45 protein-coding genes (2 of these 45 running past the window's edge) are annotated in these 57,671 nt (G+C 65.5%); 24 read left to right on the top strand and 21 right to left on the bottom strand.

Annotation, left to right across the window (positions count from 1 at the left end; translation table 11 throughout):
- Positions 1-854 carry the 5' portion of an acetyl-CoA C-acetyltransferase gene (locus ACKLLE_RS13065; RefSeq protein ID WP_420058222.1) on the bottom strand. It extends 430 nt beyond the left edge of the window, so 854 of the gene's 1,284 nt are visible here — the first part of the coding sequence; its start codon is at positions 852-854; its stop codon lies off the left edge, out of view.
- Between the two features lie 119 nt (positions 855-973).
- Here ACKLLE_RS13065 and ACKLLE_RS13060 point away from each other — a divergent pair, with 119 nt between their 5' ends.
- The 6 genes from ACKLLE_RS13060 (at position 974) to ACKLLE_RS13035 (ending at position 7,519) form a co-directional block, all read left to right on the top strand.
- The gene (locus ACKLLE_RS13060) at positions 974-2,326 is read left to right on the top strand and encodes a 3-oxoacyl-ACP reductase (protein ID WP_420058221.1); all 1,353 of its coding nucleotides are present in this window, start codon (positions 974-976) and stop codon (positions 2,324-2,326) included.
- A gap of 2 nt (positions 2,327-2,328) precedes the next feature.
- Positions 2,329-3,180, top strand: coding sequence for a MaoC family dehydratase (locus ACKLLE_RS13055; protein ID WP_420058220.1), 852 nt, complete (start codon positions 2,329-2,331; stop codon positions 3,178-3,180).
- Between the two features lie 315 nt (positions 3,181-3,495).
- The gene (locus ACKLLE_RS13050) at positions 3,496-4,245 is read left to right on the top strand and encodes a methyltransferase (protein WP_009400808.1); all 750 of its coding nucleotides are present in this window, start codon (positions 3,496-3,498) and stop codon (positions 4,243-4,245) included.
- 10 nt (positions 4,246-4,255) lie between these two features.
- Complete coding sequence (locus ACKLLE_RS13045; RefSeq protein ID WP_420058219.1) at positions 4,256-4,888, top strand: DUF4136 domain-containing protein; 633 nt, start codon at positions 4,256-4,258, stop codon at positions 4,886-4,888.
- 17 nt (positions 4,889-4,905) lie between these two features.
- Positions 4,906-5,466, top strand: a complete 561-nt coding sequence (locus ACKLLE_RS13040; protein ID WP_009400805.1) for a DUF4136 domain-containing protein — start codon at positions 4,906-4,908, stop codon at positions 5,464-5,466.
- Positions 5,467-5,569: 103 nt separating this feature from the next.
- Positions 5,570-7,519, top strand: coding sequence for a pilus assembly protein TadG-related protein (locus ACKLLE_RS13035; protein ID WP_420058218.1), 1,950 nt, complete (start codon positions 5,570-5,572; stop codon positions 7,517-7,519).
- Here the strand turns inward: ACKLLE_RS13035 and ACKLLE_RS13030 are convergent.
- A complete protein-coding gene (locus tag ACKLLE_RS13030) occupies positions 7,504-10,161 on the bottom strand; it encodes a PAS domain-containing sensor histidine kinase (RefSeq protein WP_420058217.1) in 2,658 nt (885 codons plus the stop codon). The two genes, ACKLLE_RS13035 and ACKLLE_RS13030, sit on opposite strands and share 16 nt — an antisense overlap.
- Positions 10,158-10,601, bottom strand: coding sequence for a TadE/TadG family type IV pilus assembly protein (locus ACKLLE_RS13025; RefSeq protein WP_064301602.1), 444 nt, complete (start codon positions 10,599-10,601; stop codon positions 10,158-10,160). The genes ACKLLE_RS13030 and ACKLLE_RS13025 overlap by 4 nt, the downstream gene beginning before the upstream one ends.
- 76 nt (positions 10,602-10,677) lie before the next feature.
- Here ACKLLE_RS13025 and ACKLLE_RS13020 point away from each other — a divergent pair, with 76 nt between their 5' ends.
- Entirely contained in the window at positions 10,678-11,148 is a 471-nt protein-coding gene (locus ACKLLE_RS13020; protein WP_279896403.1) for an A24 family peptidase, read from the top strand.
- 135 nt (positions 11,149-11,283) lie between these two features.
- Entirely contained in the window at positions 11,284-12,066 is a 783-nt protein-coding gene (locus ACKLLE_RS13015) for a response regulator (protein WP_420058216.1), read from the top strand.
- A 130-nt stretch (positions 12,067-12,196) separates the two neighbouring features.
- On the opposite strand, the gene ACKLLE_RS13010 is transcribed toward ACKLLE_RS13015, so the two are convergent.
- Genes ACKLLE_RS13010 through cpaB form a run of 8 tightly spaced genes read right to left on the bottom strand, consistent with a single transcriptional unit; the run spans position 12,197 to position 19,602 of the window.
- Complete coding sequence (locus tag ACKLLE_RS13010) at positions 12,197-12,478, bottom strand: DUF3613 domain-containing protein (RefSeq protein WP_064301599.1); 282 nt, start codon at positions 12,476-12,478, stop codon at positions 12,197-12,199.
- Complete coding sequence (locus ACKLLE_RS13005) at positions 12,475-13,152, bottom strand: tetratricopeptide repeat protein (RefSeq protein ID WP_064301598.1); 678 nt, start codon at positions 13,150-13,152, stop codon at positions 12,475-12,477. The genes ACKLLE_RS13010 and ACKLLE_RS13005 overlap by 4 nt, the downstream gene beginning before the upstream one ends.
- 14 nt (positions 13,153-13,166) lie before the next feature.
- Positions 13,167-14,051 carry a type II secretion system F family protein gene (locus tag ACKLLE_RS13000; protein ID WP_420058215.1) on the bottom strand — a complete coding sequence of 295 codons (885 nt, stop codon included), beginning with the start codon at positions 14,049-14,051 and terminating at the stop codon, positions 13,167-13,169.
- Position 14,052: 1 nt separating this feature from the next.
- Complete coding sequence (locus ACKLLE_RS12995) at positions 14,053-14,934, bottom strand: type II secretion system F family protein (protein WP_420058214.1); 882 nt, start codon at positions 14,932-14,934, stop codon at positions 14,053-14,055.
- A complete protein-coding gene (locus tag ACKLLE_RS12990) occupies positions 14,931-16,199 on the bottom strand; it encodes a TadA family conjugal transfer-associated ATPase (protein WP_064301595.1) in 1,269 nt (422 codons plus the stop codon). The genes ACKLLE_RS12995 and ACKLLE_RS12990 overlap by 4 nt, the downstream gene beginning before the upstream one ends.
- A complete protein-coding gene (locus tag ACKLLE_RS12985) occupies positions 16,186-17,388 on the bottom strand; it encodes a CpaE/TadZ family protein (RefSeq protein WP_420058213.1) in 1,203 nt (400 codons plus the stop codon). Before ACKLLE_RS12985 ends, ACKLLE_RS12990 begins: the two co-directional genes overlap by 14 nt.
- On the bottom strand, positions 17,385-18,650 hold the full coding sequence (locus ACKLLE_RS12980; protein WP_420058212.1) for a type II and III secretion system protein family protein: 1,266 nt from the start codon (positions 18,648-18,650) through the stop codon (positions 17,385-17,387). The genes ACKLLE_RS12985 and ACKLLE_RS12980 overlap by 4 nt, the downstream gene beginning before the upstream one ends.
- A gap of 22 nt (positions 18,651-18,672) precedes the next feature.
- Positions 18,673-19,602, bottom strand: coding sequence for a Flp pilus assembly protein CpaB (gene cpaB / locus ACKLLE_RS12975; protein ID WP_420058211.1), 930 nt, complete (start codon positions 19,600-19,602; stop codon positions 18,673-18,675).
- Positions 19,603-19,921: 319 nt separating this feature from the next.
- Here cpaB and ACKLLE_RS12970 point away from each other — a divergent pair, with 319 nt between their 5' ends.
- Positions 19,922-20,104, top strand: a complete 183-nt coding sequence (locus tag ACKLLE_RS12970) for a Flp family type IVb pilin (RefSeq protein WP_009398750.1) — start codon at positions 19,922-19,924, stop codon at positions 20,102-20,104.
- 74 nt (positions 20,105-20,178) lie between these two features.
- Entirely contained in the window at positions 20,179-20,595 is a 417-nt protein-coding gene (locus tag ACKLLE_RS12965; RefSeq protein WP_064301590.1) for a response regulator, read from the top strand.
- 40 nt (positions 20,596-20,635) lie between these two features.
- On the opposite strand, the gene ACKLLE_RS12960 is transcribed toward ACKLLE_RS12965, so the two are convergent.
- The 4 genes from ACKLLE_RS12960 to pbpC form a co-directional block, all read right to left on the bottom strand.
- Positions 20,636-22,306 carry a ShlB/FhaC/HecB family hemolysin secretion/activation protein gene (locus ACKLLE_RS12960; RefSeq protein WP_420058210.1) on the bottom strand — a complete coding sequence of 557 codons (1,671 nt, stop codon included), beginning with the start codon at positions 22,304-22,306 and terminating at the stop codon, positions 20,636-20,638.
- 105 nt (positions 22,307-22,411) lie between these two features.
- Entirely contained in the window at positions 22,412-23,722 is a 1,311-nt protein-coding gene (locus ACKLLE_RS12955; RefSeq protein WP_420058209.1) for a collagen-like triple helix repeat-containing protein, read from the bottom strand.
- A gap of 56 nt (positions 23,723-23,778) precedes the next feature.
- Positions 23,779-24,156: a hypothetical protein gene (locus ACKLLE_RS12950; RefSeq protein WP_420058208.1), complete on the bottom strand. Its 378-nt coding sequence runs from the start codon at positions 24,154-24,156 to the stop codon at positions 23,779-23,781.
- Positions 24,157-24,549: 393 nt separating this feature from the next.
- On the bottom strand, positions 24,550-26,904 hold the full coding sequence (gene pbpC / locus ACKLLE_RS12945) for a peptidoglycan glycosyltransferase PbpC (RefSeq protein WP_420058207.1): 2,355 nt from the start codon (positions 26,902-26,904) through the stop codon (positions 24,550-24,552).
- Between the two features lie 80 nt (positions 26,905-26,984).
- On the opposite strand from pbpC, the gene ACKLLE_RS12940 reads away from it, so the two are divergent.
- Entirely contained in the window at positions 26,985-27,278 is a 294-nt protein-coding gene (locus ACKLLE_RS12940) for a hypothetical protein (protein WP_064301586.1), read from the top strand.
- A 117-nt stretch (positions 27,279-27,395) separates the two neighbouring features.
- Here ACKLLE_RS12940 and ACKLLE_RS12935 read toward each other — a convergent pair whose 3' ends face one another.
- Complete coding sequence (locus ACKLLE_RS12935) at positions 27,396-32,294, bottom strand: alpha-2-macroglobulin family protein (protein ID WP_420058206.1); 4,899 nt, start codon at positions 32,292-32,294, stop codon at positions 27,396-27,398.
- A gap of 197 nt (positions 32,295-32,491) precedes the next feature.
- Here ACKLLE_RS12935 and ACKLLE_RS12930 point away from each other — a divergent pair, with 197 nt between their 5' ends.
- Entirely contained in the window at positions 32,492-33,841 is a 1,350-nt protein-coding gene (locus ACKLLE_RS12930; protein WP_420058205.1) for an MATE family efflux transporter, read from the top strand.
- A gap of 277 nt (positions 33,842-34,118) precedes the next feature.
- Here ACKLLE_RS12930 and speA read toward each other — a convergent pair whose 3' ends face one another.
- From speA to ACKLLE_RS12910, 4 genes are all read right to left on the bottom strand, one after another.
- Positions 34,119-36,032: an arginine decarboxylase gene (speA, locus tag ACKLLE_RS12925; RefSeq protein ID WP_009398734.1), complete on the bottom strand. Its 1,914-nt coding sequence runs from the start codon at positions 36,030-36,032 to the stop codon at positions 34,119-34,121.
- Between the two features lie 136 nt (positions 36,033-36,168).
- Positions 36,169-36,540, bottom strand: a complete 372-nt coding sequence (locus ACKLLE_RS12920) for a translation initiation factor Sui1 (RefSeq protein ID WP_009398733.1) — start codon at positions 36,538-36,540, stop codon at positions 36,169-36,171.
- Positions 36,541-36,736: 196 nt separating this feature from the next.
- Complete coding sequence (locus ACKLLE_RS12915) at positions 36,737-37,273, bottom strand: NUDIX hydrolase (protein WP_064301583.1); 537 nt, start codon at positions 37,271-37,273, stop codon at positions 36,737-36,739.
- A 1-nt stretch (position 37,274) separates the two neighbouring features.
- Complete coding sequence (locus ACKLLE_RS12910) at positions 37,275-38,345, bottom strand: DUF2333 family protein (protein ID WP_420058204.1); 1,071 nt, start codon at positions 38,343-38,345, stop codon at positions 37,275-37,277.
- Between the two features lie 287 nt (positions 38,346-38,632).
- On the opposite strand from ACKLLE_RS12910, the gene ACKLLE_RS12905 reads away from it, so the two are divergent.
- The 6 genes from ACKLLE_RS12905 to accC all read left to right on the top strand — a co-directional run bounded on the left by ACKLLE_RS12905 (position 38,633) and on the right by accC (position 46,802).
- Positions 38,633-40,249 carry a response regulator gene (locus tag ACKLLE_RS12905; RefSeq protein WP_064301582.1) on the top strand — a complete coding sequence of 539 codons (1,617 nt, stop codon included), beginning with the start codon at positions 38,633-38,635 and terminating at the stop codon, positions 40,247-40,249.
- A 107-nt stretch (positions 40,250-40,356) separates the two neighbouring features.
- On the top strand, positions 40,357-42,318 hold the full coding sequence (locus tag ACKLLE_RS12900; RefSeq protein WP_420058203.1) for a methyl-accepting chemotaxis protein: 1,962 nt from the start codon (positions 40,357-40,359) through the stop codon (positions 42,316-42,318).
- Between the two features lie 177 nt (positions 42,319-42,495).
- Positions 42,496-44,268, top strand: a complete 1,773-nt coding sequence (locus ACKLLE_RS12895) for a protein-disulfide reductase DsbD (RefSeq protein WP_420058202.1) — start codon at positions 42,496-42,498, stop codon at positions 44,266-44,268.
- A gap of 177 nt (positions 44,269-44,445) precedes the next feature.
- Positions 44,446-44,895 carry a type II 3-dehydroquinate dehydratase gene (gene aroQ / locus ACKLLE_RS12890; protein WP_420058201.1) on the top strand — a complete coding sequence of 150 codons (450 nt, stop codon included), beginning with the start codon at positions 44,446-44,448 and terminating at the stop codon, positions 44,893-44,895.
- A gap of 84 nt (positions 44,896-44,979) precedes the next feature.
- Positions 44,980-45,441, top strand: a complete 462-nt coding sequence (accB, locus tag ACKLLE_RS12885; RefSeq protein WP_420058200.1) for an acetyl-CoA carboxylase biotin carboxyl carrier protein — start codon at positions 44,980-44,982, stop codon at positions 45,439-45,441.
- Positions 45,442-45,458: 17 nt separating this feature from the next.
- Positions 45,459-46,802, top strand: coding sequence for an acetyl-CoA carboxylase biotin carboxylase subunit (gene accC, locus ACKLLE_RS12880; protein WP_009398719.1), 1,344 nt, complete (start codon positions 45,459-45,461; stop codon positions 46,800-46,802).
- Positions 46,803-46,996: 194 nt separating this feature from the next.
- Here accC and ACKLLE_RS12875 read toward each other — a convergent pair whose 3' ends face one another.
- Entirely contained in the window at positions 46,997-50,953 is a 3,957-nt protein-coding gene (locus ACKLLE_RS12875) for a hypothetical protein (protein ID WP_420058199.1), read from the bottom strand.
- 160 nt (positions 50,954-51,113) lie between these two features.
- On the opposite strand from ACKLLE_RS12875, the gene prmA reads away from it, so the two are divergent.
- From prmA to purD, 6 genes are all read left to right on the top strand, one after another.
- Entirely contained in the window at positions 51,114-51,992 is an 879-nt protein-coding gene (prmA, locus tag ACKLLE_RS12870) for a 50S ribosomal protein L11 methyltransferase (protein ID WP_064301578.1), read from the top strand.
- Between the two features lie 40 nt (positions 51,993-52,032).
- Positions 52,033-53,310: a DUF3426 domain-containing protein gene (locus ACKLLE_RS12865; RefSeq protein ID WP_420058198.1), complete on the top strand. Its 1,278-nt coding sequence runs from the start codon at positions 52,033-52,035 to the stop codon at positions 53,308-53,310.
- Between the two features lie 175 nt (positions 53,311-53,485).
- The gene (dusB, locus tag ACKLLE_RS12860; protein ID WP_420058197.1) at positions 53,486-54,499 is read left to right on the top strand and encodes a tRNA dihydrouridine synthase DusB; all 1,014 of its coding nucleotides are present in this window, start codon (positions 53,486-53,488) and stop codon (positions 54,497-54,499) included.
- The gene (gene fis, locus ACKLLE_RS12855; RefSeq protein ID WP_003186237.1) at positions 54,496-54,816 is read left to right on the top strand and encodes a DNA-binding transcriptional regulator Fis; all 321 of its coding nucleotides are present in this window, start codon (positions 54,496-54,498) and stop codon (positions 54,814-54,816) included. The genes dusB and fis overlap by 4 nt, the downstream gene beginning before the upstream one ends.
- A 78-nt stretch (positions 54,817-54,894) precedes the next feature.
- A complete protein-coding gene (purH, locus tag ACKLLE_RS12850) occupies positions 54,895-56,496 on the top strand; it encodes a bifunctional phosphoribosylaminoimidazolecarboxamide formyltransferase/IMP cyclohydrolase (protein ID WP_064301575.1) in 1,602 nt (533 codons plus the stop codon).
- Positions 56,497-56,701: 205 nt separating this feature from the next.
- A protein-coding gene (gene purD, locus ACKLLE_RS12845) for a phosphoribosylamine--glycine ligase (protein WP_009398704.1) crosses the window boundary here: on the top strand, positions 56,702-57,671 show its 5' portion. It continues 326 nt past the right edge of the window; only the first 970 of its 1,296 coding nucleotides appear in the window; it begins with the start codon at positions 56,702-56,704; the stop codon falls past the right edge of the window.

Below are 57,671 nucleotides of genomic sequence, written 5' to 3'. Positions count from 1 at the left end.
AGTACCGGCAGGCCGCGCGCCCTGGCCCATTCCTCGCTTGCCAGCAGGACCACCGACGCGCCATCGGTCAGCGGCGTCGAGTTGCCAGCGGTCAGGGTGCCGTTGCCGCCGCGCTCGAACGCCGGCTTGAGGGCAGCGAGTTTTTCCAGGCTCAGGTCGGGCCGCAGGTTGTTGTCGCGGGTCAGGCCTTGGAATGGCGTAAGCAGGTCGTCATGCCAGCCCTCGTCGTAGGCTGCGGCCATGTGCTGGTGACTGAGCAGCGCCAGTGCGTCCTGCTCCTCGCGGGGGATGCCCCAGTGCTGCGCCATCAGCTCGCAATGCTGGCCCATGGACAAGCCGGTACGCGGCTCGCCATTGCGCGGAAACTCCGGCTTGAGGTCGGACGGGCGCAGCTTGAGCAGGGCCTTGAGCTTGTCGGCGGTGGTCTTGCCGCGATTGGCGTCCAGCAGCACCCGACGCAGGCCCTCGCCGACCGCGATGGGCGCATCGGACGTGGTATCCACGCCACCTGCGATGCCGCATTCGATCTGCCCGAGGGCGATCTTGTTGGCAACCAGCAACGCCGCTTCCAGCCCCGTTCCGCAGGCCTGCTGAATGTCGTAGGCCGGGGTCTGCGGCGACAGGCGCGAACCGAGCACGCATTCACGGGTCAGGTTCAGGTCCCGCGAATGCTTGAGCACCGCCCCCGCTGCCACCTCGCCCAGGCGCAGGCCATGCAGGCCGAAGCGTTCGATCAGGCCTTCAAGCGCGGCAGTCAGCATGGTCTGGTTGCTGGCCGTGGCATAGGCGCCATTGGAGCGGGCGAAAGGGATTCGATTACCGCCGATGATCGCGACCCGACGCAGACTTCGCATGAAAGACATTCCTTTTATTCCCGAAATAGACGCATAGAGCGTAGGACTTTTTTCCCGGTTCGAACGACCAAAGGCCGATCATGGTCCACACTCTGATGCTTATTTCAGGGAGACGTGCCATGAGCGACCGCTATATCGACTTCGCCAACTCCGATCTGGGCCGGCGTGTGGTGGGGGCTGTCGGGCTGCCGCAGCCTGCCCGCCTGGAGCGCTGGCAAGCCGGCCGGCTGCGGCCCGTGGAGGGTACGCTGTTGCTCGGTGGCGGGCCGCTGGCGCTGAAGGTCGCGGAGTTCGGCCAGCGCCTGACCGGCGAAGTGGTCAGCTTCGCCGATGACGCCCTGGGCCTGCCGGCGTGGGTCGCGGGGCTCGGCAGCAAGCTCAAGGCGGTGGTCTTCGATGCCAGCCACCTGGGCGACATCGATCAGCTCAAGCAGTTGCGCGAGTTTTTCCAGCCGCTGCTGCGCAGCCTCGATCGCAGCGCCAAGGTGGTGATTCTCGGGCGCGCCCCGGAGCAGCTCGACGACGTACTTGCCCGGGTCGCCCAGCGCGCCCTGGAAGGCTTTGCCCGCTCCCTGGCCAAGGAATTGCGCAGCGGCGGCACCCTGCAGCTGCTGTACGTGGCGAAGAACGCCGAAGACCAGCTCGAAGGCGCGCTGCGTTTCTTCCTTTCGCCGAAAAGCGCCTTCATCAGCGGCCAGGTCCTGCGCCTGGAAGCCTGCGCCAGCCAGGTGCAGGATTGGACCCGCCCGCTGGCCGGGCGCAAGGCGCTGGTAACCGGTGCTGCCCGCGGGATCGGCGCCGCCATTGCCGAAACCCTGGCCCGCGATGGCGCCGAGGTGGTGCTGCTCGACGTACCCCAGGCCGCGGATGACCTCAAGGCCCTGGCCGAGCGCCTCGGCGGACGCGCGCTGGACCTGGATATCTGCGCCAGCCACGCGTCCGCCAGGTTGCTCGAAGGGCTGCCGGACGGCATCGATATCGTCGTGCACAACGCCGGGATCACCCGCGACAAGACCCTCGCCAACATGACCCCGGAATACTGGGATTCGGTCCTGGCGGTGAACCTCAAGGCACCGGCCTTGCTGACCCAGGCGCTGATCGACGGCGGCGCCCTGCGCGATGACGGGCGCATCGTGGTCATGGCGTCCATCAGCGGCATCGCCGGTAACCGTGGTCAATCCAACTATGCGGCGAGCAAGGCCGGGCTGATTGGCCTGGCCCAGGCCTGGGCGCCGTTGCTGGCCGAGCGCGGCATCAGCATCAATGCCATCGCGCCGGGCTTTATCGAAACCCGCATGACCGCAGCCATCCCCTTCACCCTGCGCGAGGCCGGACGGCGCATGAGTTCGCTGGGCCAGGGCGGGTTGCCGCAGGATGTCGCCGAAGCGGTTGCCTGGCTGGCGCAGCCGGGTAGCGGCGCGGTCAGCGGCCAGGTGCTGCGGGTTTGCGGCCAGGCGGTAATGGGAGCCTGACCATGACCCAGACCTGGCACGACCTCGGCAGCACCGCCAGCCTCTCCGGGCTGTACATGAAGGCGGCGAGCAAACGCAGGATCACCGGCGACAGCCTGCCGCGCTACGGACTGCGCTGCGGGATCAATGTCGACGCGCGCAACCTGGAGGCTTATCGCAGGCTCTGCCTGTTCGTCCAGGATGGTCGCCTGCCGCCGACCTACCCCCATGTCATGGCCTTTGCCTTGCAGTTGCAATTGCTCACCGCCAAGGAGTTCCCGGCACCGTTGCTGGGCATGGTTCATCTGGGCAACCGGATTCGTGTGTTGCGGCCACTGGGCGGCATCTCGCGGCTGCGCTTCTCGGTGTCGGTGGACAACCTCCAGCCCCATGAAAAAGGCGCCACCCTCGACCTGCGCACCGATGCCGAGGACGGGCTCGGGCTGATCTGGTCCGAGACCAGTCGCATGCTTTGCCGTGGCATGAAGGTGGCAGGAGAAGTGCCGCTGGAGGCACAGCCCGAGCCACTGGAGATGAGCGAGCTGGCCCGCTGGTATGCGGACAGCGATATCGGTCGGCATTACGCCAAGGTATGCGGCGACTACAACCCGATCCACCTGAGTGCGGCCAGCGCCAGGCTCTTCGGCTTCCCCCAGGCCATCGCCCATGGCATGTGGAGCAAGGCCATGGCCATGGCCCATCTGCGCGGGCACCTGCCGCGCAGCGGCTATGAGGTGGCGGTGGCATTCCACAAGCCGGTGCGGTTACCGAGCGAGGTGATCCTCGATGGCAGCGAGGCCGCGGCGAACGGGCAGTTCCGGCTGAGCGGGCATGCTGGTCTTGTCCATATGACCGGTACCTGGCAACCGATTTGAGGTAGTCATCCTGGCAACGCAAGACCCTGTGGGAGTCCGCCCAGCCTTTCAGGCTGCGCTGTCGCGCAGAGAACAGTTCCAAAGCACGACGCGTACCCTGTGGGAGCGGGTTCACCCGCGATTGCGGTAGTGAAGTCACTATAGCAATCGCGGGTAAACCCGCTCCCACAAGGTCCCTGCAAATCAAAGAGTTATGTTTTGTTCTATGAGAGCTGGCAAGCCAGCTCCCACAGGGGTCTCCGCCAGCCATGCGATCCCCCTTGCCAGCCCGGCCCTTCCCCCTGAAGCTATATCGCCTCAGGAGACCCGATACCAATGAACGACCGTCATTTCGATGCCCTTGCGACCCGCTTCGCCGAGAAGATCTACGGTGGCGCCAAGGGCGCGATCCGCCTGGCCGTGCTCCAGGCCGATCTTGCCGAGTGCCTGCCGGAACGCCCGCTGCGCATCCTCGATATCGGTGCCGGGCTGGGCCATATGGCGCTGTGGCTGGCCGAACGAGGCCATCACCTGACCCTCGCCGAACCCGCCGCACCGATGCTCGATGGCGCACGCGAGCGCTTCGCCGCTGCCAGCCAGCCGGCCACCTTCATCCAGGCGCCCTGGCAGGACCTGCTCGGCGAACTGACCGAACCCTACGACCTGGTGCTGTGCCATGCGGTGCTGGAGTGGCTGGCCGAACCCGAGGCGATCCTGCCAGTGCTGCACCAGTTGACCCGAAGCGACGGTCTGCTGTCCCTGGCCTTCTACAACCGCGATGCACTGGTCTATCGCAACCTGCTCAAGGGCCATTTCCGCAAGATGCGGCGCAATACCCTGGCCGGCGAGAAACAGAGCCTGACCCCGCAAAAACCCGTCGATCCTCGCGAACTCAGGACCTGGCTCGAAGGTCTATGGCAGGTAGAGGCCGAGAGTGGCGTGCGGGTGTTTCACGACTACATGCCGACCGAGTTCCAGGCCCGCGCCGAGTTGATCGACCTGCTGGAAATGGAACTGGCCCACCGGCGCCATCCAGCCTTCGCCGGCCTTGGCCGCTACCTGCACTGGATCTGCCGTCCCCTTTAGGGAGAGCCCCATGCGCTACCCCGTCGTTCTTGCCCTGACCTGCCTGACCCTGGCCGCCTGCCAGGGCAGCAATCCCTATGTCGCCAGCTCAAATCCCCTGCCCCCGGCGCCGCCACAGGCGGCGAACACCTTCGATCGCAGCGCCTACCCTGCCCCCGCCCGGGATTACGGGCGCTACCGCAACTGGAGCTGGCGCGACGGCCGGTTACCGGCGGGCAGCGCGTCGATCGACCCGGCGCAGTTGGCCGAGGCGGTGAGCAATGCGCTCGACCAGCGCGGCCTGCGTCCGGCCCGGAACGGACTTGGCGATCTGCTGGTCAGCGCCGACATGCACCTGGAACGACGCCTGCGCCAATACCGCGACGATGATTACTACCCGTATGGGCCTTACGGTGGCTACGGCGGCATGGGCTATGGCCGCGGCCCTTACGGCAGCGGCTACGGCATCTACGGCAGCGTGCCTGTGGTGCGCACCTATGAAGTCGAGGTCATGGTGGTGCGTGTCGACCTGTTCGATGCCGGCAGCGGCCAGCCGGTCTGGAGCGCCAGTGCCGAGACCGCCAGCCAGGGCTCCCTGGCCGAGCGTGCCGATGCCCTGCGCGAGGCCGTCGATAAAGCCATGAGCGGCTATCCTCCCAGCTAGGCCTTTGGAGAATCATCATGTTTCGACGTCTCGCTTTGCTGTCCCTTATGGCGCTGCTCGCTGCCTGCCAGAGCAACAACGTGTCCCAGGACTTCGACGCCAGCCGCGATTTCGCCGGCTACCGCAGCTGGAGCTGGCAGGAGCCTGCGCTGCAATATCGCCCGGACGATCCACGGATCAAGAGCGACCTGACCGAACAGCGCATCCGCCAGGCGGTCAGCGGCGAACTCGACCAGCGTGGCCTGCGTCCGGCCCCGGCCGGTAGCCGCGGCGACCTCAAGGTGCAGACCTACCTGATCGTGGAAAACCGTCACCAGCAGATCACTACCCAGTACGGCGGAGGCTGGGGTGGTTATTACGGCGGCTACTGGGGCGGCCCGGCCTTCAACGAAACCCGCACCGTGGAGTACAAGGTGGCGACCATCCAGATCGACCTGTTCGACGGTCGCGACGGCAAGCTGGTCTGGCGCGGCAGTGCCGAGCAGGTGATGAACCACTACCCGCCAACGCCGCAAGAGCGCAATTCGGCGATCCAGAAGACAGTGGCGCAGGTGCTGGCCAACTATCCGCCGCATTGACCCGGCACCGCGGGGTCAGGGGCTAGAGGCGACTGGCCATATCCTTGGCTACACTCCTTGAACGCACGCGACGTGCACGGCATGTGCCGGCAAAGGAGTGCTCGTGTCTCCCCGATTCGCGAAACGCCAGCGCGGCGCCATCGGCCTGGCGGCTGTCCTGACCCTGGCCATGGCCCTGGTCTTCGGCCTGGTGGCCGTGGACGGCGGGCGCTTGTACATGGAGCAGCGCAAGTTGCAGCGCGTGGTCGATATGGCCGCCCTGGAAGCGGCCGGCCAGAGCGCGACCTGCAACGGCGTCGGGCCCCAGGCCGCAACCCTCGCCAACGTCAGCGCCAGCCGCAACGGTTTCAGCGTCGGCAATGGCCGGACCCTGGTCACCACCTGCGGCAGCGTCACCACGGGCGCCGCCAGCCGGCGCAGTTTCAGCGCCAATCCAGCCATCGCCGAGGCCATCAAGGTGGACGCCACGAACAACGTCGCCACCAGCATCGCCTCCGGCATTCGCAGCCTGGTCGCCGGCCAGGCGATCCCCGCCACCACCCAACTCCACGCCCACGCCGTGGCCGCCGCACCGCTGCCGCCACGGGCCATGCTGCGCCTGCGCTCGACCCTGGCGACGGTGGACTCAAGCAAATCGGCGCTGCTCAATGCCCTGGTCGATCCGCTGGGCGGCCGGGTAAGCCTGAACGCCGTGGGCTGGCAGGGCATCGCCAATACCGACGTCAAGCTCCTGGACTTCCTCGATCAACTGGCGATCGACGTAAACGTCGGCGCCGGCCGTTACGACGAGCTGCTCAGCAAGAACCTGCACGCCACCGATCTGATCCGCGCCACCGCCACGGTACTGTCGCGCAGCGGCGCAGCGGCGGATGTGGTCACCAACCTGGGCAGGGTGGTGGTCGGGGCCGACAACAGCACGCTGATCAAGCTCGGCGATATTCTCGACCTGCAGAACGGCACCTCCACCGCCGGCCTCGATGCAACGCTCAAGGCCATCGACCTGGTCCAGGCAGCCGTGATGCTGGCGGCGAAGAACAGCGCGGCCGTGGTGCAGATACCGCTGAGCCTGCTCGGCCTGGTAAACGGCACGATCCGGGTGAAGGTGATCGAGCCGGAGCAGCTTTCCGCCATCGGCAATCCGGCCACGGACGTGATCGAGGTGCATACGGCGCAGGTGCGCGTCCTGGCGTCGCTCGACCTGCCCGTGCTCGGCACCATCGCCGGGCTGGCCAACGCCGTGCTCAACCTGGCAACGCCGCTCACCAACATCATCAATCCGCTGCTCGGCCTGAACCTGCAAGGCACCTTGCAATCGGTGGGCTGCCTGATCCTGGTGCCCTGCAAGGTCAGCGATATCCAGTTGGTGCCCGACGCACCGCCGCACCTGGATATCGGCCTGGAGGTGGCTTCGGCGACCAGCCGGGTCACCGGCTACAGCTGCACCCCGAACAAGACGCTCACCGCCGCCACCCAGACCGCCGCCGCCCGGGTGGCGATCGGTAAATTCGCCACGCCGAACGATTTCTTCGTCACCGGCAACGCGGCGGTGCAGGCCATCCCGTTGATCGACTTCGGTACCAATGTCTGCACCAAGCTGACGCTGCTGACCCTGGGCTGCGGAACCCGGGTGCCGTTCGCCGGTGGCGGGGTCGGCATCAAGGTGAACAGCAGCGTGGTCGGTTCGCCGGCCAACAGCGCGTCGCAGCTCTGGAGCGGAGCCACCGCGCCGCCCAACCTCAACCAGCCGGCGGTCTACCAGAGCACACCGGGCGCCTCGAATGCCGTCACCAGCCTCGGCGCCACCTTCAGCGGCATTCAGCTCCTGGCCTACCAGCCACAGGGAGGAAACCCGCTGGGCCAGGTGGTCACCGCCGCCACCAGCACCCTGGGTAATGTGGTGAGCATCCTCGTGCCGCAGATCACCACCCTGCTCGGGCGCATCACCGATCCGCTGATCAACGCGCTGCTCAAGGTGCTGGGCATCGATCTGATGGTCACCGACGTCGGCGCCAACCTCGATTGCAGCAACAACCGGGCTCAGCTGGTGCTGTGAAGCGGCAAGGCGATCACGAAGCGCGCGCCATGGTCACCGTTATCGACACTCAGGCTGCCGCCCATGCTCTCGACGATGCGGTAGCTCACCGATAACCCCAGGCCGGTGCCGACCCCGACGGGCTTGGTGGTAAAGAACGGTTCGAAAATGCGCTCCAGCAGACGCGGCTCGATACCACCACCGCTGTCTTCGACGAACAGGCGCAGCCACTGCCCGTCGCGCTCGCCCAGCAGCGAGATCCATGCCTGCGCGGGCTTCTTCTCCAGCAGTACATCGCGCGCATTGACCATCAGGTTGATCAGCACCTGTTCGAGCTGGTCCTGATGGCCGTGCACCTGGCCCTCCAGCGGATCGCCAAGGCGCACGTCGATGCCCTTGCCGGCCAGGCCGTCGGCCAGCAACGAGAGCGCCCCTTCCACCGCCAGCCAGGGTTCGAACAGCGACTGCTCGACCTCCGAACGCCGACCGAACACGCGCATGTGATCGACCACCCTGGAGGCCCGTACCACCTGGGCGTCGATGCGCTTGAGTTTTTCCTGCAGGTACTCGATGTCCAGGTCGCCGTTTTCCATGCGCTTGAGCGCATTGACCACGGCCATGCGCATGACATTGAGCGGCTGGTTGATCTCATGGGCCAGGCCCGTGGACATTTCGCCCAGGGTCGCCATCTTGGCGCTCTGCAACACCAATTGCCGGGCGCGACGGACCTCGGTGTTGTCGCGGCCCACCGCCTGGATCTCCAGCAGTCGCCCCTGCTCGTCGAACAGGCCGCGGTCGGACCAGATCCACCAGGCATGCTGGCGCCCCGGCAGTTGCAGGCAGACTTCGTCGCTGCTCACCGGTGCCTGCGGGCTGAGCGCGGCGATACGCTGCACGAACAGCTCGCGCTGCTGTGCCGACATCCAGTCGCCGAGGTTCATCCCCGGCAACCGGGCCGGGGTGCACTCCAGGTAATCGGCCAGCGGCTGGTTGCCGTAGAGCAGTTCCAGGTCGGGTCGATAGCGGCAGATCATCGCCGGCGAGTCCTCCACCAGCACCCGGTAGCGCTCCTCGCTCTGGCGTATGCGCTCCTGGGCCTGGGTAGCCTCGGTGACATCCAGCCACAGGCCCACCGCCTCCACCGGCAGGCCCAGGTCGTTGCGCAGCAGGCGCGCCTCGTCGAGCACCCAATGCCAGCCACCGTCGCGGTCGCGCAGACGGTAACGACTGCGTACCTGCCCCTCGCGCAGCAGGGTGCGGGTGCGCTCCAGCCACAGTGGCTGGTCGTCCGGGTGCACCCATTGCGCCGGCTGCAGGCGCTCGTCCGGCGCAGTGCGCCAACCGAGCAAGGGTTGCAGGCTGGCGCTGAAGAATTCCGCGTGCAGGGCCCCGTCTTCGTAGCGCTGGATATAGATCACCGCCGGCGAACTGGCGATCAGGTTTTCCAGGCGCGCCTGGGCGGCGCTGGCCTGCTGCTCCTGCTGCTTGATGTCGCTGATGTCGAGCATGAAGCCGTGCAGGCGCCGGTTATCCCCCTGGCCGGTAATCTCGCCGCACAGGCGGTACCAGCGCCCCGGTTCGCCGAGCAGGCGCAGGCACAGTTGCAGGCTGTCGCCCTGGCGTTGCAGGGCGCTGAAGGCCAGCAGCGTCGCTTCACGGTCGGCAGGATGGACCAGGGCCAGCCAGTCGGCCAGGCTGATCCTTAACGGCACGCCAAAACCGGCTGCCAGGCCCGGCGCCAGGTGCAGGGTCGAGTCCTGCGGCGTCCATTCCCACCAGCCGGCGCCGAGCAGGCCCTGGACGGTGTCCAGGCGCTGCTGGCTGGCGTGCAGACGATCACCGGCAAGGCGTGCCAGCAGCGGTTCGAGCAGCGCGTCGGCAAGCAGCAACGCATCGTCGTCCAGGCGCTGGCCACCGGCGTCCTCGCACAGCAGCCAGGCGCGCACTTGATGTTGTTGGGTATGGGGCATCAGGTAGAACGGCAGTTGCAGCGCCTGCAATGCCGGCTGGCCGGCACTGTGGGAGAGATGTGCAGCAGGAAGCGCGTCGAGCAGCGGGCTCAGGCGCGATTCATTCAAGGGCAATCCGCCTCCGCTGTGGACGAAGGACTTCCAGCCGTTGCCGCTCGGCAGCAGGATCACCGCCCAGCTCGCCCGCCAGTGCCAAGCCAGGCGTTGCAACTGTTCAGCGGCCTCTTCGGTCAGCCGTTGCAGGCTGCAATCACGCAGGGCCGCAGCGATCGCCCCGGCCAGCAGTTGCTGCTGACGCGCTTCGGCGCCCTGGCGCTGTTGCTGGATCAGGTCGCCGATATCGAACAGCTGCAGCAACCAGCCATCGGCCTGGGCCAGCAGCCAGCCGCGGGTGTGCAGGCTATGCCCAGCGGCGGTGCGCAAGTCCAGGTCCAGCGGGTGCGCCTGCCAATCCGCCGGTTCGCCCTCAAGAACCAGCAGGCTCTGCGGCTGCACGTAATCACGCAAATGGGCCGGCGACTGCGCGGGCAGTGCCAGGGCCGTGCGCAACGGGCCGCCCTGGCGCAATACCCGGCCTTGGACGTCCAACCACAGTTGCAGGCCGACGGCCGGTGGGCTCAAGGCCTGCGACCAGTCCCCGGTGTCGCCGGCGCGGGTCCGCCAACGGTCGAACAGCCCCGGGCCGCCGTTCAAAGCTGCAGGCTCGCTTGCGAGGTCAGGGTCGCCGGCAACCGCGGCACCTCGCCGATACCCGGCAACACCAGGATCGGCAAGGTCGAGGCCAGCTTGGCCTTGCTGTAGTGCACGCTGACCGTCAGCAGGCGGCTGCCGCTAAGGGTCACCGTGGCGTCCGTGGCGAACTGGAAGCCCAGCGAACCCGGCAACCACGCCAGTTGCTGTTCCAGGGTCTGCCTGGCCAGAGCATTGACGTCGGTGGCATAGGTGGCACTGGCCGGGTCCAGGGCCACGCAACGGCGTACCGCCTCGCTGCTGGCCTGGTTGAACGACTGCACCATCAGCATCGGCAGGCTGTAGCTGAGCAGCCCGTAGAACACCGCGAAAAACATCAGAAACACGATGGCGAACTCGATGGCCACCGCACCTTTTTGCCGTCCAGCGAGGCTTGCTTTCATGATCGCGTCTACCCTGACAGAGACACCTCTACTGACAAATATAGAATCAATCAGACCAAGGGATGGCGATTCGCCAATGCAAAGTCTCGTCCTGCTGTTGTGGCTTGCCCTCTGCGCCGAACAGGATGTCCGTGAACGGCAGATCGCCAACACCCTGACCCTCGGCGCCGCCACCTTCGCCCTCGTCTACCTGTTCGTCACCGGTCACACCTGGATCGGTGCCGAACCCGCCGATGCCGCCCTGGCCCTGGCCCTGGTGATGGTGTTAACCCTTCCGGGCTATATCCTTGGTCGGCTCGGGGCCGGCGATGTGAAGCTGCTCGGGGCCCTGGCCCTGGCAACCGACCAGTGGTATCTGCTGGGTACGTTCATCGGTGCCGGGGTCACGGTGCTGGCCTGGCTGCTGGGACGACGCTGGGTGTGGTCCCTGCTCAATCAAAAGCTTAAGAAGCGCCTGCGTGAACTCCAGGAGGAGATGTCAAAAAAACAGCCCTTCGCGCCGTTCCTCTTTAGTGGCTTTTTGCTTGCACTTTTATGGATCCATTAGTCGCCTGGGCCCTCTAACCCGGTGTCACTCCTTGTAAATAATCGAAAGGAGCGACTACTTTCTAGTTAGTGCCCCACCGTGACCAGGACCGCTCCTTGGCAGCATTCAGGGAGGGCACTTCAGCATGGAGTCGCGATGCAAATGCCAGCCAGCCAAGTGAAAGTCCTGGTCGTCGATGACCAGCGCGAGATTGTCGAAGAACTCTGCGAATTCCTCGAAAGCAACGGTTACCGTTGCGTGGCCTGTACCTCAAGCGCCAATGCCATGGAACGCTTCGTCGCTGATCCGACGATAGGCCTGGTGGTGTGTGATCTGAACATGCCCGAGTACGACGGCATCGAACTGGTCAAGGTACTGAAGAAGAAGGCGGGACAGGAGCGGATCTTCGAGGCAATCATGCTCACCGGTCGTGCTGAAAAGCAGGACGTGATCAAGGCCCTGCGCCAGGGGTTCGCCGACTGGTATCAGAAGCCGGTGGACGTGCACGAGTTGCTGGAAGGGGTCAGGCGGCAGGAAGCCGAGTTGCTGGCCAGGCAAAAGGATTACCACCAGCTGGGGCATTTGAACCAGAAGCTGAAGATCCTGTCCGAGTCCATCGAAGGCCTGTACCAGGACCTCGACAAGGCCCGCCCGCATGCCCAGGCAGATGTAGCAAGCAGCGAGGAAGGCGATGCCGATAGCGACGCCATCCCCACCATCTTCGCCCCGCTATCGCCGCGCCAGCTCGACGTGGCCCGGCTGGTCGGCAAGGGCAAGACCAACTACCAGATCGCCTGCGAGCTGGGCATCACCGAGAACACGGTGAAGCTGTATGTCTCCCAGGTACTGCGCCTGACCCACATGCACAACCGCACCCAACTGGCATTGGCACTGGCGCCGAGCGGGTCGGCGTTGCGGCAGAGGGTTACCGAGCACTGAGTGCTGTGATGTGCTTGATGGCCTCATCGCTGGCAAGCCAGCTCCCACAGGTTCAGCACAGGCTTTGAGACTTGTGCAATACCTGTGGGAGCTGGCTTGCCAGCGATGAGGCCATCGAAGCAATGCAAGGCTAGTTGCTTCCTCCGCCTTTCGCCCCGCCACTGTCCATCTTCTCCCACTTGAAGACCTCCGGAATCTTGTAGTCATACACCTTCAACCAGCGCTCCATGGTCTTGTCGTATTCCCGCGCCGTCTGCTCCTGCGGCTTGTCAGAAGCGTGCAGCCCGCGTGGTTGCAGTTGCAGCCAGGTTTCGGTGGTGAGCTGCGGTTTCGACGACGGCCCGGGCGGCATGGCACTGGCGAGCAACGGCAGGCTGGCAAGCAAGGTCAGGGTAAGAATACGAGCCTTCATGACGGACTCCGGGGCGGCTGCGCGCCGCCAGGTTTGAGTTGCTCGGCACGGGCCTGGGCCTCGCTGAACTGCGCGGCGCTCAGCCCCAGGCGACTGACCAGGTCGGCGGCTTGCTGCCACTTGTCCTGGTAAAGCAACAGGGTGACCAGGTTGACCGCCGCGAGGCGGTCGTCCTTGAGCTCGATCGCGGTGAGAAATTCGAAACGCGCCTTGTCCAGCTCACCCTGTTCGAGGTAGATCACCCCGAGGTCGTTGCGGATCTTTTCGTCGGTTGGTGCCAGGCGCGCGGCGCGCACCAGGTGCTGGCGGGCCTGGACCTTGTCGCCACGATCCGCCGCCAGTTGCCCCAGGCCATGCTCCGCTTCGGCGCCCATGCAGGTGCCCAGCAAGCCGCGATACAGCGGCTCCGCCTCGCTGCTGCCGAGCAGCCGCAAGACCTTGGCCTTGCGCACCCGCACCTGGATCAGGTTGTCCTGCATTTCCTCGAGATGCGCCAGGCTGGCATGGGGACGGCCATCGGCAAGCAGTTCATCGGCCATGTTCAACCCCAGCTCCTGCGACGAATCGGGGCGGGGGCAGGCGCCGGGCGTGGTCTGCGCCAGCCAGGGCACGCCAGCCTGCCCGGCACAACCGCTCAACAACAGCACGCCAACGATCAATCCCGCTATTTTCATGCAGCTCTCCCGGTTCAGGAACTGAAGGCCCGGGCCAGGGCGGTGAGCCCGGGGCCGGCCAGAACGATCAACAAGGCGGGAAACAGGAACACCATCATGACGATGGACATCTTCCCCGACATTTTCGAAATCCTTTCCTGCAGCCGGGTCAGGCGCCGGTCGTCGAGCAGCTGCTTGAGCGCCAGCAGCGATTTCATCGCCCCGCCGCCCTGCACCAGCAGTTGCTGGAGGATCACGCAGGTGTCGCTGAACTCGTCCACCGAGAGCAGCCTGGCCGTCTGCTCCAGCTCCGGCGCCAGGGCCAGCCCGGAGTCGACCCTGACCAGTATCAGCCGCAGCTCTTCGCTGAGTACCGGCAGCAGTTGCCGGCCTTCGGTACTGAGGATGCGCAGGCTCTGTTCCACGGCAAGGCCCGAGTCGAAGAGGATGCGCAGCAGCGGGATGAAACTGGAGACTTCCTCGGCAATCTGCCGCTGCCGTACCGCCGCCGCCCAGGCGAGGATGCGCTTGGGCAACAGGTAGCCGATGCCCAGGCCGAACATCGGCAACAGCCAGGGCGTGTGGCTGGCCGGATAGGCAATCTGCTGCACCAGCACGGCCGCCAAGGCTGCCGCCAGCGGTACGCCGACCTGCAGCGCGGCGTACAGCGAACGCTGGCGCGAGCGCCGCCAGCCGATACGGTCGAGCAGCATGCGCGTCTCGCCATCCAGGCTCAGCGAACGCTGGGCCAGGGCGCTGCTGCCCAGGCGCTGCAGCCAGCCGTCCTCACGGGCTTGCTCGGCTTGCTTGCCTTGCAGGCGCAGGGCGATCACACGCTCGCGGCGATGCTGCCGGGCCAGGGTCGTCAGCAGCAGCACAAAGGCGAGGAAGAACAGCACGGCACTGATCAGCAAGGCCATTTCAGATACTCCGCAACATGCGCCACAGCGCGACGCAGCCCAGCACCTGCAGGATGAACGCCGCCAGCAGCATCATCTGCCCACTGTGGTTATTCCACATCGACAGCAGGTAGCCGGGGTTGGCCACCATGAAGTAGCCGACCATGCAGATCGGCAGCAAGGCCAGGACCATCGCGGTCATCCGCGTCTCGCCGGTCATCGCGCGCAACTGGCGGGCGCCCTGCTCGCGTTCGCGGATCAGCTTGATCAGGTTTTCCAGCAACTCGCTGGCATTGCCGCCATAGCGGTGGTTGATGCGCAGGCCGAGGGCGAAGACGCGGAATTCGTCCTGGGCATACAGCTCGGCCAGGTCGTGCAACGCCTCATCGAGGCTGGCGCCCATCTGCACATTGCGCTGCACCCGCTGCATCGCGCTTCTCAGGGGATCGTCGGAAATCTCCACGGCCCCCAGCACCGCGTCGTTCAAGGTGCGTCCGGCCTTGAGGCTGCGCACCGCGTGGTCCAGCAGGGTCGGCAATTGCTCGATCATCCGCCGCAGCCGGCGGTGATAGCGCCAGCTCATGTACAGGCGCCACAGCAGCGGGCCAAGCACCAGCATGATCGCCGCCCCCGGCCAGCCCGCGAGGCTGCCGGCCAGCACGATCAGCAGCAGCCAGGCCGCGCCCCAGAGCATGAAGCGGTCACCGCGCTGGTCGAAGCCGGCGCGCAACAACAGCAGTTCCAGCGAGCCGCGGGCCGGTTCCTGCAGCGTCGCCGGCTCGGGCAACTGGCCCAGGCGCTGCAAGGTCCGTTCGGCCGCGGCCTTGCGGGCACCGTGATAGAACAGCCCGACCGACGCCGCCAGCAACGCCAGGCCGAACAGGCCGAGCACTACCGCGATCATGGCGCCGGCTCCAGGTTGTCCCGGCGCAGCTTGTCACCGGCCGGGTTGACCGCCTCACGCACGAAGCCACCACCGCCACGGCGGTCGAAGCGGAACAGGGTATTGGTGACATACACGTCGTCGCGCAGGCCGACGACCTCCAGTACCTCGCTGATGCAACGACGCCCGTCGGGTAGCCGGGTCAACTGGATGACCACGTCGAGGGCGGCGCAGATCATCTGCCGCAGGGTCTTTTCCGCGACCTGGCGCCCGGTCAGGCCGACCAGGGTTTCCAGGCGCAGCAGCGCGTCCTGCGCGGTGTTGGCGTGCACGGTACTCATGGAGCCGTCATGGCCGGTGTTCATGGCGGTCAGTACGTCGATCACCTCGACGCCGCGAATCTCGCCCAGAAGAATGCGGTCCGGGCGCATGCGCAAGGCATTGCGGATCAGTTCGCTGGCCTTGATCTCGCCATGCCCCTCGGCATTCGGCGGACGGGTTTCCAGGCGTACCACATGGGGATGATCCAGCTGCAGTTCGGCTACGTCCTCTATGGTCACCAGGCGCTCGCGAGGGCTGATCAACTGGCTGAGGATGTTCAGCAGGGTGGTCTTGCCGGTGCCGGTGCCGCCGCTGACAAGAATGTTGCAGCGCTGGGCCACGGCGGTCTCGAAGAACGTGAGGATCGCCGGATCGATGGCACGGGTCGCCAGCAGGTCGGCGCTCTTGAGCATGTCCTTGCGGAACTTGCGGATCGACAGGCAAGGCCCGTCCAGGGCCACCGGCGGAATGATCGCGTTGACCCGGCTGCCATCGGGCATGCGCGCATCGACCATCGGCGATGATTCATCGAGACGCCGGCCCAGCGGCGCGAGGATGCGCTGCATGACCCGCTCGACATGGTGCGCATCGATGAAACGCAGGTCGGTCTGGTGCAGCACCCCGGCCCGTTCGACGAACACGCGAAACGGGCCATTGACCAGGATCTCGGTGACGCTGCTGTCGCGCAGCAACACTTCCAGCGGGCCGAAGCCGGTGAGCTCGTCCACCAGTTCCTCGGCCATGCGCTCCATTTCATAGCGCGACAGTGCCAGGTGCAGGCGCGCGATGTACTCACCGACCTGCTCGACCACGAACTGCGCCAGGGCCGGCCGCGAACCTTCCAGCAGGTTGCGTCCGGAATCCTCGATGGCGTCGATGATGTAACGGTGCAAGGCGCGCTTGAGCGCCTGTGGATCGGAGCCGAGGTTATGCCGCGGGCCGCCGAACAGTTCATCGCTGCTCATGCTTGTGTCCCCAGAGCCGGCTCAGCCAGCCATCGGGCTTGGGCTTGATGTTCTCGGAGCGTCGCGCCAGGCGCTCACCCAGGGTCTTGAGGCCCTGGGTCAGGTGGTCCCGCGGGGCCAGCTCGAACAGGCTCAGGCCCTGGTTTCGCGCGTTCAGGCGCACTTCGGCGCTGGCCGGCAACTCGCTCAGCACCGGCAGGGCAAAGCGCTTGCCCAGGGCCTCGGCATCCGGGATCACGCTGCGCAGGTAGCGGTCCACCAGCAGCTTGGCGTGCTCCAGGTTCATGCCCTTTTCCCGCCAGGTATTCAGGACTTCCAGGTTGCGCCGGCATTCCAGTACGTTCTGGTCGGTGTACCAGATCAGCTTGTCGCAGTGGCTGACAAAGGTGCGCAGCGCCTCGCAATCCGCCTGCCCGGTGAGGTTGACGATGATGTGCTGGAAATGCTGGCGCAGGGCACTGAGCAGCATGTACAGCTCGGCAGCGCTGGTGCGCTCCAGCGGCTCGTCGCCCGGGGCATAGGCAAGCAGGCGCAGGCCATTGCTGTCGCGGGCGAAGGCGCTGTCGATCAAGGTGCTGTCGAGGCGGCGCAGGTGGCGCAGGGCATCACCGAAATGAAACGACGCCTCGACGTCGAGCAGCGCCAGGCTGTCGCCACGGGGCAGGCCAAGGTCGAGCAGCAAGGTCTGCTGGCCGCTCTGCTGCACCACCTGCCCCAGGTGCACGGTCAGCAGCGCGCCGTCGGAACCGCACTGGGTGCCGTACAGCACCGTGAGGCCGCCCAGGTGCGGGTTGGTGGTTACCGGCGGCAAGCGCTTGCTCAAGCGCCGGACCAGCCCGGCCACCTCGCTGGCACGCGAGCCGTAGGCGACGAAGTCGCGCGCCCCGGCACGCATGGCATTGAGCACCAGCTGGTTATCCATGCCGTCGCCGAGGGCGACGATGGCCAGCATCGGCTTGGCCTCCAGTACCCCTTCGATCAGCGCGCACTGGTTGACCAAATGCTCACGATCGAGGCCGATGAACAACAGGTTGGCGAAGGTCACGTCAACCAGCGCCAGCAACTCGTCGAGGCTGCCGTTGCCGGCCCCGACCACTTGTCCAAGGGGCGTCAGGGCCGACTGCAGCCATTGCAGATCGCCCTCGTTGCGGGTCAGCGCCAGGAAAGTCTGGCTCAGGCTCTCGCTCATCGGGATAACCCACTCTTGCGATCGAAGTCGCCGTTTTCCAGGAAGAACAGCCGGCCCCAGCTCGGATCATAGGTACGCAAGCGCTCGCCCGGCAGCTCGGGCAACTGCGCGTTCGCCGCCAAGGGCTGGACCAGGTGCGGGGTGACGATCATCAGCAGTTCAGTCTCTTCGCGCCGTACCGAGGACTGGCGGAACAGTGCGCCAACGATCGGGAGATCGCCAAGACCGGGGAATTTGTCCACGTCGGAGCGGTTGCTGGTATTGATCAGACCGCTGATAACGAAGCTTTCGCCGTCGGCCAAGGAAATGCTGGTATCAGTGCGCCGCACTTTCAGCGCCGGTACCGTGACCCCGGCGATCTGCACTCCGTTGGAATAGTCCAGCTCGCTGACCTCCGGAGCGACTTTGAGGCTGATACGGTCGCGACTGATGATCGTCGGTGTCAACGCCAGTCGGACACCGAATTCCTTGTATTCAATCGACAGGCTATCGCTGCCGCTACTGGGCACCGGGATGGGGATTTCACCACCCGCCAGGAAGCTGGCGGTCATGCCGCTCAGCACCACCAGGCTGGGACGCGCCAGGGTGTAGGCGAAGCCGCTGTTTTCCAAGGCATTGATCGCTACCAGGGCGCGACTGCTTCCGCCGCCCCAAACGATGTTGAATGCCTCGTTCACCAAGGGAATCTGAGGTGTTGCCAGAGGTTGGCTGTTAGGGAACGGACGGGTTATCGGCACCTGTCCAGGCGTGACCGATGTATTCGGCACCGTCCCGGGCGAACCTATCAACGAGTTGTTGGAGCCGTTGTAGAACAACCTCGCGCCCGCCTCCTTGAGCTTGCTCCGACTGACTTCAACGAAACGGATATCGGCCTGGATCTGCATGGGCAGGTCGGCTTCCGGGGACACGGCCATGTCCGCCGAGGCCCGCCCACGCACGAAAACCATGGTCTGGCGCGGCGTGCTCGAACAGGCGGTCCACAGGCTCAGGCTGGTGGCCCCTGGCGCCATGGCGGTGAGCAGCACGGCATCGTTGCCCAGCCCATGCACGTCGGCCACCTTCGGATCGCCCACCGCGGCGCGGCTGATGCTCACTGGCAGGCGCAGTTCCTGCTGCAGGCCCTGGTCGATCTCGAGGGTCGCCGGTACCCGCGGCAGCGCCGCACAACCGCTGCTCGCGGCGCGCGCCTGGGACAGCGGCAGCAAGGCCAGCAGCGCGGCGACCAGGGTTACGGAACGGATCGGCGAGGAACGATGGTTCATCGAGGGTGCATCCTTGCTCAATTCAGTGAAGTGACTCGGACGTTTGCGCGCCGCGAATGATCTCGATCCCGCGCCTGGGTGCCGAGGCGGCCACCGGCACGGGCGCCGGCGCGGTCATTGCCAACTGGTTGAAACGGTAGAGCTGGCGATTGGCATCGTCTGCGGCACGCACCGCGGTTTTCGGATCGGCCCAGAAATCCGCGAGCGACTTTTCTTCGGCACTGCGTACTGTCAGGCCCAGCTTGCCGGCCTGGGCGGCCAGGGTCAGGCGGCTGGCGAGCACCTCGGGCACGGCCAGCACCACGGTGCGCGCCGGAGTCCGGCGTTTTTCCTCGCGGACCTTGGGATCGGGATCGACCGGCTCGGCGGAACGCCCGTCCCTGGCCACGCCGATCTGCTGGCCGACACTCAGGACCCGTAACGCAGGCACCACCACCTGCGCGCTGGCCAGCGGGTTGTCCGTTTCTTCACGCAGGAACACCAGCACATCCACGTAGTCGCCCGGGCGCAGGTAACCGGCGGCTCCACTGACCTCATCGACCGCCACGGTCAGGGCGCGCTCGCCTGGTTCGATCATCCGCGCCAGCGGGCCGCCGGCCTCGAAGCTGCTTTCCTCCAGCCAGGTACCGGCCGGCAGGTCGCGCCGGGGGCTGCGCCCGGCAACCTGTTCAAGGGTCTGGAAGCTACCGGCGGGCGCCACCAACAGGCGCTCGATGGCAAGGTCATCGGGGGTCAACGGCTGGTTGGCGGCGACGTCGCGGCGCAGCACCACCACGGGTTTGCGCAGTTCGTCCTGGGCGTTGTTGACCACCTGGGTGACCGGCTGGGCTGCCGGTTGGGCGACGGGTGCGGAAGGTTCCGGATGTTTGCTCAGGACCATGCCCCAGTACCCGGCAATGATCGCCCCCAAGAGAAACAGTCCGGCAAGAATCAAGGTGATGCGACTGCTCATGGCTGGCCCTCCCTGCCTTGTACCGCAGCCCGTGACTTCTTGTTTAACAGGCCCACCCGCTCACATTTGGAAGTAACTATTTTGCTATTTCACGGTAGTCCAACTAGGACAAAACGCCATTACGGCACGGCAAAATTTTCCTTGTGACGGGCATCACGTTCTGAAAACAACGGCTTATTGACGTCGGCTTTGCGCTATCACTTTCGGGTTAATGCTTTCTTACATTTGCTCAGGTGTTATCTCTTGACGATGCTCTGATGGCGAAGGGGAATCACGTATGCCCCCCGTGTTACGGCCTTCTGGCGCAAGGAGCTACATCATGTCGGTAAGAAAGATCATTCAATCCATTCGGACGTTCTGCCAGCGCACGGACGGCGCATCGGGTATCGAGTACGCATTGGTCGCGGCCATGGTCGCGGTGGCGCTGGTGGCGTTCGTACCGACCATTTCCGAGGGAGTCACCTCCATCTTCACCAGTATCCAGGGCGCCTTGCCAAGCTGATGTCGATGATCGTCCGGCGGGGCGAGCACGCCGTTCCCCGCCGGCTCACTGCAACTGCCTGACAGGACCGCGCCATGCCAGCTTCGCAGCCACGTGAACAGTTGCTTTTGGTGGACGATGAAGAGGAAGCATTGCTGGAACTGGCGGAACTACTGGAAAACCACGGCTTTCGTTGTCATGTCGCCACCTCGGTGAAGGTTGCGCTCCAGCAGCTGACCCGACACCCGGATATCGCCCTGGTCATCACCGACCTCAACATGCCGGAAGAGTCCGGCTTGTCCTTGATCAAACGCCTGCGCGAACACACCGCACGCCAGCACCTGCCGGTGATCGTCACCACCGGGCATGCCGACCCCGACGTGGTCGGCGAGCTCAGGAAACTGGAAGTGCTGGACCTGTTTCGCAAGCCCATCTACCACATCCGCTTGCTGGAGACGCTGGGCAACCTGTTTGCGCTGGATGTCTCCCAGGGCAAGCGGGCGGTGCACTGACCCGCTCACCGCCGGAGACCGGATCCGTAGGAACGATGGCTCACAGCTGATAACTGAAACTCACGGTAAACCGCGGCCGCCGGTTGAAGCTGTCCAGGGCGATATCGGACATCGGTTTGGCCACCTCCAGCGAGATGTTGTAGTAGTGCGCATCGCCGAAACGCAGGCCCAGCGCCGCCGAGGACATGCGTGAATCCTGCACGTCCAGTTCGTTGAACCAGGCCCGCGCCGCGTCCAGCACCACGTAGGGTTGCAGCAGTTTCACCCAGTCGCCATCGCGCTTGAAGCTGTAGTTGACTTCATAGGCAGCCCCCCAGCCCTTGTCCCCGGAAGCCTGGTCCACCGGGTAGCCACGCCCGAAGTTCTGCCCGCCGAATACCGCTCGCTCACTGTCGGCGAGGTTGTCGTCGGTCCAGTAGAACGCTGCGGACGCAACGCCCTGCCAGCTTTCCAGGAAGCGGTCGCTTTGCACGCCGGAAAGGCGCAGGCGGAAAAAGTCGAGGTCGTATCCGGCATTGGTCCTGGCCCCGAAATGATCGAGGCCCTGGTACACACCGGCGCTCAGAATGCGCAGACGGGTGTCGGTAGCCTTGCGCCAGTCGCCCTCGAAGGCCAGGGCGCGGATATCGGTGCTGGTGCTGATCTTCAACGGGAAGCCGACGACGCGGTAATCGGTGGTGTCGTCCACCGCGTAGAAGCGCGCCGACAGGCTCAGCCATTCATTGGGCGAAGCGATCAGTGGATGGCTCAGGCCAATGGAATAGCGGTCGTTCTCGCGATGCTGCTTGAGGTCGACATTGTTGGCCAGGCGCACCACCGCCTTGGGATCGCTACGGTATCGGGAGCCGGACAGCATGAGCTGGGTGCCCTCGCTGTCGAGGCTCTGCGAATAGTCGACGCGCAGGTAATGCTCCTTGTCGTCACCTGGCGGAAACAGCGCGCTCACACTCAGTTGCTCGGCCCAGGCGGTTTGCGCATTGCTGTTGGCACCGAACAGCGCCTGGACGTCATCACGGCTGCCGTCGGTGAGGTTCATGGTGGTGGTGAAGGGCTTGCGCGAGGCCTGCACCAGCATCTTGCTCGCACCGTCGGTGGTTCCCGGCGGCGGCACCTGGGCCTGCAGGGTAATGCCGGGTACCCGGCTCATCAGGGAGGTGTAGCGGTCGAAGGTCTTGCGCGTCAGCGGACGCTCGGCCTTGAGCTTGGCGGCCAGCTTGTCGAGGTAGGCGGAAACCCGGCCGACATCGCCCTGCAATTCATAATCGCGGATATAGCCTTCGACCAGCACCACGCGCAGGCGCCCTTCGGCGAAATCCTGCACCGGGAGGAAAGCGTAGGAAAGCAGGTAGCCGTCCTGCTGGTAGCGCTGGGTCACGCGGCGGGTCGCTTCGATCAGTTCACCCACGGTGACCTCGCGATCGAGAAGGCCCTGGTAGTTCTGCCGCAGTTCGTCCAGCGGGTAGACGGTGCCACCCTCGATGCGCACCCGGTGGATCAGCACCTTGGTGTTCATCATCAGCGGCTGGGCTTGTGTTGCCGAGGGGGTCGGCACCTGTAGCTTCGGTGTGACCGGCCTGAACGCATCGGCCGGCAGGTTGGGCGCCGGCAGGTTGCGCTCGGTTTCGTTACTGTTTAGATAGCTTGGGAGCGGCTCCGCCTGCAGCGCGCTGACCCAGGAAAGACTCACCAGCGCGATGGCCATCGATCGCATACGGCACTCCATGTCCTGAAAAGTACGAGGGAACCAAGACGGTTCCCTCGTCAGACTCAAGCGTAGGTGTTGCTCGTAAAATTTTCTAACAAGGGTGATGGCTTTTTACTTCTTGGTGCCCAGCAGGCCACCAACGCCGTTGAGCAGGCCGCCGCTACCGGTGGTGCTGGCTCCGGCTCCGGCCCCGACGCCCGCACCAGCCCCGACTCCGATGGTGGCCCCGCCCAGGGCACCGGTTACGCTATTGACCACCCCGCCGACCGTGCCACCGAGACTGCCAGTGGCTCCGCCAGTGCCGCCCAGGGCGCTGGTTACGGTATTGACCACTCCGCCGAGGCCGGTGCCGGCGCCACCGGACGCAGGCTGGCCATTCACCAGGCCACCGCTCTGGGTAACGGTCGCACCGACCGCACCAACAGTGGTAGCAAGATTGTCCACGATCGGGTTGTTGGTCGCGCCCGCCAGTTGTCCGCCAAGGCCGCTGACCGCACCGCCAACCTGGCCGAGCACACTGTTGAGCGGAGCGCCCAGCGTGGTTGTCGCGCCCACCTGCTGGGTCACGCCAGCGACGGTGTTGACCACCGGCGTCACTGCGCCACTGACCGTGTTGGTGAGGGCCGCTGCCGGCGCCGCCGCGCTGCTGCTGGCTACGCCATTGCCGCCGAGCACGGTGCCCAGAGAGGCCACGGTATTGCCCAGCCCGGTGGTGGTGGTGCCCGCGCTGCCGACCACAGTGTTGTTGGTACCCGAGGTCAACCCGCTACCTGCCCCGGCGACCACGCCACCGACGGTTTCCAGCAGGCCGGTGGAACCACCTGCGGCACCATCGCCGACCAACCCGCCCGCGGTGCCAGTAGCGCCGCCGACGTTGGTGAGCAACCCGCCGACACCTGTGGTGACAGGGTTGCCATTACCCGCGCTGGTGACAGTCTGCCCCACCTTGCTCACCACGCCGCCAACTTGCTGCAGCGCGCCATCCAGCGGCGTGCCGAGACCGGTCGCCTTGCCCAGGTTGCCCGTGGTGTTTTCCACCAACGACACCACCTGCACCGCTGCATCGCTCAACCGCTGGGTAGCGCTGCCGAGCGGCCCGCTGGTGCTCTGGGTGGTGAGGGTGTTGCCAATCATGGTCACGTTCTCGCCAACCCCACCGAGCACGCCACCCACCAGCGGCACCTGCTCGATGGCGGAGCTGCCAGCTACGGCCTGGATGCCTTCGCCCAACGAGCCGACGCCAGTGCCGACACCCGCCAGGGTCGTGCCGATCGCATTGTTGCCGGTGCCAAGCTGGCCGAGCCCGTTGGTGAGCCCGGTGCCAATATCGTTGACTGCTTGGCCTGCGCCATCTACCAGCCCTCCGGCATTGGTCGCGCCGACTATCGGCACCGAATTGACGACAGTTCCAAGGCTGCTCACCGTAGTGCCTAGACCAGAGACACCACCACCAACCTGGCCGACGACCTGGCCGACGATCAGCGGGTTGGTGGTGCCACCGCCGGTGCCGCCACCATCGCCGCCCCCCGTACCACCACCGCCAGTACCACCACCCGTGCCACCTCCGGTACCGCCGCCAGTGCCACCGCCAGTACCGCCTCCGGTACCGCCGCCAGTGCCGCCGCCCGTGCCACCTCCGGTACCGCCGCCAGTGCCACCGCCAGTACCGCCTCCGGTACCGCCGTCACCGCCACCCGTGCCGCCTCCGGTACCGCCGTCGCCACCGCCAGTGCCGCCTCCGGTACCACCGTCGCCGCCGCCAGTACCGCCTCCGGTACCACCGTCACCGCCACCCGTGCCACCGCCAGTACCGCCGTCGCCACCACCCGCCCCGCCATCCGTCGGCGACGAGCCATCCACCGCGCTATGGTGACCACCGCCACCACTGCTGCAACCCGCCGAGAGGCTGATTGCCAGAACCATTGCCAGTGCCGTGCTTGCCTTGATCCACGCTTGAGTTTTCATGGCGACTCCTGTGCTTTCGCTGCCGCTGCTTTTATTGGATGTGGAAGCCCCTCGATAGAACTTCCACGACCTGTGCAGCTATCTCAGTCCGCCGCGCGTGGTGTAACAATTCTGAACTTGGTATTAACCCGTCCTATAGGTTTTTTGGTCCGCTAAAAAGTCTTCAGATTCAATGCGTTGAGTATCGACAGCAGCCGAAATGATGGCATTTCGACTTTAGCGCTATAACCATTTGACGGGTATCTGGCGCCAGTTCCTGCGCACTTGCGAGCCGCCCACGGGGTTCAGTCACTGACCCGGAAGGTCAGGCGCGCGGTCTGGCCGCTGGCATCGAGCACGCTGAGTTCGTATTGCCCGACCTGTTCGAAACGGGCCTTGAGCGCTTCCTGGCCACTGGTCTCGCCCAGGGGCGCGCCATTGAGGAACCACCAGCGCTGACCATCACCGCCCAGGGCGGAAACATCCAGCTGCAGCACCTCGCGACTGGTGACAGGGCGGCGCAATTGGTCGCCCTGACGGACCCCGACGATGGACAAGGGTGGCGCCGTGGCCGGCACTTGCGGCGCACAGCCCGGATCGATCGCCGGCAAGCGTGCCTCGCGCCGCTCGGCCTTGGTCAACCAGGGCTCCAGCGGTGCCGGCCAGAGTGCGATATCCCGCGATTGCGCACCGGGGCAAGTGGCATCGACGCGCAGGCCCTGGTCGTTGACCCAGACCCGCTCCAGCAACCCCAAGCCCAGCGGCTGGTCCTGCGCCAGCAGGGTCGGCGGGGTGGTGCCGTCGAGGGTCCAGGCAAAACGCTGGCGCCGGCAGTTGCTGTCGCTGCGCGCCAGCGGCTGGCCCAGCGGCCAGCAGATCGCCGCAACGCCGACGCTGGCCGGCACCGGCGGAACCGGCGGGCGAATGCCGCGCTGGCTGTCGCGGTTGCTCAATACATCGTGCACCTGCAGCATCAACGGTGCCGCCGAGGCCAGGCCGAACTGGCCCGGTACCGGCGTGCCGTCGGGACGGCCGATCCATACGCCGATCAGGTAACGCGGGCCGACGCCGATCGACCAGGCGTCGCGGAAGCCGTAGCTGGTACCGGTTTTCCAGGCCAGTTGCGGGCGCTGCACCAGTTCGGCGTGGGGATCGCGGTCCGGTCGTGCCTGGCCGCTGAGGATGCGCCGGACGATCCATGCCGCGCCGGGCGAAAGCATGCGCCGCTGCACCAGCGGTGCATCCGGTTGCAGGCGCAGGCTGGCGCTCATGCCGTCGCGGGCGAAGGCGCTGTAGCCGGCGACCAGGTCTTCGAGGCGACTGCCGCCGCCACCAAGGATCAACGACAGGTTGGGCTCGGCCAGTGCCGGCAGGCTGATCGCAATGCCACCGGCACGCAGTTGCGCGGCGAAGCGCTTGGGGCCGTAGGCTTCAAGCAATTGCACCGCCGGCAGGTTGAGCGACAGCGACAAGGCCGAACTGGCCGCCACCGGCCCGCTGAATCCCATGGAGAAGTTGCCGGGGCGGTAGTCACCGTAACGCCGCGGTACGTCCTGCAGCAGCGATTCGGAATGGATCAGGCCATCGTCCATCGCCATGCCATAGAGGAACGGCTTGAGGGTCGAGCCAGGCGAGCGCCAGGCACTGACCATATCGACATGGCCGAAGCGGCGCTCGTCGTTGAGGTCGATCGAGCCGAGGTAGGCACGCACCGCCATGGTTTCGGATTCCACCACCAGGATCGCCGCCGAGGTGCGCTCGGGCAGACGCGCGCGCCAGCCGCCGAGCAGGTCCTCGAGGCGGCGCTGCAGCGAGGCATCCAGGGTAGTCCGGATCAGCGGCGGGCTGTCGGGACGATTCAGGCGCCGGGCCAGCAGCGGGGCCAGGGCCGGCTCCTGGCGCGGCGCGAGGAGCAGCGGTTCTTCCATGGCTTCACGGATCCGCTGCGGCGGCCACACCTGATAGTCGCCCAGGCGTTGCAGGACCTTGTCCCGGGCCGCCGTGGCGCGCTGCGGATGACGATCCGGGCGCAGGCGGCTGGGTGCCTGGGGCAACACCGCCAGCAGCGCGGCCTCGGCGGGGGTCAGTTGTTGCGGCGACTTGCCAAGGTAAGCCCAGCTCGCCGCCGCCACGCCTTGCAAGGTGCCACCAAAGGGCGCGCGGTTGAGGTAGATCTCGAGGATCTCGCGCTTGGACAGGTGCCACTCCAGTTGCACGGTGCGCCAAAGCTGGCGCAACTTGCCGGGCAAGGTGCGCGCATGAGGGTCGAGCAGGCGCGCCACCTGCATCGACAGGGTGCTGCCCCCGGACAGTACCCGGCCACCGCTGAGGTTCTGCCAGGCGGCACGACCGAGGGCCAGCGGATTGACCCCGGGATGGCTGTAGAACCAGCGGTCCTCGTAGGTCAGCAGGGCTTGCAGGTAAAGCGGCGAGACGTCATCCACCGACACGGGATAGCGCCACACGCCATCGGCATCGGCGAAGCGCCACAAGGGCGTGCCGTCCTCGGCCAGCACCACGCGGGCCAGGTCATCGGCCGGCAGCGGCAGCGGCCAGAGGCGGTCGGCCAGCCACAGCAACGCGACCAGGCCAACCGCGGACAGGGCTGCGATACTCGCCAGCCGGGCCTTGCGCCCACGTGGCAGGGCTAAGCTGAACATGCACGGGAACCGAGGCGGCCCGATAATGGCCAAAGGCTGGAAGGCAGCACCAATGCTGTGACGATCATCAGGACACGACCATGCAGGTAGAAGGTTTTTTCGAGTGGCTGGGGCAAGCGCTGGGCGCGGCGATCAGGTTCGTGGTGGATTTGCTGAGCGGCCTGTTCGCCATGCTGGCCAATGCCGGGACGAAGTTCATCGACGGGCTGGCGAGCACGCTGGGCATGGATACGTCGCTGATCAGCATCCTGATCCTGATCATCGGCTTGATCCTGCTGTATTCGGCGGTGCGGGCGTTCATGCGGGCATCGGTGATTGCCGGGATCATCTGGGCACTGCTGGGGTTGTGGGTGTTGAGTTGGGTGGTGCATTGAGATCCTGAGGGCTGACAAGGCCCCTGTGGGAGCGGGTTCACCCGCGATTGCGGTGCTGGATCCACTATCGCAATCGCGGGTAAACCCGCTCCCACAGGGTTCGGTGCAAGCCGCTCCTCAGCGGCCCTTGATGACCATCTCCCCGGCACTCTCCCCCACCGCCTGCCAGTCCGGCCGGTACATCGACTCCACCTGCGCCGGCGGAATCCGGTAGCTGCCCGGGGTCACCGCCCGCGCCAGGTACAGCAGGTGGGTGGTGCCATAGCCATCCAGATTGAGCGCGGCGACGTAGCGGTCATCGCGATACTCCTGGTGCACCACATTGGCGTTCTCCATCGCCTCGCGCCATTGCTTCACCGCGCTGCTGGCGTTGTCCAGGCTGGCGGCGCTTTGCGCAAGGTTCTGGTTCTCCAGCTCCAGCCCCGCCGGCAGCAGGTCAACCACCAGTGCATCGGGAACCCGCTCCTTGGCCTGGATCGCCAGGTGCACCAGCACCAGGTCGCCACTCTCCAGCGACTTCAGGTCCAGCGCCTGGCCATTCATGCCCAGGTATTCGCGGCGGATGCTCATGTTGTTGCCGCTGGCCGGCGGCGCCTGGCGCGGGTAACCGGACAGGGTCAGGCGCTGGTACAGGGTCTGGTCGCCGTCATTGCGCACGCTCAGCGGCGAGGCCAGCAGCGGCCCCTCCAGGTGCAGGCCGGATTGTTCCGGGCCCAGTTCACGGGTCTGCCCGGCGCTGTCCAGTTGCGCGCTCCACTTGCCTTCCGGCTGCTGCGCCAGGCCACGACCGGCAAGGAACAGGGCATTGCGTTCCTGGGTCGAGAGCCACTGGCTGCCAGCCAATTGGTCGGACAGCTTGAACAGGCGGTCCGGGATGTCCTTGCTCGCCAGCTTGTATTCGTCGAGCAGGGCGATGATCAGCGCCTGATCACGCAGCGAGCTGCCGTAGTCGGCCAGCCAGCCCTTACCGCGACCTGCGGCAAGTCCGGCAAGCAACGCCTGCTCGGCCCGCGGCTTGTCGCCCATGGTGTCGAGGGCGATCGCCAGTTGTACCAGCGGCAGGCCGGACCGGGCATCGGCACGGCGCTCGAACAGGCTGCGCAAGGCACCCAGCGGTGCCTGCTTGCTGCGCGACAGCACCAGCGCTGCGTAGGCCTGCACGGCGAAGCGGCTGTGCTCGGCATTCTCGCTGTAGTTGACCTCGATCAGGTTGCGCTCCTGCACATAGCGCAGCAGGCGCTCGCTGGCCTTCTTCAGCGCCTCGGGCGGCACGGCGAAGCCCTGGTCGCGGGCGCGCAGGAGGAAGTCGGTGACATAGGCGGTCAGCCAGTATTCTTCCTCGCCGTCGGAACTCCACAGGCCGAAGCTGCCGTTGTAGCGCTGCATGCCCAGCAAGTGCTCGATGCCGATTTCGATCTTGCGCTTGCGCTCGTCTGCCGGCTCGCCGGTGATGCCCAGGCGCTTGAGGGTCGCGGCATCGGCGTAGAGCGACGGGTACAGGCCGCTGGTGGTCTGCTCGGCGCAGCCATAGGGGTAGGCCTTCAGTGCGCGGATCTGCTCGGCGAGGTTCAGCGGCGGACGGCTGGACAGCGCCAGGGTGCCCTCCAGGCCGGCCGGTTCGAAGGTCGCCAGGTCCTGCTCGGGCAGGGTCCAGGGCTCGCCGCCGTTCAGCGCCACACGGTAATGCTTGAGCTGCGCCGGGTAGGCCGGGCGGATGCCCAGGGTCCAGTCGCGGGAGAAGCCGGTATCGGTTTCGCCCGGCAGCACCAGGCCATCGACGCGCACGGTGACACGACCCTGGCCATAGCCGCCGGTGGCCTGCACCGGGATCTTCAAGGTGACGCGCTGGCCCTGCTTGAGCTTGAGCGACTGATGCGACGAGCCGAGCAGGTCCAGTTGGCCTTCGGTGGCCAGGGCCACGGCGAGGGTCTGGTCCTGGCCGGACAGGTTGGACAGGTCCAGGGCCAGGCTGGTGCGGTCGCCACCGGCGAGGAAGCGTGGCGCCGACAGTTCGGCGATCAGCGGTGCGGCGACCACGGTCTTGGCTTCGGCCACGCCGAAGCGGTCCTCGCTCCAGGCCTGGGCCATCAGGCGCAGTTCGCCGTTGAAGTCGGGGATGTCCACCGTGGCCTGGCCCTTGCCATCGGCGTCCAGGCTCACCGGGGCGCTTTGCAGGGCGACGATGGTCACGCTGGTGTCCGGGCGCTTGCCGCCCTTGGCCATACCGGCGTCACCGCCGAAGGCCAGGCTGGCCAGGCGACCCTGGCCGGCCTCGATCAACTGACCGTAGATATCCAGTTGGTCGGCGCCATAGGCCTTGCGCCCGAACATGCCGGTGAACGGGTCCGGGGTGACGTAGCTGGTGATATTGAGGATGCCCACGTCCACCGCCGCCAGCAGCACCTGAACCTGCTTCGGTACGCTGCCGTCGGCATTGCGCGCCTGGATGTTCACGGTCAGCGGATGCTTGGGACGCATCTTTTCGGGAGCTCCGAGGGTCACGGCCAGCTTGCGCTGCGCGCGATCCAGCGGCAGGTGCAGCACGCCCACGGCACGCTTGGGCGTGACATTGGCCTTGCGCTCGCCGGGGCGGATCACCAGGGCACTGATATAGAGGTCATGCCGGGCCCATTTCGGGTCGAGCTTGATATCGAAGGCCTTGCCCTCGGCGGGCACGTCGATTTCCTGCCACCACAGCGGACCGTCGCCACCTTCCACCATCAGGTAGCCCTTGCCGGCTGCGGGCGGGGTGACGGTGACCTTGGCCGTATCGCCGTCGTTGTAGGCCGGCTTGTCCAGGGCCAGGCGCACCTGGTCGGGACGCACCGCGCCACCGTCGGCGTTGTCCTGGGCGCGGTATCCGGCCCAGAAGCGCAGGCTGCTGGTGACCCCGGTTTCCGGATCTTCCACTTCGACCCGGTACGGGCCCCACTCCACCGGGAAACTCAGCTTGGTGGTGCTGCCCTTCGGCACGCTGACGCTCTGCTCGCTTTCGGTGAGGTATTTTTCGTTGAAGTTGTAGCTCCAGCCGTCGCTCTGCGAGTAGTTCCAGTAGTAGTCGCGGCGCTCGCGGACCAGGCGCACGCGCAGGTTGTCGGCGGCCAGCTTGTTGCCGTCGCGGTCGGCCATCAGCAGTTCGATTTCCACCGGCGCATCGCCGTCGGTTTCCTCGCCGTCGAACAGGCCACGCAGGCCCGGCAGGTGATCCGCCGGCCAGATCGGCTGCTCCAGGCGCCGGGTGATCGGACGGCCACCGGACTCCTGCAGGCTGGCCTGTACGGTGAGCTGCAGCGGCGAACGGGCCTCGGCCCATTCGCTGGCGATAGCGATGGTGGCTTCACCGTCGGCGTCGAGGGTGGATTCTTCCAGCTCCAGATCGTGGCTCAGGTCTTCTTCGGTGACCGAGCCGAACTGGTAGCCAGGCAGCGCCGGTACCGCCTCGCGCAGCGGCCGAACGTAGACCTGGCCGCTGAGGCGATTGCCCGCCGCCGGAGCGCCATAGAGGTAACGGCCATTGACGCTGATCTCGGCGGTTTCATCCGGGCTCAGCGGGGTGTCGCTGCCCTTCAGTTCCAGGGCCAGGCGCTCGGGCAGGAAGTCTTCCACCAGCACTTCGTAGACCTGCTGATGCCCGCCGCCGAGATCGAAGAGCAATTGCCAGCGTCCGGTCGGCGCTTCGCCGGCTAGTTGCAAGCGGTACTGATAGAAACCGTTGGCGTCCGCCTCCCAGACGAACTTGCGGCTGACCTGCTCATCCGGGCGACGCACTTCCACATTGATCGGCTGGCTCTTCACCGGCTTGCCATCCTGGTCGCGCAGCAGGCCGTTGAGCAGGACGGTTTCGCCTGGACGATACAGGTCACGCGGGCCGAACACGAAGAACTGCAGCGGGTTGGCCTGGGGGCCGGTGACGGTGAATTCGGAGAGGTCGAGGGCGGCGCTGTTCAGACGCAGCAGCGTGGTGTTGGCGCCTTGGCGCGCCAGCAGCAGATCGGCCTTGGGCGGCAGCGGCAGTTGCGCATGGCCGTCACTGTCGGTCTTGCCCTGGGCGAGCACCTTGCCGTCGTGGTCGAGCAGGTCGAGGTCGATCGAACCCAGCGCCTTGCCGCCTTCCAGGGCCTGGGTGAAGACATCCAGGCGGTTGCTGTAGCGGTGCACCGAGAGGCCGATATCGCTGAGGGTGAACAGGGTCGCCGGCTGCGAGTAGTTGTAGGTGCCGGCCTCGCGCATTACCGCCAGGTACACCCCGGCTTCCTGCAATGGCTTGATCCCGGCCATGGGCAGCAGCAGGGTCTCGCGGGTATTGGCCGGCGGGTTGAGGTCGAAGCGCCCGGCATAGACCAGGTCGGCCATGGGCAGCAGGTCGTTGGCTTCATAGCTCTGCAACGAGCTGTTGCGGCCCCAGGCGCCGAGGAAGCTGGGCAGCGACTCGGGCTTGATCCGGAAGAACTCCACCTCGACCTTGTTCACGTTCAGCGCGATCACCGGCAAGCCCTCGGCCAGGCGGGTCGGCAGCAGCGAGCCACGGCTGGCGAAGCCGATGCTCGGCTGCATGTCGCGGGTTTCCAGGCGGCTGATGTATTCGTTGGCCAACTGGTTGCCATTGATGCTGCGCAGGCCGGCGTCGATGGTCAGGACCAGCTTGCGCTGCGGCTCGAGGTGGCGCAGGCGCAACTCCATGCGATTGTCGGACAGCTCCCAGGCGCCATCGACCTTGCCCTTGGTGGTGTCCACCAGGTGCAGGCGCTCGGCGAAGCGCTGGTCGGCTTCGAGCGGTGCGGAGAAGGTGACCGACAGGGCGCTGGCGCCATCGACCTGGACCTCCGAGACGTCCACCACGTTCAGCTCGCGGCCGGCGTAGCGCTGGGCCAGGGTCGCCTCATCGACCTTCGGCGCATTGGCGGCCGGGCCGGCGGCTTTTTCGGCAGGCGCGGGAGCAGGTTTGTCGGGGGAAGACGAGTCGCAGGCACTCAGCAACGCCAGCGCGCAGGCCAGCCACAATCCTTTGTTCAGCATGGGAGAAAGCTCTCGGGGCAACAGGGGCAGACGGGAAACTATATATCAAGGTCCACGGTTTCACCGGGGAACGCTGCCGAGGTGAGACAGGGTTCACCGAGCAAAGTGCCGTCAGGTGGGTAGAATGGTCGGCTTGGGTTGCGCGGTGGTGCTTTTGCGGCTGCCTCGCGGTCCCGATACTCACAAGGACCTCGCGAATGTCTCTTCTGTTGACCGACTGGCGCCACCGCCCCACCCACCACAAGGTCTGGGCCCTGGCCGCGCCGATGATCCTGTCGAACATCTCGGTGCCGCTCGTGGCCCTGGTCGACAGCACGGTCATCGGCCACCTGCCCCATGCCCACCAGCTCGGCTCGGTGGCGGTCGGCGCCAGCCTGTACACCCTGCTGGTGGGGGTACTCGGCTTCCTGCGCATGGGTTCCACCGGCTTCGCCGCCCAGGCTGCCGGCCGCTCGGACGGCGACGGCCTGCGCCAGGTGCTGGTGCAGGGCCTGAGCCTGGCCCTGTTCTTCGCCCTCGCCCTCGGCCTGCTGGCGATCCCCCTCAGCCACCTGGCCCTTGGCCTGATGCAACCAGGCGCGGAGCTGGCACAGGGCACGCAGGACTTCTTCACCACCCGCCTGCTCGGCCTGCCTGCAGCATTGGCGACTTACGCCCTGGTCGGCTGGTTCCTCGGCACGCAGAACGCCCGGGCACCGTTAATGATCCTGCTGACCACCAACCTGCTGAATATCGTCCTCAACCTGTGGTTCGTGCTCGGCCTTGATTGGGGCGTGGTCGGCTCGGCGCGCGCCTCGGTGATCTCGGAATGGGCCGCGGCCCTGCTCGGCCTGGCGCTGACACGGCCTTCGCTGCGCGCCTATCCGGGGCGGGTGGTGTGGCCGCTGCTGGCGCGCTGGCAGAACTGGCGGCCGATGCTCAGCGTCAACCGCGACATCTTTATCCGCAGCCTGGCCTTGCAGGGGGTGTTCTTCCTGATCACGGTGCAGGGCGCGCGGCTGGGTGAGGCCACGGTGGCGGCCAATGCGCTGCTGCTCAACGGCTTGCTGGTGACGGCCTATGCGCTGGATGGCCTGGCCCACGCAGTGGAAGCACTATGCGGACACGCCATCGGCGCGGGAAACCGGGATGCACTGCGGCGCTCGCTGACGGTAGCCAGTGGCTGGTCGCTGATTGCCAGCCTTGGCTTTGCCGCGCTGTTCATGTTTGGCGGGCACCTGTTCATCGCCATGCAGACCGACATCCCCAGCGTGCGCCAGACGGCGTTCGAATACCTGCCGTACCTGGCGCTACTGCCGTTGATCGCGGTGTGGAGCTATGTGCTCGACGGCTTGTTCATCGGCGCCACGCGAGCGCGGGAAATGCGCGATGCGATGTTGCTCAGCGTGGTGATTGCCCTGCCCTTCGCCTGGATGGCGCGGGGCCTGGGGAACCATGGGTTGTGGCTGGCATTCCTGTTGTTCATGGCGGTGCGCGGAGTAACGCTCGGGGTGATGGGGTGGCGGTTGCAGCAGCGGGGTGGGTGGTTTGTACAGGGCATGAATTGAGGGTGCGGCCATTGGCCTCATCGCTGGCAAGCCAGCTCCCACAGGGTTCTCGGCCAGCCTCAGGAGGCGGGTTTGACACGGACCCTGTGGGAGCGGGTTTACCCGCGATTGCGATGCTGAATTCACTGATGCTATCGCGGGTAAACCCGCTCCCACATTGACCGAGTCGAGTCGGATCTCGTGGTTGACAGAGAACCCTGTGGCTACCCGATCAGCCCACGAAAAAGGCCCGCCCCCGGAATCCCGGGAGCGGGCCTTCTTCTACATCGGCAAAGCCTTACGACGACAGGTAGGAAGACCGCGTCAGCCCCAACCGCAGGGCATCGAGGAACTGCGTGCGCTCACGTTCGCTGAGCCGGGCGCTGGCCACCTTGTCACGGTAGTGAGTCATCAACTCCTCCGGCGACAGGTGCACGTAGCGCAGCATGTCCTCGATGGTGTCGTGGGTCTCGATGCCGGCGTGGTACACGCTGCCGTTCGGGTTCTGGTAGATGTTCACCGAGTCGGTGTCACCGAACAGGTTGTGCATGTCGCCGAGAATCTCCTGGTAGGCGCCGACCAGGAACACGCCCAGCAGGTAGTCCTCGCCTTCGTTGACCGCGTGCACCGGCATGCTGGTCTCGATGCTTTGCTCATCCACGTACTGGTTGATCTTGCCGTCGGAGTCGCAGGTCAGGTCCTGCAGCACCGCGCGGCGCAGCGGCTCTTCGTCGAGGCGATGCAGCGGGATGATCGGCAGGACCTGGCCGATGGCCCAGGTGTCCGGCAGGCTCTGGAACACCGAGAAGTTGCAGATGTACTTGTCGGCCAGCTTGTCGTTGAGTTCGTCCAGCACCTGGCGGTGCGAGCGCTGGCGGGCCTTGAGCGAGTTGTGCAGGCGCCGGCACACGGCGAAATAGCACTGCTCGGCCAGGGCCTTCTCGGACAGGCTGATCTTGCCGTCGGCATACTGGGCGGCCACGTCGCTCATGTAGTGGGTGGCGCGCCAGTAGGTTTCGGTGACCATCTCGATATCGGTCGGGCCGAGCAGGTCGACCAGCCATTGCACGGTCTCCGGCAGGGCTTCCTTGTTCTCGATGGTCGGCACTTCGTCGTTGTGCTTCTCGACGTCGGTGACCTGGATCACCAGCACGGCGTGATGCGCCGTGAGCGAGCGGCCGCTTTCCGAGAAGATGTGCGGGTGCGGCAGGCCCTGGGCGTCGCAGAACTCCTTGAGCATGCCGACCACGACACCGGCGTAGTCGTCCATGTCGTAGTTGATCGAGCTGGCATTGCGCGAGTGGGTGCCGTCGTAGTCCACGCCCAGGCCGCCACCGACGTCGATGTGGTCCACCGGCAGGCCAAGGGCGCGCAGCTCGCCGTAGTAGCGGATGGCTTCCTTGAAGCCGTGCTGGTAATCGGCCAGATTGGCGATCTGCGAGCCCATGTGGAAGTGCAGCAGGCGGATGCCCTGGTCGAGACCGGCATCACGGAAGCGCTGGACCACCGAGATCAGTTGCGCTGCCGACAGGCCGAACTTGGATTTCTCGCCACCGGTATCCGCCCACTTGCTCGACGCCAGCGACGACAGGCGCACGCGCAGGCCAACCTGCGGCTTGACCTTGAGTTCGGCGGCTTCCTCGATCACCAGGGCCACTTCCGACTCTTTCTCGATGACGATGAAGACGTTGTGGCCAAGCTTCTGGCCCATCAGCGCCAGGCGGATGAACTCGCGGTCCTTGTAGCCGTTGCAGACGATGGTGCCGCCTTTCGGCGCCAGTGCCAGTACCGCCAGCAGCTCCGGCTTGGAGCCGGCTTCCAGGCCGATGGAGACGTTCTGCGTGGCGATGATGTTCTCGACCACCGCTTCCTGCTGGTTGACCTTGATCGGGTACAGCGCGGTGTACTGGTTCTGGTATTCCAGGCGCGCAATGTTGGCATCGAAGGCACCGGTCAACTGGCGCACGCGGTCCTGCAGGATGTCGGGGAAGCGCACCAGCAGCGGCAGCGACAGGCCGCTCTTGCGCAGTTCGTCGACCTGCTCGTACAGGTCGATCGGCGCGCTGCCCGGACCGTTCGGGCGTACTTCGACACGCCCGGCTTCATTGATCGCGAAATAACCCGCGCCCCAATGGCGAATCCCGTAAACACTGCGGCTGTCGGCCACGGTCCATTGGCTGCCATCGTCTTTGCGTGTGCGTCGTACGGACATCGAAGTCCCCTATAAAGAAAGTCGGATAACACCGGCCATGCGGGATGGCGCAGTGTAGAAAATGAAAATGACGATTTTCCCTGTTCGGGTTTGGACCCTTCCCAAGGCAACGAGTTTAGACGCTGGGTGCAGGCGATCAGCCGCCGGATTTCTTCGCCTTGAAGCCCTGCTTGACCAGTTCGCCGAGCAACAGCTCGACATGGTCGCCCTGGATCTCGATGACGCCGTCTTTCAGCGCGCCGCCGGTACCGCAGCGCCGTTTCAGGGTGCTGGCCAGTTCCTTGAGCTGTTCCAGGGGTAGCGGGACGCCGCTGATGGTGGTCACCGTCTTGCCGCCGCGACCTTTGCTTTCACGGCGCACGCGGGCGATGCCATCACCTTCGGGGATGACCGTCTGCTTGCAGGTGCAGGCATCGATGGGTTGGCTGCAGTCCGGACAGTGCCGACCTGCATCGGTGGAAAACACCAGGCCGCCGAGGGCGGAGAATGACGAGGCTTTCTTGGCCACTTTTGATCCTCACGTTTGAGGACAAAAAACTGGTCGCCGACCCGGGCGGGCCACGACCGCGAAGCCCCACTCTGGCAGGGGCAGCGCACCTGCCGGGAAGGACGTCCCCGGCAGGGTAAAAAGGCCGCGCAGTGTAACGGCAAATGTGCCGCTTGCTAAGTACAGAACTGCGCCAATTTGGACAAATTTCGCGACGTCAGGATTGGCGGTCGAGCGCCCTGGCGAGCGCGGCCAGCGAGTCAGGACAATACGGCAGCCTCAGCGACTCTTCCCAGACCACTTCCGGGTTGACGAAACGGGCTTCGCTGACCTCTTCGGGCTGCAGCTGCAAGGGGCCGTCCCACACCGCCGAGAACACTGCGCACCACAGGCGGTTGCCCGGTACATCGAAGAAGAAACGGTCGTGCGCACGCAGTGCAACGCCGCTGACGCCCAATTCCTCCGCGAGCTCCCGCGCCGCCGATTCGGCGTACTCCTCACCGGCCGCGACCATGCCACCCGCGGCGACGTCCCAGTGGCCGGGATACAGCGCCTTGCTCAGGGTGCGCTTGTGGATGCACAACTGCCCGGCGCTGTTGAACAGGAGGATGAAGGTGCAGCGCCCGATCAGGCCGCGCTCGCGCAGCTCGGCGCGCGGCAAGGCGCCGAGCAGGGTGTCGTCGGCATCGACCCAGGCGACCTGTTCCCGGTCGGAGGCCGCGCGATGCGCCGCCTCCTTCGCGCTGATGGTCATATCAGCCCTGCGACAGCAGCTGGCGCAGGTCGATGACCGCTGCGTTGGCCCGGGAGATGTAGTTGGCCATGACCAGCGAGTGGTTGGCCCACATGCCGAAGCCGCTGCCGTTCAGCACCATCGGGCTCCACAGCGGCTCCTGGGAGGCTTCCAGTTCGCGAATGATCTGGCGCACGCTGACGGTGGCGTTCTTTTTCGCCAGCACGTCGGCGAAGTCCACCTCGATGGCGCGCAGCAGGTGCGACAAGGCCCAGGCCTGGCCACGGGCTTCATAGAAGACGTTGTCGATCTGCAGCCATGGGGTTTCCACCAGTTCCTCGTCGACCTGCGGCGCCTGGCCCGGTGCCACCACTTCGGTCTTCAGGTTGCTGTTCAGCTTGACCCGGCCGACGCTGGCCGACAGCCGCTGAGACAACGAACCCAGGCGGGTGGCGACGTCGCCCAGCCAGTTGTTCAGGTTGTCGGCACGGGTGTAGAAAATGGCGCCCGAGTCGCCGGCGGCCAGGCGGGTCTGGTAGCGGTTGAGCGACTTGATGCCTTCCTCGAACTCGGATTCGCTCGATGGCAGGATCCAGCTCTTGTTGTCGAAGTTGAAGCGCGGCTCGGCCTTGGCCAGGTCGGCATCCTCGGTGGACTGCGACTGGGAACGGGCGAAGTCCTTGCGCAAGGCGCGGGACAGGTCACGGACCTGGACCAGCACGCCGTATTCCCAGCTCGGCATGTTGTCCATCCACAGGCCCGGCGGGAAACGGTCGTTGGAAATGTAGCCACCCGGCTTGTTGAGCAGGGTACCGGCGACGGTCTTGAGGGTTTCGATAGTGGTGTAGCCGACCACCATCTGCTGGCCGTTGCGCTCGGCCGCGGACTGGGCGTTCTGCTGGACCGGGAACAGGTCCGGCTCCTCGCTCCAGTACCAGCCCAGGGCGATGGTGACCACCAGGTAAAGGCCGACCAGCGCGCCCAGCGAACGGCTGAGCAGGCCACGGAAGTAACTGCCGCTCGCCGATTCGCGCCTGGCGCTGCGTTCCTCGCGCGCCTCGGCACCACCTTTACGGTTTTTCCAGTCCAGCATGGCGTTGTCCTTATTCAGTCAGGGCATGTGCAGGGTTCGACCGCAGCGGCCGGGCATTGGTGCCAGCGCATCGCGAAACTCGGCGGATGCACTGCTGCCAGGGGCGGTCCGGGTGTCGGCCACTATAAAGCAAGGGCGCAGGATCGCATAAGCGACCATAGGGTCACGAACTGAATGAATCTCCGGCGTCAAAAAATTGATGCAGGGCACTCGATTGCTTCGAAAGTGGTGCTAGCATAGAGCCATCACTCGAACTGCCTCACCTTTTAATAAGAAGTAGTCAGGACATGACCGAGCCAGAAGACCCCAATCGTGAGCGACTGAAGCAACACTTTGCCCAGCGGGTCATCCACCAGGCCCGGCAGATCCTGGAAATCTGGCAACGCCTGCAGCGTAGCGAGTGGTCCACCGGCGACCTGGGCGAACTGTGCGAGGCCAACCTGCGCCTGCAGCGTTACGCCGAGCGCTTCGAGCAACCGGAACACACGCAACTGGCCGAAGCCATCGGCCAGACCCTGGACGCGGTCGAGGCCAACAGCGCGCGCCTGAGCAGCAACCTGATCAGCGAACTCAACCGCTTGATGCAGCGCCTGTCGCGCACCGGCCTGCGTCATGGCGACCGCCTGGAACAGACCACCCTGCCGCCGTTGCGCAAACCGGTCTACATCATGCTCCAGGACCACGACCGCGCCGAACGCCTGGCCAAGCAACTGGAGTTCTTCGGCCTGGGTGTCGAAGCGCTGCACACCGCCGATGCCTTCCGCGCCTCGATGGGCGAGCGCCTGCCGTCGGCCATCGTCATGGACGTGGACTTTGGCGGCCAGGGCCAGGGCCTGCTGCTCGCCGGACAGGCGCAACAGGGCCTGGAGCAACGGGTCCCGCTGCTGTTCTTCAGCCTCCATGAAACCGACACCCCGACCCGCCTGGCCGCCGTGCGCGCCGGCGGCCAGGAATTCCTCACCGGCACCCTGGAAGCCTCGAGCCTGCTGGAAAAGGTCGAACTGCTGACCAGCGTCACCCAGTACGAACCCTTTCGCGTGCTGATCATCGACGACTCCCGGGCCCAGGCACTGCACACCGAGCGCCTGCTGAACAATGCCGGGATCGTCACCCGCACCCTTACCGACCCGATCCAGACCATGGTCGAGCTGGCGGATTTCCAGCCCGACCTGATCATCCTCGACATGTACATGCCGGCCTGCACCGGCACCGAACTGGCCAAGGTGATCCGCCACAACGACCGCTATGTCAGCGTGCCGATCATCTACCTGTCCGCCGAGGACGACCTGGACAAGCAACTGGACGCCATGAGCGAAGGCGGCGACGACTTCCTGACCAAGCCGATCCGCTCGCGCCACCTCATCACCACCGTGCGCAATCGCGCCGCCAGGGCGCGCAACCTCAAGGCACGGATGGTCCGCGACAGCCTGACCGGGCTGTACAACCACACCCATATCCTTCAGTTGCTCGAGGATTGCAGCTTTCGCGCCCGCCGCGAGAACCGGCCGCTGAGCTTCGCCATGCTCGATATCGACCATTTCAAGAAGGTCAACGACAGCCACGGCCACCCCATGGGCGACCGGGTGATCAAGAGCCTGGCGCTGTTTCTCAAGCAGCGCCTGCGCAAGACCGACTTCATCGGGCGCTACGGCGGCGAGGAGTTCGCCATCGTCATGCCCAACACCGATCTGGACGCCGCGCACAAGGTCCTCGACGAGATCCGCAAGCGCTTTGCCGAAATACACTATCCGGCCCAGCCGCAGGACCTGTTCTGCACCTTCAGCGCCGGGGTCGTGGCCCTTAGCGAGGCGCTCGACGCCCTGAGCATGGCCACCGCTGCCGACGAAGCGCTGTACCGCGCAAAAGGTGCCGGACGCAATCGGGTGGTGCGGGTCGAGCCGTGAAGTCAAATGGCCACTTTTTTTGACCTGACCGACCGCGTCGTCATAACCGCGTCATAAAATCGCAATAACTTCAGTGCCTTGCCTTCCAGCCGTCGGTAGTCAAGCACATGCGCCTGAAGCTGCTCACCAATCTCAATACCCTGTTACTGGTCCTGGTCTGCCTGGCCCTCGGCGCCACCCTCTGGTGGTCGCAACAGGCCCTGGAGCGCCCCTACCTATTGATGGAGCGCTACCTGGGCCTGTCCCAGCAGTTCCAGAACCAGGTGGCACGCAACATCCAGACCTACCTCGGCAGTGGCGATGCCCTGCAGCACGCTACCGCGCTGCAGGCCACCCAGGCTCTTCAGGAAGAGCTCAAGCACATGCCGGAAGACCTGGCCCAGCGCGTACGCCCGAGCCTGGACAGCCTGGTCTCCTTCACCAGCAACGAATTGCTGGCCGCCGGCAAACTGGCGGGCGACCCGCAGGCCCTGCTGCTACAGGCCGAGCGCGAGCTGGGCGCCAACCTGGAGCAATGGCTGCGCTACGCGCAGAACGGCAACAACCCGGAAGGGGCGCGCTACACCACCCCGCTGTTCGAAGCCGGGCTGCACCTGAGCCGGTTGTCCCTGGCCCGCGACAAGCTGGTCAGCAGCGGTCGTGCGGAACTGGCCGAGGAAGTCGAGCGCGAGCTGAACCTCATGGCCGAACAGGCCAGGATCCTCGATGCCCTGCCGTTGCTGGGGGTCAAACAGGCCAGCGCCTCCGGCTCCGACGATTTCGCCGCGATGATGGGCCTGGAAAGCCAAACCAAGAGCGAGGCCGAAGACACCGCCATCGGCCTGCGCCGCGAACTTAACAGCCTGATCGGCCGCTACCCGGCCGAGCTGCAACGCACCCGTGAACTGATCCAGCGTCGCGGCGAACTGGCGGCGACCACCAGTTCGCGCATTGCCGCCGTACAGCAGGCCATCGCCGACCTTGAGCCCGGCGTGCGCAGCCAGCATGGCCAGATCCAGAGCGAGGTGCGCCTGATGCAGGGGGTAATGATTGCCTTGATCCTGCTGATCGCGCTGCTGATCGATCGCCTGCAACGACGTCTGGCGCGGGTCCTTACGGCCCTCGACCCGGCGCTGTCGGCCTGGGCGGGCGGTGACTTCAGCAGCGCGATCGACCTGCCGCCGAGCAACCGCGAAATGCACGATATCCAAAACTCGCTCAACCGCCTGCGCGATTACCTGGTGGAACTGGTCGGGACCATCCGCCACAACGCCGAGCAGGTTGCCGGCAGCAGCCACGCCCTGGCCGGCATGAGCAGTGCCCTGCACGATGGCGCCGAGCGCCAGGCCGGGGATACCGCGCAGATCCGCGATGCCCTTGGCGAACTGGAGGCCACCATCGTCCAGGTCGCCGGCGACGCCAGCCAGGCCGCCGACGCCAGCCGCCAGGCCGGTGAAGCGGTGCAACAAGGCCAGGCGGTGATCGGCCAAAGCTTGACCGGGCTGCGCAAGCTGGTGGACGAGGTACAGGGCAATGCCCAGGTGGTCGAGGAACTGGCCCGGGAGTCGGCGACCATTGGCGGGGTACTGACGGTGATCCGCGCGATTGCCGAGCAGACCAACCTGCTGGCCCTCAACGCGGCGATCGAGGCCGCGCGAGCCGGGGAAATGGGCCGCGGCTTTGCCGTGGTGGCCGAGGAAGTGCGCTCCCTGGCGCAACGCACCACCGGTGCCACGGGCGAGATCCAGACCCTGATCAGCCGCCTGCAACAAGCCGCCCAGGAGTCGGTGGAAGGCATGCGCGCCCAGCTGGAGCACGCCGAAGCCACGGCCAGCCAGGCCCAGGCAGCGGATGGTGCGCTGGATGAAATCGTCATGGCGATCCAGACCATCGCCGACACGGCGGAGCGCATCGCCGATGTCACGGCGCAGCAGAGCGGCGCGGTCAGCGAGATTCGCGACCACAGCGAACGGATTCATGGCCTGGGCGAGGACAACCTGCAGCGCATCGGCGAAGGGCGCGACCAGGGCGAACAGTTGTTGCGCTTGGGTGGGGAACTGAATACAGCGGTTCGGGCTTTCCGTTTGTAATCAGGCGCACCACATACCCTGTGGGAGCGGGTTCACCCGCGATTGCGGTAGTGAATCCACCGACGTCATCGCGGGTGAACCCGCTCCCACAGGGTTCGCGCAATCCAACGGGCTTCTGCGTATCCCCCAAGACTCCGCTATGATGCGGGAATTTCCGCCCCACCCCGCGAGCCCACCATGCGTCGTCTGCTTTGCCTCCTGCTGCTGGCCCTTGCCCTGCCCGCCATGGGCGCCGGCCTGTTCGACAGCCGCCCCAGCGCCACCCTCGGCGCACCGTCCCTGAACAACAGCGCCGATTTCCTGCCGGTGCGCGAAGCCTTCAAGCTCAACCTGATCGACGGCGACAGCAAGACCATCAAGCTGCGCTTCGTCCCCGCCGAAGGCTATTACCTCTACCGCCACCGCTTCCAGTTCCGCACCGAACCGGCCGATATCGCCCTGGGCGCACCGCAGTTGCCGCCCGGCGAAGCCAAGCACGACGAGTTCTTCGGTGATGTCGAGGTGTACCACGGCATCCTCGATATCGACCTGCCACGTACCGACGATCAACGCCCCTTCACCCTGGTGGTGACCTACCAGGGCTGCGCCGACAAGGGCCTTTGCTACCCACCGGAAACCGAACGGCTGAGCATTGCCGGCAGCGGAACCGCAAGCCCACCGGCAGCGACAACCAAGCAAGCCTGGACCTGGAACAGCCTGCTGCTGTTCTTCCTTGCCGGGGTCGGCCTGACCTTCACCCCCTGCGTACTGCCGATGCTGCCCATCCTTTCCGGGGTGGTCCTGCGTGGTCAGGTCGGTGGCCTGCGCGGTCTCGCCCTGTCGCTGGCCTACGTGCTGCCGATGGCGGCTTGTTTCGCCCTGCTCGGTGCATTGATGGGCCTGTTCGGCGCCAGCCTCAACCTGCAGGCTCGCTTGCAGTCGGCCTGGGTGCTGGTGCCGTTTTCACTGTTCTTCGTGCTGTTCGCCCTGGCCATGTTCGGCCTGTTCGAACTGAAACTGCCGCGCGCCGTTAACGACCGCCTGGACCGCGTTGCCGGTAACACCAAGGGCGGCTCGCTGCTCGGCGCCGCGATCCTCGGCGTGGTGTCCAGCCTGCTGGTTTCGCCTTGCGTGTCCGCGCCGCTGGCCGGGGCCCTGCTGTATATCAGCGCCAGCGGCGATGCCCTGGGCGGCGCGTTGAAGCTGTTCGCCCTGGGCCTGGGCATGGGCGCACCGTTGCTGCTGGTGGCAACGGGCGGCGCAGCCTGGCTGCCGAAAAGCGGGCCATGGCTGGTAACGGTGAAGAACGCCATCGGCGTTTTGCTCCTGGGCCTGGCCATCGGCCTGCTCAGCCGGGTGCTGCCGGGGCAGGTCACCCTGCTGCTGGTCGGCTTGCTGGCCGCCGGGGTGGCGCTGTTCCTCGGCGCCCTGGAATTCGGGTACAAGGCGCCGCGCCAGCGCCTGGCCCAGTTGCTCGGTCTGTTCCTGCTGGTCTACGCCGTGGCCTGCTGGTATGGCGCGCTGAGCGGGCAAAGCGATCCGCTGCGTCCCTTGCCCGCCGCGGGCAATGCCGGGGTCGCCAGCCAGGTGAAGAGCGACACCTGGCAAACCATCGACAGCCCTGCCGACCTCGACCGCGTCCTTGCCGAAGCCAAGGCTGCCGGCCAACCGCTGGTGCTCGACTGGTATGCCGACTGGTGCATCAGTTGCAAGGTGATCGAACGCGAGGTGCTTAATGCACCGAACGTGCTGCCATTGCTCGGGGAATACCGGCTGGTACGCTTCGATATCACCCGCAGCAGCGCCGAACAGCGTGCCCTGCTGGACCGCTACCAGCTGTTCGGCCCGCCGGCGCTGCTGTTCTTTGCCGCGAACGGCAGCGAAAACACTGCCGCGCGCGTGGTAGGCGAGACCAACGCCGGCGAATTCGCCGAACATCTCCAGCGCATCCGTGCCGATCTGCGTCTATAACTTCCCGGGGCCGCGCAAACATGCGGTCGGATGACCGGGATTAACAAAATAGTCACATATTTCGCGCGAATCTCGGTCATCGTGCTGGCTATTGCAGTTAACTGGACAGTGCTCCGCTCTTTGCGGCATAGTCGCCGCGCTTGTATTCATGTCCTACAAAAATCAAAGGATGCGCAGATGGCGACCCTACTGGTGCTGCACGGCCCCAACCTGAACTTGCTCGGCACGCGCGAGCCCGGCGTCTACGGCGCCGTGACCCTGGCGCAGATCAACCAGGACCTGGAGCAGCGTGCCCGCGCCGCCGGCCACCATCTGCAGTACCTGCAAAGCAATGCCGAGTACGAACTGATCGACCGGATCCACGCCGCGCGCAACGAAGGCGTGGACTTCATCCTGATCAATCCGGCGGCTTTCACCCATACCAGCGTCGCATTACGTGACGCATTGCTGGCGGTGAGCATCCCATTCATCGAAGTGCACCTGTCCAACGTGCACAAGCGCGAGCCGTTCCGTCACCGCTCCTACTTTTCCGATGTCGCGGTAGGAGTGATCTGCGGCCTGGGCGCCAGCGGTTATCGCCTGGCCCTGGAGTCCGCCCTGGAACACCTGGCCGCCAAATCCGAATAACGCGAGCCCGGCCATCGCCGGGCTTACCGGAACGTTTGAATCACGTTCATACGACCCTGACCAAATATTGGGAGTTGATGATTAATGGATATTCGTAAAGTCAAGAAACTGATCGAACTGCTGGAAGAGTCCGGCATCGACGAGCTGGAGATCAAGGAAGGCGAAGAGTCGGTGCGCATCAGCCGCCACAGCAAGACTCCAGCCCAGCAGTACTACGCGCCGGCCCCGGCGCCGGTTGCCGCCGCCGTCGCTCCAGCTGCCGCACCGGCTCCAGCCGCTGCTCCGGCTGCCGCCGCTGCTCCTGCGCTGAAGGGCACCGTGATCCGTTCGCCAATGGTCGGTACCTTCTACCGCAAGGCTTCGCCAACCTCGCCAGCCTTCGTCGAAGTCGGCCAGGCGGTGAAGAAGGGCGACACCCTGTGCATCGTCGAAGCCATGAAGATGATGAACCACATCGAAGCCGATATCGGCGGCGTCATCGACGCCATCCTGGTGGAAGACGGTCAGCCGGTTGAGTTCGACCAGCCGCTGTTCACCATCGTTTGAACCGCGGAGAGCCTGCGATGTTGGAAAAAGTTCTGATCGCCAACCGCGGCGAAATTGCCCTGCGTATCCTGCGTGCCTGCAAGGAACTGGGTATCAAGACCGTCGCCGTACACTCCACGGCCGACCGCGAGCTGATGCACCTGGGCCTGGCTGACGAGTCCGTGTGCATCGGCCCGGCCTCGTCGAAGGATTCCTACCTGCACATCCCGGCGATCATCGCCGCTGCCGAAGTCACCGGCGCCACGGCCATTCACCCTGGCTACGGCTTCCTCGCGGAAAACGCCGACTTCGCCGAGCAGGTCGAGAAATCCGGCTTCGCCTTCATCGGCCCGAACGCCGACACCATCCGCCTGATGGGCGACAAGGTGTCGGCCAAGGACGCCATGATCAAGGCCGGCGTACCGACCGTACCGGGCTCCGACGGCCCGCTGCCGGAAGACGAAGAAACCGCGCTGGCCATCGCCCGCGAGGTGGGTTACCCGGTGATCATCAAGGCCGCCGGTGGCGGTGGTGGTCGCGGCATGCGCGTGGTGCACAAGGAAGAGGACCTGATTTCCTCGGCCAAGCTGACCCGTACCGAAGCCGGTGCTGCATTCGGCAACCCGATGGTGTACCTGGAGAAGTTCCTGACCAACCCACGCCACGTGGAAGTCCAGGTGCTTTCCGATGGCCAGGGCAACGCCGTGCACCTGGGCGACCGTGACTGCTCGCTGCAGCGCCGTCACCAGAAAGTGCTGGAGGAAGCCCCGGCCCCGGGCATCGATGAGAAGGCCCGCCAGGAAGTCTTCGCCCGTTGCGTCCAGGCGTGCGTCGAAATCGGCTACCGTGGCGCCGGTACCTTCGAGTTCCTCTACGAGAACGGTCGTTTCTACTTCATCGAGATGAACACTCGCGTGCAGGTAGAGCACCCGGTTTCGGAAATGGTCACCGGTATCGACATCGTCAAGGAGATGCTCAGCATCGCCGCTGGCAACAAGCTGTCGTTCACCCAGGACGACGTGGTGATCCGCGGTCACTCCCTGGAATGCCGGATCAACGCCGAGGATCCGAAGAAGTTCATTCCGAGCCCTGGCACGGTCAAGCACTTCCATGCTCCGGGCGGCAACGGCGTTCGCGTCGATTCGCACCTGTACAGCGGCTACGCGGTTCCACCGAACTACGACTCGCTGATCGGCAAGCTGATCACCTACGGCAAGGATCGCGACGAAGCCATGGCACGCATGCGCAATGCCCTGGATGAAATCGTCGTCGACGGGATCAAGACCAACATCCCGCTGCACCGCGAGCTGGTCCGTGACGAAGCCTTCTGCAAGGGCGGCGTCAACATTCACTACCTGGAGCACAAACTGGCCTCGGAGTAATCCGGACGGTTTTGCTTCACGGTGAATGCGAAAAGCCCCGAACCCAGGTTCGGGGCTTTTTATTTTCCGAAACGTGATGGCGCTCTTGCGAACCTCATCGCTGGCAACGCCAGCTCCCACAAGGACCGCATGCACCACCAATCCTGTGGGAGCCGGCGTTGCCGGCGATGAGGCCAGCAGGTTCACTGATGCTGTTAGGCCATGTTCTGGAGGGTGGTCAGTTGCAGAGCCTGCGCCTCGATCTGCTGCGCTGTCGCCGGCCGGCCACCCAGGGTGGTGACCTGCCCGTCACGCCGCTGCACCAGCACCTCCTGGCGGAACCGCTGCATGAAGCGCCGGGCACGCACGGCGATATCGCTGCTGCCGCCCAGCGAAGCCTCCAGCAGGATCGGATCGAGCACCTTCTGCACACTGGACCGGGTCGAGGTGAACACGCTGGTCGCGCCGTCCGCCAGGTCGAACCGCACGCCGTAGATATTGCCCAGGCACGACGAGTACGACCAATGATCCCACTGCACCTGGATCCCCCGGCGCGCCAGGGCCGAACGCAGCGGTCCGCCGATATCCGCCGCCGTGGACAACCAGTCACCGCCCACCAGCACCGCACTGATCCGCCCTTCTTCCCCGCCACGACGAATGCCGTGCAAGGCGGTCTCCAGTGCGTCCTCCACCAGCCGGCCGATATTGTGGTCGACATGGATGAGTGCCCCGCCTCGGGTCGCCGGGTTGTACAGGCAGACCGCGACGCAGGACTCGATATTCAGCGAGTACAGATAGTTGTCGCTGCCCGCCGGATTGAACCGCGCGATCAGCCCTTCGCCCTGCAGGACACCACGTTGCGGCAGTGGATTGGTCCGCGCGGCAAAGGCCTCCGCCACGTCCCAGACTCGCCCGAGATACTGGCTCGGCGCCCCGCCGAGCAGCCCGACCCGCTCGTTGAACTGCCAGCGGTTGCCCGGCCCGAGGCGGATCGGCACCCGGTACTGGGCCCGCGGGTAACGGGGATCGAGCAAACGCAAGGTGTCCAGGTCGGGGTCGTGGATCACCTGGAAGTAGCGTCCGCGATCATTGACGTAGAACGCTTCCCGTCCGTCTTCGCCGACCCGGCTGTAGACTCCTCGCCAGATGCCGCCCCGCTCCATGCTGCGCAGGTTGTCCGGGACCTTCCTCAAGGCTCGTTGCTCGTCCATGACACTCACCGCCGCCCGCTCGCCCTGGCGGATACCCGGCCGGGCCTGGTCGGTCAACTGGCTCCAGCGGCTAGCCTCGCTGGCCTTGCGCAGCCCCGCCCGCGAGGCATGGGTCAGCGCCCCCCAGGCTCCCGGCAAGGCAATGCCCCACAACGCGATCGCCACACCCAGCCAATGATTCAGCGCCGCGGAATCGTCATCGGCGACATGACTGGCGATCGCCTTGTAGCTGCCGATGGCGATGAATACGGCATCGAGGGCGAAGCCCAGCGGCGGAAAAGCCAGGCTCAGGGGAAAGGCCGCGTATAGCAGGCCCTTGGTCACCTGTTCGACGATCACCTCGTGGCGACTACGGGTCACCGCCTCGATATCGCTGGCATGACTCTCCAGGAACGCGTCGTACTCGGCCATGAAATCGACGATCCGGTTGCCCTCGCGCAGGGTGTCGCGGGGCCGCTCGCCCTTCGCCAACTGCATCAGCCATTCGGAAACCTTTGGCCGGTCGACGAAGCGCACATGCTGCAGGTACCAGTCGTGCAAAGCGCCGCGGCCGGCACCGACGAAGCCCTGGTACTTGCGCAAGGACAGGCCGTCGGGTGCCTGCGGCGTATACAGCCAGTCCTGGGCCACGCCACCGACGATACGCCGGAACACATACAGCCCGGTGCTATTGCGCCCGTTGAGCGTGAAGCGGAACAGCCCGCTGCCAGCGATATTGTCCGCCGACTCGCCCTGGGGCTCGCGCACCTCGCCCAGTTTATCGACGACCTCGAGCAACCAGTCACGCTCGCCGTCACTGATCATCCGCTTGCCGTGGGTGGCATGCACATCGCGCCGCAAGGTGGTCTGCGCCAGGGCGAAATGCAGGGCCCGCCTCTTGGCATATTCAGGATCGGCAGGGTCGAGGAACCGCGCGCGAATCGAGTCTGCATACGCCTGGCCGATGTAGGCGCTGCGCACATAGGTCACCAGCTCGGCGGCGCGCACCCTGCCCAGGTCCTGGCCGACGGACGAGCGCACCGGCATCCGCGGATTGTCCAGGCCCCAATTGTCGTCATAGCCATAAATGGCCAGGTCGAGCAGGGTGCGTGTGGTCTTTCCCGAAGAAATGAGCCCCGGGAAGAAATCGAAGAGGATGGTTTCCGGGTCGACCTCGTCGGTTACCCCGCATTCTCGAAGATAATCGGCGATCGCCGCCTTGACCGTGCGCCGGGAAAACGCCAACAGGCTTTCCTGCTCGGAAACATGGTGCTGCATCGCCAGGTCGAGCAGGCGCAGATTCTCGTTGAGCCCGGCGATTACCCTGCGCTCGTCCAGCGTCAGTTCGGCGAACCAGCGCGGCGCATCGTACCAGGCGACCTGCTCCAGATGGTTGTCCCGCCCCAGCTCGACCAGGTAGCGGCAGCATTGGGCATAGCCATGCTGCGGGCCACGATGGTCGCGCGACAGGTCCCAGGCATCCGGTCGTTCACGCACAGCGGCATAGAACTGCTCGGCCTTGTACTGCCCGCGCACGTTGATCCGGTCCAGCAGGTAGCGGGTTCCGGCCTCGCCTGCCAGCCATTGCCCCAACTCAACGGCCAGGGCACGCAGCGAGGCCAGTTCTATCCATTCCTGGCCATCGGGCTTGCCGGGCGCATACAACACCAGCCCGGACAACACGCCAGCGTCGTCCTGGTGATAGAACAGCATCAGTTGCGCCAGCGGCTCATCGGGAAACTGGGATACCCCGGTAACCTTGTCGCCGGGCTCGTCCCGCCCCACGCCGTTTCCGGCACGCACCCGCAGCACCCGCGCATAGCTTTCGGCCCCCAGATGGCCCTTGCACCGCGCGATGAAGGCGCTCTGCTGGAGGCGCATATCGTTCAGGTCGAGCAGGGCCGAGAACACGTCCGGATTGGCATAACGCTCGGCCAATGCCTGGTGATAACCGGCGCGCGGATCGACATTCAGCAGCAACTCGTCGAGGAAACCGGCTGGCAGTACCTGGTTGAGCGCGCCAGGATCGCGCAGCAGGGTGCGAACCTTGTCCGGGCTGGCGGCGAAGGGACCTTCCGCCACCAGTGCGGCGAGCCGCAGGGTGCGTGCCACCGGGTAACGGGGGTGCTCCACGCGGGTGCGGACCTGCATTTCGTCGGGGTCGATATCCAGGCCGAGGGCAAGCCGGCAGTAGTCGATGATCGCCAGGCGGGCATGGGCTTCCAGGGAGTCGACTCCGTACAGCAACAACCTGAGCTGCTCGCGCAGTAGCCCATGGCGGTGCTGGAAATGCCGCAGCACCTCCAGTTCTTCGCTGTCCAGGGCGCTGAACCAGTCGCCCAGCGCCCCGCGCACCAAGGCGTCGATCTGCTGCCGCTCGGCGTCGGGCAGGCTGCCGGTGCCGTCGAACAGCGAGCGCCAGCGGGCGTCCAGGTCCTGGGTGTACTGCAGCAGGCTGTCGCCATCGAAGCGCTTGAGGGTTTCGGCACAGAACAACGTCTTCAGCGCCGAGCAATGCGCTTCCAGTTGCTCCAGGAAACGCTCGCCCACCGCACTGGCGCCGTCCAGTCCGGCGGGGCGCTGCGTCCATTGCCGGCGCAATGCCTGGCAATAATCCTCCAGCACACCGGTCGCCGCACCTTCGATGATCTGCGCCACGGTCTGCTGGCGTTCGTTCCAGCCCTCCTGCGCGTCCTCAGGGTCCGCTTGCGCGAGCCAGCGCAAGGGACCGTGCAGGTCGGCGTCGAAATCCGGCAACTGCCCGTCGATCAGGCGCTGCAACAAGGCATGCAGCAGCGCCTGGGGGAAGCCGGGCGCGACGTCGCCTTCCGGGTAATAAGTGCGCAGGTGAACCATCAGCTGCTCAAGGGCGAAGTCTGCGAAATACGGCCGCCGCTCGAAAAAACCGTCGATCCATAGCTCCCAGCGTGTCAGTTGCAGCAGCGACAGGCGTGCCGCGCCATCCTCCAGCTTCATGCTCATCATCTGACTCCTTGTTGAATGAGGCAGCTCAGGTTGCGCGAGCCTTGGCACGACGGGGTGATAGATAGTTAGCGGGGTTGTTATCCACTTTGCCGTGCGCCTGGCGTAAACTGGCGGGCTTTCGCAGCACTGCGCTGAATCCCCTGGTGGAAGGTACCCCATGCCCTGGTTACAAGTTCGTCTGGCCATCACTCCGGAACAGGCCGAAACCTATGAAGACGCCCTGCTGGAAGTGGGCGCGGTTTCCGTGACCTTCATGGACGCCGAAGACCAGCCGATCTTCGAGCCGGACCTGAACACCACGCCGTTGTGGTCCAATACCCACCTGCTGGCCCTGTTCGAGGCCGATGCCGAGCCCGAGGCGGTGTTCGCCCACCTGCAACTGCTGACCGGCGCCGAGCTGCCCGAGCACCATGCAGAAGTGATCGCCGACCAGGACTGGGAGCGCAGCTGGATGGACAACTTCCAGCCCATGCGCTTCGGCCAGCGCCTGTGGATCGTGCCGAGCTGGCACGCGGCGCCGGAGCCGGACGCCGTCAACCTGCTGCTCGACCCGGGCCTGGCCTTCGGTACCGGCACCCACCCGACCACCGCCCTGTGCCTGGAGTGGCTGGACGGCCAGGACCTGAAGGGCGTCAACCTGCTGGACTTCGGCTGCGGCTCGGGCATCCTCGCCATCGCCGCGCTGCTGCTGGGCGCGCGCCGCGCCACCGGCACCGACATCGATGTCCAGGCCCTCGAAGCCTCACGCGACAACGCCGGACGCAATGGCATCGCCGAGGCTGACTTCGACCTGTACCTGCCGGAGCAGATGCCGGCGATGCAGGCCGACGTGCTGGTCGCCAATATCCTCGCCGGCCCGCTGGTCTCGCTGGCACCGCAACTCAGCGGCCTGGTCCGTCCGGGCGGCCTGCTGGCGCTCTCGGGCATCCTTGCCGAGCAAGGCGAGGAAGTGGCTGCGGCCTACGCGGCGGACTTCGACCTGGACCCGATCGTCGTGCGCGATGGCTGGGTTCGCATCAGTGGTCGCCGCCGTTAACAGCACCTAGACTTCACCTCAGCCCACCCCGGATCGCCGCATGACCGACAGTTTCGTCACCCAGTGCCCGCATTGCCAGACCAGCTTTCGCGTCAGCCACAACCAGTTGAGCGTGGCCCGCGGGGTCGTGCGCTGCGGCAATTGCCTGCAGGTCTTCAATGCCGCCAAGCAATTGCTGGAGCAGAACGCGTCGCTGCAATCGGTGCTGATGCCGCCTGCCGGGGCAGCACCGGCCGCGCCGCCCATCGAGACACCCGCGAGCGATCCCGTCCCCGCTGAAAAAGGCCCGGCCCTGCCGGCCTGGGGCGAGGTCGACCTGGACCAGCTTGACCTGGACAGCGAACTGGCCCGCCTGGAACAGCGCGAGATCCAGCCGAGCCTGTCGTTCAACGCCTCCCCGCGTCGTGACGACAGCCTCAGCGCCAAGCGCGACGAAGCCGACCCCGACGAGCGCCTGGAAGATGGCCTGTCCACCACCGAGGAACACGATCCGCTGGCGCCGACGCTCGACGAACCGCCGCTGGAAGCGGAGGGTGACGATGTCGAGGAGCGGCAGGCCCGCACCGAACCTTCGCTGTCCCTGGACCTGCCGGAGCCCGATGACACCCCGCCGGTGCGCTCGCTGGCGATCGAAGAAGAGCACGACGAGCCTCTCGACAGCGGCGTCGGCCTGTCGGCTCGCGACGACGAGCCGGAAGAGCCAGGCCAGGACAGCAGCGACCGTCGCGAGCCGGAACTGGGCGCCCTGCCCCCGGCTGGCAGTACGCCACGCAAGGAATCCCTGGTCGACCTGGTCGACGACCCGATCCAGCTCGACTGGCAGAAACCGCAGGGCACCCTGGGCCGCAAACTGCTGTGGAGCCTGTTGATCCTGCTGGCTGCCGCAGGCCTGGCAGGCCAGTACATCTGGTATCACTTCGACGAACTGGCCCGCCAGGACCAATACCGTCCGTGGTTCCAGCAGTTGTGCCCGAGCCTCGGATGCGAGGTGCCGTCCAAGGTGGATATCGCCCGGATCAAGAGCAGCAACCTGGTGGTACGCAGCCATCCAGACTTCAAGGGCGCGCTGGTAGTGGACGCGATCATCTACAATCGTGCGCCGTTCTCCCAGCCTTTCCCGCTGCTGGAACTGCGCTTCGCCGACCTCAACGGCCAGTTGATCGCCAGCCGGCGCTTCAAGCCCGCCGAGTATCTCGGCGGCGAACTGGCGGGCAAGGACGAAATGCCCAGCCAGACGCCGATCCACATCGCCCTGGACATCCTCGATCCGGGCCCGAAAGCGGTCAACTACAGCCTGAGCTTCCGCTCTCCCGAGTGATTCCCGGCCTTCGGCGCCAGTGTTCTGGCGTCGGCGGCGGGTTGCCCGCGTCCCGTCCTCGCGTCGTAACTGTTCAGATTTTATCCAGATTCATCTTTATCCGGTCATCGAGAGCGGGTATCATGCCCACCCTTTTTCGAACTCTAATGATCCGGCCCCACAACAGGGAACTCCTATGTCGGCGGTACGCATCGGCCCTTACGAACTGCAGAACAACCTGATCCTGGCCCCCATGGCCGGCGTCACGGACCAGCCTTTTCGCCAGCTTTGCCGACGAATGGGCGCTGGCCTGGTGGTGTCCGAGATGGTCAGCAGCGACATGAGCCTGTGGAACAGTCGCAAGTCGCGCCTGCGCATGATCCACGCAGGCGATCCCGAGCCACGCTCGGTACAGATCGCCGGCGGCGACGCGCAGATGCTCGCGGCGGCGGCACGTGCCAACGTCGAGCTGGGCGCCCAGATCATCGACATCAACATGGGCTGCCCGGCAAAAAAAGTCTGCAACAAGGCCGCAGGCTCTGCTTTATTGAAAGATGAAGCGCTGGTGAGTGAAATCCTCCACGCGGTGGTCGCCGCGGTGGAGGTGCCGGTGACCCTGAAGATCCGTACCGGCTGGGACCGGGACAACAAGAACGGCCTGACCGTGGCGAGGATCGCCGAGCAGGCCGGGATCCAGGCGCTGGCCGTGCATGGCCGGACCCGCGCTGACCTGTACACCGGCGAAGCCGAGTACGAAACCATCGCGATGATCAAGCAGGCGGTGTCGATCCCGGTGTTCGCCAACGGTGACATCACTTCGCCGCAGAAGGCCCGCCAGGTACTCGACGGCACCGGCGCCGACGGCCTGCTGATCGGTCGGGCCGCCCAGGGGCGACCCTGGATCTTTCGCGAGATCGAGCATTACCTGCGCACCGGCGAAACCTTGCCGGCGCCACAGCTGGGCGAAGTGGAAGGGATTCTGCTGCAACACCTGGCAGCGCTGCATGCCTTCTACGGCGATGTAATGGGCGTGCGAATCGCCCGCAAGCACGTTGGCTGGTACCTGGCAACGTTACCGGGAGCCCGTGAATTCCGTGCCCGGTTCAATCGTTTGGAAGACACGCACGCGCAATGCGCCGACGTTCGCCAGTTCTTCCGCGAACGCGAACAGAGCCTTGAGACAGAGGACGGACAAGGGGTGGCCGCATGACGATGATGACCGAGACTTTAGTGAGTGGAACAACGCCCGTGAGCGACAACGTCAACCTGAAACAGCACCTCAATACCCCGAGCGAAGAGGGCCAGACCCTTCGCGGAAGCGTGGAGAAGGCGCTGCACAACTACTTCGCCCACCTCGAGGGCGCGGCCGTCACGGACGTGTACAACCTGGTGCTCTCGGAAGTCGAGGCGCCCCTGCTCGAAAGCGTGATGAACTACGTCAAGGGCAACCAGACCAAGGCCAGCGAGCTGCTTGGACTGAACCGCGGCACCTTGCGCAAGAAACTCAAGCAGTACGACCTGTTGTAAGCATGAACCCCAACCAGAAAAGGCGACTCCTCGTGAGGTCGCCTTTTTTGCTGACTCCACCGCGTTATGGAATCTGAAATGACCGACCAGACTACCCGCCTGCCGATCCGCCGTGCCTTGATCAGCGTTTCCGACAAGACCGGGATCCTCGAATTCGCCCGTGAGCTGCAAGGCCTGGGCGTCGAGATCCTGTCTACCGGCGGCACCTTCAAGCTGCTCCAGGACAACGGCATCGCCGCGGTCGAAGTCGCCGACTACACCGGCTTCGCGGAAATGATGGACGGCCGGGTCAAGACCCTGCACCCGAAAATCCACGGTGGCATCCTCGGCCGTCGCGGCACCGACGACGCCATCATGCAGGAGCACGGGATCAAGCCGATCGACCTGGTCGCCGTCAACCTGTACCCGTTCGAAGCCACCATCTCCAAGCCGGGCTGCGACCTGCCGACCGCCATCGAGAACATCGACATCGGCGGCCCGACCATGGTCCGTTCCGCTGCGAAGAACCACAAGGACGTGGCCATCGTGGTCAACGCCAGCGACTACGCCAGCGTCCTGGAAAACCTCAAGGCCGGTGGCCTGACCTACGCCCAGCGCTTCGACCTGATGCTCAAGGCATTCGAGCACACCGCAGCCTACGACGGCATGATCGCCAACTACATGGGCACCGTGAACCAGGCCGCCGAAACCCTGAGTACCGAAGGCCGCAGCGAATTCCCGCGCACCTTCAACAGCCAGTTCATCAAGGCCCAGGAAATGCGCTACGGTGAAAACCCGCACCAGAGCGCGGCGTTCTATGTCGAGGCCAAGCCGTCGGAAGCCGGCATCGCCACCGCCGTGCAACTGCAAGGCAAGGAACTGTCGTATAACAACGTGGCCGACACCGACGCGGCGCTGGAATGCGTGAAGAGCTTCGTCAAGCCGGCCTGCGTCATCGTCAAGCATGCCAACCCGTGCGGCGTTGCGGTCAGCCCTGAAGGCGGCATCCGCCAGGCTTACGAACTGGCCTACGCCACCGACACCGAATCGGCCTTCGGCGGCATCATCGCCTTCAACCGCGAGCTGGACGGCGAAACCGCCCGCGCCATCGTCGAGCGCCAGTTCGTCGAGGTCATCATCGCTCCGAGCGTCAGCGAGGAAGCCCGTGCCGTGGTCGCGGCCAAGGCCAACGTGCGCCTGCTGGCCTGCGGCGAATGGTCGGCCGAACGTGCCGCTGCCTGGGACTACAAGCGCGTTACCGGCGGCCTGCTGGTACAGAGCCGCGATATCGGCATGATCACCGAGGGCGACCTCAAGGTCGTGACCCGCCGCGCCCCGAGCGAGCAGGAAATCAACGACCTGATCTTCGCCTGGAAAGTGGCCAAGTTCGTCAAGTCCAACGCCATCGTCTACGCCAAGAACCGCCAGACCATCGGCGTCGGCGCCGGCCAGATGAGCCGCGTCAACTCTGCCCGCATCGCCGCGATCAAGGCCGAGCACGCCGGCCTGCAGGTGCAGGGTGCGGTCATGGCCTCGGATGCGTTCTTCCCGTTCCGTGACGGCATCGACAATGCCGCAAAAGTGGGCATTACCGCCGTGATCCAGCCAGGCGGCTCGATGCGCGACGCCGAAGTGATCGCAGCAGCCGACGAAGCCGGCATCGCCATGGTCTTCACCGGTATGCGCCATTTCCGCCATTGATTTCAGCTTTCAAGCTTGACGCGGACCCTGTGGGAGCGGGTTCACCCGCGATTACGGTAGTGAATTCACCGACGTAATCGCGGGTAAACCCGCTCCCACACGGCCCCTGCAAAGCCCAAGAGTCATGTTTTGTTCTGTGGGAACGGGCTTGCCCTCCGGCCTTTCCCATGAAAGCCAACAGCATTAGCGTCATCGAGGTTTGCACATGAACGTTTTGATCATCGGCAGCGGCGGCCGTGAGCACGCCCTGGCCTGGAAAGTCGCCCAGGACCAACGGGTCGAGAAAGTCTTCGTCGCCCCCGGCAACGCCGGCACCGCCACCGAAGCCAAGTGCGAGAACGTCGCTATCGACGTGCTGGCCCTGGAGCAACTGGCCGACTTCGCCGAGAAGAACGTCGCGCTGACGATCGTCGGCCCCGAGGCACCGCTGGTTGCCGGTGTCGTCGACCTGTTCCGCAAGCGTGGCCTGGACTGCTTCGGCCCGACCGCCGGCGCCGCCCAGCTGGAAGGCTCGAAGGCCTTCACCAAGGACTTCCTGGCCCGCCACAGGATTCCGACCGCCGACTACCAGAACTTCACCGAGATCGAACCGGCCCTGGCCTACCTGCGCGAAAAAGGCGCACCGATCGTGATCAAGGCCGACGGCCTGGCCGCCGGCAAGGGCGTGATCGTCGCCATGACCCTGGCCGAAGCCGAAGACGCCGTGCGCGACATGCTCGCCGGCAATGCCTTCGGTGAAGCCGGCTCGCGCGTGGTCATCGAGGAATTCCTCGACGGCGAGGAAGCCAGCTTCATCGTCATGGTCGACGGCGCCAACGTGCTGCCGATGGCCACCAGCCAGGACCACAAGCGTGTCGGCGACGCCGATACCGGCCCGAACACCGGCGGCATGGGTGCCTACTCCCCTGCGCCAGTGGTCACCGCCGAGGTGCACCAGCGCGTCATGGACCAGGTGATCTACCCGACCGTGCGCGGCATGGCTGCCGAAGGCAACGTCTACACTGGCTTCCTTTATGCAGGCCTGATGATCGACAAGGCCGGCAACCCGAAGGTCATCGAGTTCAACTGCCGCTTCGGCGACCCGGAAACCCAACCGGTGATGCTGCGTCTGGAGTCGAGCCTGGTGCTGCTGGTCGAGGCCGCGCTGGCCAAGGCCCTGGACAAGGTCGAAGCGG

Origin of the sequence: Pseudomonas bharatica, from assembly GCF_048586865.1 — a bacterium.
Taxonomy (GTDB): Bacteria; Pseudomonadota; Gammaproteobacteria; order Pseudomonadales; family Pseudomonadaceae; genus Aquipseudomonas; species Aquipseudomonas bharatica.
Note: the sequence above shows the minus strand (reverse complement) of the source record. Positions and strands in the feature narration are given on the sequence as shown.

Coding starts and splice junctions, on each gene's coding strand:
- ACKLLE_RS13055 (WP_420058220.1), top strand. CDS start 2,329: ATGACCCAGACCTGGCACGACCTCGGCAGCACCGCCAGCCTCTCCGGG.
- purH (WP_064301575.1), top strand. CDS start 54,895: ATGACCGACCAGACTACCCGCCTGCCGATCCGCCGTGCCTTGATCAGC.
- ACKLLE_RS12900 (WP_420058203.1), top strand. CDS start 40,357: ATGCGCCTGAAGCTGCTCACCAATCTCAATACCCTGTTACTGGTCCTG.
- cpaB (WP_420058211.1), bottom strand. CDS start 19,602: ATGAGCAGTCGCATCACCTTGATTCTTGCCGGACTGTTTCTCTTGGGG.
- ACKLLE_RS12935 (WP_420058206.1), bottom strand. CDS start 32,294: ATGCTGAACAAAGGATTGTGGCTGGCCTGCGCGCTGGCGTTGCTGAGT.
- ACKLLE_RS12980 (WP_420058212.1), bottom strand. CDS start 18,650: ATGAACCATCGTTCCTCGCCGATCCGTTCCGTAACCCTGGTCGCCGCG.
- ACKLLE_RS12875 (WP_420058199.1), bottom strand. CDS start 50,953: ATGAGCATGAAGCTGGAGGATGGCGCGGCACGCCTGTCGCTGCTGCAA.
- ACKLLE_RS13005 (WP_064301598.1), bottom strand. CDS start 13,152: ATGAAAATAGCGGGATTGATCGTTGGCGTGCTGTTGTTGAGCGGTTGT.
- prmA (WP_064301578.1), top strand. CDS start 51,114: ATGCCCTGGTTACAAGTTCGTCTGGCCATCACTCCGGAACAGGCCGAA.
- ACKLLE_RS13015 (WP_420058216.1), top strand. CDS start 11,284: ATGCAAATGCCAGCCAGCCAAGTGAAAGTCCTGGTCGTCGATGACCAG.
- ACKLLE_RS13025 (WP_064301602.1), bottom strand. CDS start 10,601: ATGAAAGCAAGCCTCGCTGGACGGCAAAAAGGTGCGGTGGCCATCGAG.
- speA (WP_009398734.1), bottom strand. CDS start 36,032: ATGTCCGTACGACGCACACGCAAAGACGATGGCAGCCAATGGACCGTG.
- ACKLLE_RS12910 (WP_420058204.1), bottom strand. CDS start 38,345: ATGCTGGACTGGAAAAACCGTAAAGGTGGTGCCGAGGCGCGCGAGGAA.
- accC (WP_009398719.1), top strand. CDS start 45,459: ATGTTGGAAAAAGTTCTGATCGCCAACCGCGGCGAAATTGCCCTGCGT.
- ACKLLE_RS12905 (WP_064301582.1), top strand. CDS start 38,633: ATGACCGAGCCAGAAGACCCCAATCGTGAGCGACTGAAGCAACACTTT.
- ACKLLE_RS13020 (WP_279896403.1), top strand. CDS start 10,678: ATGCAAAGTCTCGTCCTGCTGTTGTGGCTTGCCCTCTGCGCCGAACAG.
- dusB (WP_420058197.1), top strand. CDS start 53,486: ATGTCGGCGGTACGCATCGGCCCTTACGAACTGCAGAACAACCTGATC.
- ACKLLE_RS13045 (WP_420058219.1), top strand. CDS start 4,256: ATGCGCTACCCCGTCGTTCTTGCCCTGACCTGCCTGACCCTGGCCGCC.
- pbpC (WP_420058207.1), bottom strand. CDS start 26,904: ATGTTCAGCTTAGCCCTGCCACGTGGGCGCAAGGCCCGGCTGGCGAGT.
- ACKLLE_RS12895 (WP_420058202.1), top strand. CDS start 42,496: ATGCGTCGTCTGCTTTGCCTCCTGCTGCTGGCCCTTGCCCTGCCCGCC.
- ACKLLE_RS12960 (WP_420058210.1), bottom strand. CDS start 22,306: ATGCGATCGATGGCCATCGCGCTGGTGAGTCTTTCCTGGGTCAGCGCG.
- ACKLLE_RS12950 (WP_420058208.1), bottom strand. CDS start 24,156: ATGGCTCGTCGCCGACGGATGGCGGGGCGGGTGGTGGCGACGGCGGTA.
- ACKLLE_RS12940 (WP_064301586.1), top strand. CDS start 26,985: ATGCAGGTAGAAGGTTTTTTCGAGTGGCTGGGGCAAGCGCTGGGCGCG.
- fis (WP_003186237.1), top strand. CDS start 54,496: ATGACGATGATGACCGAGACTTTAGTGAGTGGAACAACGCCCGTGAGC.
- aroQ (WP_420058201.1), top strand. CDS start 44,446: ATGGCGACCCTACTGGTGCTGCACGGCCCCAACCTGAACTTGCTCGGC.
- ACKLLE_RS12965 (WP_064301590.1), top strand. CDS start 20,179: ATGCCAGCTTCGCAGCCACGTGAACAGTTGCTTTTGGTGGACGATGAA.
- ACKLLE_RS13010 (WP_064301599.1), bottom strand. CDS start 12,478: ATGAAGGCTCGTATTCTTACCCTGACCTTGCTTGCCAGCCTGCCGTTG.
- ACKLLE_RS12985 (WP_420058213.1), bottom strand. CDS start 17,388: ATGAGCGAGAGCCTGAGCCAGACTTTCCTGGCGCTGACCCGCAACGAG.
- ACKLLE_RS12930 (WP_420058205.1), top strand. CDS start 32,492: ATGTCTCTTCTGTTGACCGACTGGCGCCACCGCCCCACCCACCACAAG.
- ACKLLE_RS12915 (WP_064301583.1), bottom strand. CDS start 37,273: ATGACCATCAGCGCGAAGGAGGCGGCGCATCGCGCGGCCTCCGACCGG.
- ACKLLE_RS13040 (WP_009400805.1), top strand. CDS start 4,906: ATGTTTCGACGTCTCGCTTTGCTGTCCCTTATGGCGCTGCTCGCTGCC.
- ACKLLE_RS12995 (WP_420058214.1), bottom strand. CDS start 14,934: ATGATCGCGGTAGTGCTCGGCCTGTTCGGCCTGGCGTTGCTGGCGGCG.
- ACKLLE_RS12990 (WP_064301595.1), bottom strand. CDS start 16,199: ATGAGCAGCGATGAACTGTTCGGCGGCCCGCGGCATAACCTCGGCTCC.
- ACKLLE_RS13050 (WP_009400808.1), top strand. CDS start 3,496: ATGAACGACCGTCATTTCGATGCCCTTGCGACCCGCTTCGCCGAGAAG.
- ACKLLE_RS13060 (WP_420058221.1), top strand. CDS start 974: ATGAGCGACCGCTATATCGACTTCGCCAACTCCGATCTGGGCCGGCGT.
- ACKLLE_RS13000 (WP_420058215.1), bottom strand. CDS start 14,051: ATGGCCTTGCTGATCAGTGCCGTGCTGTTCTTCCTCGCCTTTGTGCTG.
- ACKLLE_RS12865 (WP_420058198.1), top strand. CDS start 52,033: ATGACCGACAGTTTCGTCACCCAGTGCCCGCATTGCCAGACCAGCTTT.
- accB (WP_420058200.1), top strand. CDS start 44,980: ATGGATATTCGTAAAGTCAAGAAACTGATCGAACTGCTGGAAGAGTCC.
- ACKLLE_RS12970 (WP_009398750.1), top strand. CDS start 19,922: ATGTCGGTAAGAAAGATCATTCAATCCATTCGGACGTTCTGCCAGCGC.